Raw genomic sequence first — 56,406 nt, forward strand, 5'->3', positions numbered from 1 at the left:
CATCAACAAGACGGTCTCCGATATGAGTCTCGATGACTGGAATCGGGTGATGGCCGTCAACGCAACCGGGGCATTCCTGTTCTCCCGCGAAGCCATGCGCCCCATGACGACTGCCGGCACAGGCGCCATCGTCAACGTCGGTTCATACGCATGCTTTCAAGCGTTTCCGACCATCGCGGCCTACGCGGCATCCAAAGGCGCACTCGCGCAATTGACACGTGCCCTGGCGTTGGAGGCCATTCCACATGGTATTCGCGTGAACGCCGTCGGCTCAGGCGACGCCGTGACCAACATTACGAATCACATTCATCAGGATGGGCCGCGCTTCCTCGCGGAGCATGGCCAGAAAGCGCCGATCGGACGCGCTGCACAACCCGCAGAAATCGCGGAAGTCATCGCATTTCTGGCCTCGGATCAGGCCAGCTACATCGTCGGCTCCGTGCTGATGGCCGACGGTGGCATGAGCATTACCGTTTCCTGAGACATCGCGGGCACACCGCAACGCGCCTATCGCGCCAGCAACGGCTTCTCAATACTCCTCAGATAAGCACAAAACATATCCGCCATCGCACCCGCGTAAGCCTTGATCTCTGACGGCGTCCGCGGCGTTTCCGAGAACTGCTTCCCGACGGTCGCCATCGTCGTGACGATCAGGTCACCGGCCAGATCGCGCGTCGCCTGCGGCGTGTCGGGAAGTACCTCGTCGATGAAAGTCTGGAATATCCGTGCCCCCGATGCTTTCGTCTCTTGCATCTCAGGCGCGTCCCGATAGAGCGGGGCGGAATCGCCTAGCGCCACCCGCATCTCGGACTCGTCGCATTCCGATTGGATGAACGCGTGAATCAGCCGGTGGAGCCGTTCGAACGGCGGCGTCCGGACGTCTTCCAGAATGTCGCTGAGCAACGTTGTCGTCTGCTGCCATTCGTCGCTTTGCAGCCGAAACAGAATCGCCGCCTTGTTCGGGAAGTACTGATACACCGAACCCACGCTGACACCGGCTCTCTCCGCGACACGTGCCGTGGTGAAACGCTGCGCGCCTTCCTTCGCCAAAACCTGAATAGCGGCTTCGAGGATCGCGGCGACAAGCTCCGACGAACGGGCCTGTTTCGGCTGTTTTCTCAAGGAAATCTGCGGCTTTCGACGGCTGTTCATGGTGACGTTGGCGACCCGTGCGCAATGCGAATAGAGGGGAAACGCGTTTCGCCGCATACTTTAAATGCGACGAATTCATCGCATTTTAGTCAGGCGGCGCCTGATGCTCAACTACCCGATTGGATTTCCCTCATGAACACAACTTTGACGTCTGCACCGCTGGCGCAGCTGTTGACCCGCCTCTTCAAGCAAGCCGACGACGCGGGCAGCCCCGCATTTGCCGACGTGTCGCGCGAAGAAGTGCAGCGGCTGATGCACAGCAAGACCGAATACCTCGATCTGTATGGCCGCTTGAAAGACATGTGGTTGCCGGTCTCGCGTGAGACCGGGACCTTGCTCTACATGCTTGCCCGTAGCGCACGCGCCCAGCACATCGTCGAATTCGGCACATCGTTCGGTATCTCGACCCTGCACCTCGCCGCCGCATTGCGCGACAACGGCGGCGGTCGCCTCATCGGCAGCGAGTTCGAGCCGGGCAAAGTGATGAAGGCGCGCGAGCACCTGATGGAGGCCGGTTTGGCCGATCTCGCGGAAATCCGGGAAGGGGACGCGTTGAAAACACTCGCGACCGACCTTCCCGAAACCATCGATCTGCTGCTGCTCGATGGCGCCAAAGCGCTTTACCCTGACGTACTCGCGCTGGTCGAAGACCGCTTGCGTCCGGGCTCACTCATCGTTGCCGATAACGCCGATTTCAGCCCCGAGTATCTGGCGTACGTTCGTGAACCCGGTAACGGCTATCTGTCGGTGCCGTTCGGCGGCGACGTGGAACTGTCGCTACGGCTTGGCTAACCGACGTGGATTCATGGGGCCGATGCGCGCCAGCACGGCGATGTCGTTTCGGGCGCCGCCGTTGACGAGCGGCGCGCATCGTACCCCCCAACCCATCAATCGCTGGCGCCCGTGGAGGCATCTTCGAGCGAACGGCCTTTCGTCGACGGGCCGAGCAGTGCGATGCAGATGGCGGCAATCAACAGAATGACGTCGCTGATCACGAACACGAACAGCTTGCCCTTGAGCACGGCGAAGACGCCGAAGACGAGCAGCAGCAGAATCGCACCGGCGCGTCCCCAGGCCGAGGCCAGCCCCATGCCCGTGGCGCGAATTTCCGTCGGGTAGAGTTCCGGCGTGTAGCTGTAGATGGCCGTCGAACCCAGCGCCAGAAAGAACGCCATCAGCCCGCCGAATGCCATGAGTGCCCCTGACGTGGTGGACAACCCGAACAACGTGCCGAAGATCGCAGTCCCGATGAACGCGAGAATGGCCGTCGGCTTGCGATCGAGCCAGTCGACCACGTAACCGCCGAACACATAACCCGGGATCACCGACGCATAAATGGCGATCGAGAACTCGAACGACTTGACGATGCTGAACCCCTCCATCGCCAGCAACGTCGGCACGAAAGTCATGAACGTATAGAGCACACCATATTCCGCAAACCATGCCATCCACAGCATCAGCGTGACTTTGCGAAAGCGCGGGCTGAGCAGGTCGCGGGCGCGCCAGACCTTCGTCGGCTTGGTCGATGCAGCGGCGGCGGGTGTCGTGGGCGCGCTCGTCGTGACACCGTCTTCCGGCAAGCGACGTCCGACGCGTTGCTCAATCGACGCGAGTACCGCTTCCGCTTCGGCGGCGCGTCCGCGTTGCAGCAGCCAGCGCGGTGACTCGGGCAGACCGGAGCGCATCAGGCCGACCACGACCGCGAACGGCAGCGTCAGGAACAGCGCCGCGCGCCAGCCCCAGTGCGGAATGATGTTCAGCGCCCAGATCGGTGACACGGCGATGCCGAGTGCGAAGAAACCCATCATCCAGCCACCGAGCTTGCCGCGCACACGCGTGGGCCAAAGCTCTGCCAGATAGGGCGGAACGATCGAGCTTTCCGCTCCGACGAACAACCACGTGAAGAAGTTGAGCGCGGCGAAGGACCAGACGTCGTTCACCAATCCGCGCGACGCCGAGAACAGCGAATAAAGCACCAGCGTCAGCATGATCATGCGTTTGCGGCCGTATCGGTCGGCCGCGAACCCGGCCAGTGCCGAGCCGACGAGATAACCGCCAAGGCCGATGGCGGAAATTACGCCGATGGTTGCGGCATCGAATCCCCACAGCGGTCTGAGCGTCGCCAGCACGAAGCCGGTAATGACGGTGTCGAGCGTGTCGAAGAACAACGACAACGCGGCCACGATCAGCACGGTCAGATGGAAGCGGGACACCGGCAGGCGGTCGAGCCGACGGGCGATGTCCTGCTGGGTCAGCCCACCGGCGACGGATGCCGCCGTTGTGCTTGCCGTGGACGTGAGCAGGGTGTCGCCCGCGTGCCGTGAGTCGAATTGAGAGGTCGTCATGGTCTGGTCTGTCTGTGGATGCCGACGACGGGCGCCGGCATCGGTGTCATGAGAATTACAGCATGGCGTGAGATGGGCGTCAGGCGCTCGCACCGATGCCCGGATGGAACTGCCCATGGCCCGGCGTGCCCACGATCTTTCCGTGGTCCATCACCGTTTCGCCGCGCACGATGGTGTAGACGGGCATGCCGGTCGTGCGGATGCCCTCCCATGCGGTATAGCCGGCCTTCGTATGCATGTCGGCCACCGTAAACGTCTGCTCGCGTTTCATGTCTACGATCGTGAAATCGGCGTCCGCCCCGATCTGAATACGGCCCTTCTTCGGGTATTGGCCGAAGCGCTTGGCCGGCGCTTCGGCACACAGGCGTGCCACGTCCTGCAGCGTCAGGCGGCCTTCATTCACGGCATTGAGCACCAGCGGAATGAATTCCTGCGCGCCGGTAATGCCCAGCGGCACGGAGAAGTTGTCCTGCCAGCCCGGGGTGATCTCTTCGAGCGTGTGCGGCGCGTGTTCGCCGACGAGCATGTCCGCCGTGCCGTCGTGAACCGCCTGCCAGTGATTCTCCGGGGCATAGGCCCAGGCATAAGCCCCCGGGCCGATCTTTTCCGCCTGCGTGCGCGTCATGAACAGCGTGGCGGACTCCATTTCACCGGAGATGTCCTGCCCCTGCGCCTTGGCCTGTCGCACCAGCTCGTTCGCGCCCGGCGGCATCACGCCCATGTGCAGCACGTGCAAACGCACGCCCGTCAGTCGCGCGTAATAGATCGACGCCGCCAGCCCGGCTGCCATGCCGTGGCCGTACATGTACCCGCGCTCGTACGCTTCCATATAGTCGCGGTTGCTCGTCTTGCCGGGGTTGATGTAGTCGCGAAACGTGAGGCGCTTGCACCACTCGGAATCGTCGTGGTGCACGGCGCAGATCAGTCCCTTGTCGGCCACCGCCTCGTACAGCTCGTGCAGGATGCCGTGATCGACGACGCCCAGTTCCGAGATGTACGGATACACCTCCTTGACGTGCCGGGTGTTGAACACCTTGATGCCGATGGCGCCCGCACCGGCGAGCGCCTCGACCGTCTTCGGGTAGAGGCCGCCGCCGTAGAGCGCGTAATCGACCAGCGCCTTCGGGGCGATCGTCTCGCGCTTGAGCATGAACGATTCCAGCGTGGTCGGGTGCGGATCGTTATTCGTCATGTCGATGCAGAACGTGATGCCACCCGCTGCCGCCGCGGTGGTGCCCGACGTGAAATCCTCCTTGTAGGTATGACCGGGTTCACGGAAGTGGCAGTGCACATGCCACAGCCCCGGGAGCACGTCGAGTCCGTTCGCATCGACGGTACGTGCCGCCGGCGGGGTGTTCGCCTCGTCTGTCAGGGCCACGATTTTCCCGCCCCGAACGCAGACGTTCAGCGTCGAAAACCCTTCCGGGGTATGCACCCGTCCACGTCGGATCACGAGATCCATCGGTTCGTCATTCATTGCAATCTCCAAAATACACAGTAAATACACGACAAATTGTTTGTGTATAAAAATGTTGTGTCAAGTGGGGATTGTTCGCTACACTGCCCATCAATCGATCCGCTTTTTGTTCACTTTTCGTCTATTTTTCGTCTCGCAATGCGCAAGAAAGCAGAAGCCGTTCAAGAGGCGGCAACCAAGCACATCAAGGGTTCCGGGGCTTCCAAGGCCTATCAGTTGCTGCGCGAGCGCATCGTCTCGCTGGAGATGCATCCGGGCGATGACATCGACGAACAGGCGCTCGTCGATGAACTGGGAATCTCGCGCACGCCGTTACGCGAAGCCATGATCCGGCTGGCGGCAGAAGGGCTGATCTCGCTGCTGCCCAATCGCGGCGCACGGGTGTCGTCGATGGACATCCCGCAATTGCAGGAGCATCTGGAAGCGTTCGAACTCGCGCAGCGCGCGACCACGCGACTGGCCGCACTGCGGCGCACGCCAGCCGATCTCGAACGCATCGAAGCGCTGGTCGTCGCGTTCGAGAAGGCGCACGAGCGGCAGGACGTCAACGGCATGATCGACGGCAATTGGGAGTTGCATCTGGCCATCGGCAACGCCTGCGGCAATCGCGTGCTCTCGAAGATCTACGCCAACTTGCTCACGGAGAATTTGCGGATCGCGCGGCTGGCGATGAGCTACGAGACGTTTCCGACGCAAGACGCGCGGCAGGCGCACCTGAACAAGATTCTCGAGGAGCACCGCGAGATTCTCGACGCGATGCGCGAGCGCGACGCCGAGCGTGCCGACCGGCTGTCGGCCTCGCACACCAATCTCGCGCGCAAACGTGTGACCGAGTACATCTCGCTCAGCGCGTTGGGGAGCATGGCGGTGGGCACGTTGTCGAGTGCATCGTCTGAAGGGGGAAAAGATGTGTGAAGTCTGTGCTGTCTTCGGCGTGAGCGAACACTGGACGGATGCGGGCGATCCGATGGGCCAGCATTCGGTGGCCGCCGGCATTCTCGAGAACCGGGCGGAGCGAGCGCGCCGTCTGCGTCTTATCAACCGGATCCTGCGTCCCTATGGCCTGAAGGCCGAGGATTGGGACGGTGAGTCTTACGCCGTGGAAGACGCCAGCGGCCGACGTCAGTTGGCCTCCGATCTGTCCACGCTCTGGCGGGTTGCCGAGCAACTGGGCGACACTTTCATCGATCCTCTGGAGGGCGAGTTCGTCATCGCTCCATCATCATGGTCAGACTCGTACCGCGCCTCGAACTGAATATCGTCACGGGCTTTCTCGGCAGTGGCAAAACCACGTTGCTCAAGCGTTTTCTGGCGGGGCGTCCACCGGCGTCGACGCTGGTCATCATCAACGAGTTCGGGCGCGAATCGATCGACGACCGTCTGACGCTGCATCTCAACTCCGAGATCGCCACCATTGCCGACGGCTGCCTGTGCTGCACCGTACTCGACGATCTGCGCGAAACGCTGCTCGACGTGCTTACGCGTCGAGCACGCGGCGAGTTGCCCGAGCTTGAGCGCATCATCATCGAGACCAGCGGTCTGGCCGACCCCGGTCCGATTCTCGGCACGGTACTGTCGGACGAGAATCTCGAAGAGTATTTGCGCGTCGGCGCCTGCATCACGACGTTCGATGCGCTAGAGGGGATTGAATCGCTCGGCCGGTTTCCCGAAGCCGCCGCACAACTGGCGACCGCAGACCGGGTGGCGCTGACCAAGACCGATTTGCTCGACGAGAGTCGACTGGGCACGCTCGTGGACGCCGTTCGTGCCGTCAATCCCGCGTGCGCCATCATGACGAGCGAAGTGCCCGATGCACTCTTCGCGCCGGGCGAAGCCACCGCCATCAACGACACGGCGGTGGCACGCCAGTCCGGCACGCACGCCCACACGAGTTCGATACAAAGCTTCTCGACGGCGCTCGACGACTCACTCGACTGGGCCACGTTCTCCGTCTGGCTGACGGCGTTGCTCAACCGGCATGGAGATCGCATCCTGCGCTTCAAGTCGGTCCTGTCGGTACGCTCCGCGCCGGGGCAACTGGTCGTGCAGGGCGTGCGTCATCGTGTCTACCCGCCGGGACATTTGCCAGCGGGACCACAAGACGAAGGCAAGGTATCGACCTCCCGCCTGGTGTTCATCACTGACGGCCTCGACAAGGCGCGCATCCTCGCCTCGCTGCATCGGTTCGCCAATGCGCGAATGATCGATCCGGGCTTCAGCAAACTGACGATGCAGTGAGAGGTGTCGCAATCATCGCCCCCGGGACTTGGTTGGGGGCGATGATCGAGCGCGCGGCGAAGACGTGCAACGCGACAAGGGTTTGGCGTTGCCGTGTCACCCGGTTATCGCGAAACTTTCGTCCAGCGACCAAACTTCGCGACCTGTTGCTCGTCGAACGAGAACCCGAGCCCCGGTGTCTGATGCAGCACGACGCGACCTTCCTTGTGGTCGAGCTGACGATCGATGAGTTGACGGAAGTTGAGCACCTGGTCGTCCCAGAAGAACTCCACGTAACGGGCGTTCGGTGTGGCCGCAACCAGTGGCGCGTGAACGTCGTGGAACCAGTGCGGGCAGACCTGAATGCCGTAGCCCGCCGACATGGCGGCGATGCGCTTCCATTCCGTGATGCCGCCGCAGACCGCCGCATCGGTTTGCAGAATCGCAGCCCCGCCCATATCGAGCAATTGCTTGTGGTACCACCGGCCGTATCCGATTTCCGCCGTGGCGACAGGAATGCGCGTGAGCTTGGCTAGCCGCGCGTGGCTCTCGATGTCGTCGGGGCTGAACGGTTCCTCGATGAAGTACGGGCTGTATGCTTCGATGCGGCTGAGGTACTGCATTGCCTGAACGGTGTCGATCCAGCCGTTGTTGCAGTCGAGCATCAACTCCACGTTCGGGCCGATCGCTTCGCGTGCCGCGCGCACACGCGACTCCTCGCCCTGCGGCGACCACCGCCCGGTTTTCATCTTCACGGCCTTGAAGCCCATCGCCGCGTAGCTGGCCATCTCTTCGCCCAGCATTTCGGCGGTCTTGCCTTCGACGTAGTAACCACCGCTGGCATAAGCCGGCACCGTGTCCATGTCGACAGCGCCCAGGTACTTGTGCAGCGGCAGCCCGGCACTCCTTGCGTTGATGTCCCAAAGTGCGATGTCGATCGCGCTCAATGCACGCATCACGGTGCCCATGCGTCCTTGCAGCAGCGACTCCTGATACATGTCTTTCCAGAGACCTTCGACGGCGAGCGAGTCACGGCCCAGAATCACCGGCGCGAGCAACTGTTCGACCGCGACACGGAACAGTTCACCGGCGGCGCTGCCGACGTAGCAGAAGCCGATCCCTTCGATACCGTCTGCGGTGCGAATTTTGACCAGCCCGTAGTGACGCTCGCTGACGGTGCGGCTGGAAAACGAAGTCACTTTGTCCAGCGGCACGCAGGCGGCGCAGACTTCGATGGATTGGATGATGGGCACGGCATGTCTCCTTCGATGACGGTTGGGTAATGAAGTACGAAGACAGTGTGCCCGCGGCTGAACCGCTAAAAAAGCGGTGTCTCGTATGTTCAGAGCACGTAAAATACGTCGATGGACACTCGCTTCCTTCAGATATTCGTCGCCGTCGTCGAGTCCGGTTCCATTGCGGAAGCGGCGCGTCGGCTCGATCTCGCACCGACGACGGTGGCGCAGCAGATTCGTGCGCTCGAAGACGACATCGGCGCCAAGTTGCTCACGCGTGCGGGCCGCACCGTCAAACCGACCGTCGTCGGCGCGCGCATTCTCGATCGCACCAAGGACTTGCTCCGGGACGTTCGCGACCTGCGATCCGCTGCATCGGACACGGGGCTCCCCGCCGGACCGCTGCGTCTGGGCGCCACGCCTACGGCGTTGATGGGACTGCTGCCGCCGTTCCTGCGCCGCTGGAAGCAGGCACATCCTGCGATTCCGATCTACATCGAGCCCGGTACGTCCGCCACTTTGCTCGAACGCGTGACGTCGGGGGAACTCGACGCCGCGATCATCGTTCACCCGACGTTCGAGCTGCCGAAAACCTGTGCCTGGCATCTGTTGAGAGAGGAGCCGCTGATTCTGCTCACGCAGGCCCATCTCGACGTGAAGGACCCATTGCGGACCGCGTCGGAGGAGCCGTTCATCCGCTATGACCGCCGTGTCGTCGCGGGGAAAATGGCGGATGAGTATCTGCGAGCGAAAGGTGTGAGACCCAATGTCCAGTTCGAGCTGGACGGCATCGAGCACATCGCCAAACTCGTTGCGGAAGGGTTCGGTGTTTCCGTGCTGCCCGATTGGGCTTTCATAGGCCCCCCGGATTCGCAACTGCGTCGATGGCCCTTGCCGGCGCCTTGTCCGACACGACGCGTCGGCATGGCGTGGTTGCGCACATCGGTGCGCTCGGAGCTGGTGGAGGCGTTCGTGAGCATCGCCGGTATCGGCCAAACGGGCTCGAAGAAGGGCGCACGGCGTCCCCCTGCGCGGTCCTGATCGGTCGCCAGCCGCCTTAGCTGCATCAGGGGCTTTAGCCGTCTTGGCGGGTCGTCAGGTCGTTGGCGAATCCGTAAAGCTCGGCCGCATTGTCGACAAGGATCCGATCTCTGACTTCAAGGCTGGGCGTCCACGACGTCAGCAAGTCGAGCAGTGCGCCGTCGTCAGGCATGCCGCTCAGGAGCCCGGTGTGCGGCCAGTCGGTCCCCCAGACGCAGCGATGCGGCGCGGCAGCGACGATGGCCCGTGCAAGCGGTGCCACGTCCGCATGCGGATAGGCGCGCGTCGACGCCCGATACCCACATAACTTGACCCATGTCTTGCCGTTGGCAAGCAGCCGCAGTAGCGCGGCGACCTCCTGTTCGTACGTCGGCGAATTCGCACGAATCTGTCCCATGTGGTCGATCACGGCGGGCGTCGGCAGTCGTTCGATCAGTGGGCTCAGCGCGGGCAGTTGCGGACCGTCGACATAAAACTGAAGATGCCAGCCCAGTGGCGCAATGCGGTTCGCCATGACCTCGATGACGTCCGGCGTCAATCCACCGGCATTGACCAGATTGAAGCGCACGCCGCGAACGCCCAGATCATGAAGCCGGCGCAATTCGGCGGGCGTGACGTCACCGTCGAGGACTACGACCGCGCGCGCCCGCGCCGGACCGGCGGCGCTCAGCGCGTCGAGCGTGCATCGGTTGTCCGTGCCGTACACGCTGGGCTGGACGATGACCATGCGTTCCAGCCCCAGCGTGGCGGCCATGCGCTGCCAGTCGCCCAGAGACGCGCGAGGTGGCGTGTAGTCGCGGGGCGTCGAGAACGGGTAGATCGTGGCGTCGCCCAGGATGTGAAGATGGCAATCGCACGCGCCGCGCGGTGCCGGGATTTCAGGGGAACGGACGTGAGGCGAGGCTGGCAAACAGGCAATCGACATAAGGCGTATGACTTCGGGGGAGTGAGCTGTGGCATCGGGACACGTCGAACATGCCCGACTCGAAAACGCATCGCCCGAGGGACCGTGAGGGTGTCCATCGGGCGAGCCGGTTTTCCGTGGTTATCGCTGCGGCGATGTCGTCATCGATGTCAGCGAGGGTTCGCAGGCACGCTGCCCGTGACGTCGTGGGATGTAGCGTCATCGGGGGCGTGTACCGAATCCTGCAACCCGCGTCCCTTCGTTTCGGGCAGCAGGCACAAGGCCAGGAACATCAACCCGTAGGCAGCGAAACCAGTGATCGCAATCGCTTTGCTCAGCGGCATCTGCGAGGCGAAGAAGCCGATCAGCAGGGGAAACACGGCGCCCATGCCACGGCCCGCGTTGTAGCAAAAACCTTGTCCGGAGCCGCGAATCGCCGTCGGGTAGATTTCGCTGAGGTACGGCCCGAGCGGCGCGAACACCATGTACGTGAACATGCCCAGCAGCACACCGCTTGGCAACATCACGCTATTGCTGATCGGCAGCACGATGTACACGACCAGCATCAATGCGGCCCCGATGTTGCTGATGAAGAATGTCTTGCGACGACCGATGGCATCGCCCAGGTGAGCACCGACCACGAAGCCGATGAATGAACCGGCGATCAGTGCGACGGTGAACCCGCCGGTGCCGACGACGGACAGGCCGCGCTCGGTGCGCAGGAACGTGGGCAGCCAGACTTGATAGATGTAAGTGGCGCCCTGGCAGCCCGTCGTGAAGATCGCGAGCTTGATGGTTGTCCAGAGGAGCTTGCCACGGAAGACGTCGAGCGGTGAGCCGCCGGCATTGCCGGCGAGTGCCTTGGCCTTGTTGCGGGCAAAAATCTCGGGCTCCTCGACATGGCGACGCAGGAAGAACACCAGCGCCGCAGGCGAGATGCCGATCCAGAACAGCCAGCGCCAGGCGGTGTCTTCGGGCAGCAGCGAGAACAATCCGGTGTAGAGCAAAGCGGCGGTTCCCCAGCCCACGGCCCATCCGCTTTGCACGAATCCACCCGCGCGGCTGCGGTACTTGTCCCGGATCACCTCGGCGATCAGCACGGAGCCGGCGGCCCATTCCCCGCCGAAACCGATGCCCTGCAGCGCACGGAACACCAGAAACTGCTCGAAGTTCTGAGCAAAGCCGCACAGACAGGTGAAAACGGCATACCAGATGATGGTGATCTGCAATACGCGAACGCGGCCGAAGCGGTCGGCGAGCACGCCGGCCAGCCATCCACCGACGGCCGAGGTCACGAGTGCCACCGTGCCGAGAATGCCCACTTGCTGCTTGCCGATGCCCCACGCAGTGATCAGCGTGGGGATGACGAAACTGAATATCTGTACATCGAGGGCGTCGAGCGTCCATCCCGCGAAACAGGCGCGCAGGGTGGTCATCTCTCGCGGTGTTAAATCCTTCAACCATTTGAACATCGTGTCTCCTAACCGGCTGGTGCCGGACTCATTTCTGCTTGTGCGAAGGCGTAAGCGACGGCGCGACATCGGGGGAAAACGGCCGCGGCGCTCCAGGAGGAGATTGCACCTGTATGAGCCACACAAAAAGCGTGTTTCGGCGCGTTCATAACACGTAAAAGCCTTGTTCCGAAGATCGGGGGCGACGAGATGGGCGTGGCGATGCAGCGGTCTCGAAATGCCCATGGCAAGGGGCTGCCGCCCGAGGTGACAAACCCCGGAATCGACGCGCACAGAACACGGTAATGCCCCCGTCATTGCGTGAAGACCCGCTGACATAATCGTTCGGCACTTGGGCGCGTGAGGCGATGCCTGCGCATCGACCCGGCAAGGCTTCGCCACGCGAAGACAACCGGCAGACACGCCGCGCTCAACCCGCTTTCCTCACTCGCAAACGACTCTTTCGAAGGCATTTCGTATGGAACTGAAACTCAAGCGTGAAGCGCTTCTGCGGCGGCAGAATTTGATCGGCGGCGAATGGACTGACGCCGTGAACCATGCGTGTTTTCCGGTCGTGAATCCGGCGACCGGCGCCGTTATCGCGCACGTCGCGAACAGCGGTCCGGCCGACGCTCGTGCGGCAACCGATGCGGCGGCGAAGGCCGCGAGCGACTGGCGTGCACGCTTGCCGCGCGAACGCGCCGAGATCCTGCGACGCTGGCACGCGTCGATTCTCGATAACGCGGAAGACCTCGCGGCACTGATGTCTGCGGAGCAGGGCAAGCCGTTGCCGGAAGCGCGAAATGAGGTCGCGTATGGCGCGTCGTACGTCGCCTGGTTCGCAGAGGAGGGAACGCGCCTCTATGGCGATTTGATCCCGCAGCAGCAACGCGGCAAACAGATGCGTGCCGTGAAGGAGCCGATCGGCATCGTCGCGGCCATCACGCCGTGGAATTTTCCGATGGCGATGATCACGCGCAAGATCGCACCGGCCCTGGCCGTTGGTTGCACGGTGGTGGCAAAGCCCGCCGAGGATACGCCGCTCACAGCGCTGGCGCTGGTGGGGCTGGCGCACGACGCGGGCGTGCCGGCCGGGGTGCTGAACCTGCTCAGTGCATCGCGCGAGCAGGGGATCGAGGTGGTCGGTGACTGGCTCGCCGACGAGCGGGTTCGCAAGGTGACCTTCACGGGGTCGACTGCCGTCGGCAAGCATCTGGCGCGCGAGTCGGCGCAAACGCTCAAGAAACTCTCGCTGGAACTGGGCGGCAATGCGCCGTTCATTGTCTTCGACGATGCCGATGTCGAAGCTGCGGTGGCGGGCCTGCTAGCGGCCAAGTTCCGTAACGGCGGTCAAACGTGCGTCTGTCCCAACCGGATCTATGTGCAGTCCGGCGTGTTCGACGCCTTCGCGAGGACACTCGCGGCGCATGTCGGCGAACTCCATGTTGCGCCGGCGACCGATCCCGGCGCGCAAATCGGTCCGATGATCAACGCTAAAGCTGTCGACAAGATCGAGCGACACGTGCGCGACGCGCTCGTGAAGGGGGCGACGGTACTCGTCGGCGGCCGGCGTCTCGCCGAGAAAGGGCCGAACTACTACGCGCCAACGGTCATCGCCAACGCAACGAGCGACATGCTGGTCACCAGCGAGGAGACCTTCGGGCCGGTCGCTCCGTTGTATCGCTTCACGTCGGAAGACGAGGTGATTCGACTGGCCAACGACACGCCGTATGGCCTCGCCGCTTACGTTTACACGCGAGATCACCGGCGCGCAGAACGTGTCTGCGGTGCGCTGGAAGTTGGCGTTATCGGTCTGAACGAAGGATCGGTGGCGAGCGAGGCGGCGCCGTTCGGAGGTGTGAAAGCCTCGGGATATGGCCGGGAAGGATCGAGGTACGGGCTCGACGACTATCTGTCGATCAAATACATCTGCCAGGGCGGACTGGACTAAGCGTTCCCCCGCCGCCCGCGCGCCGGATTCGATCCGGCTTTCAAGACCGACAGGCCGTCGTCCCCGGAAAGGGCGATGGCCTTTTTTCATGCCAGCAGGCAATCGGGAGCACTGACATTCCCATCTTTTCAAGCACTCGACAGGTTCCGAAGGATGTCGGGGGTTTGCCCCTATTGTGGTGTTAAGTCGCTGATTTCAGTATGAAGTTGTTGTGTACATTGTTGTCGACTAGTTTTGTTTCTAAAAATGTGAGCAAGTCTTGTTGACATAATTTTGGCGCGATAGATTCGTGCTGAACATTCGGCGGCTTTCAAGGATGGCAAGAATGAGTGCTTCTTTTGACCTGGTCGTGCGCAACGCCAGGATTGCAACGGCGAGCGACACTTTCCACGCGGACATTGGCGTCAAAGGGGGCGTCATTACGCAACTGGGCATTGGGTTACCCAGGGGGGAAAGCGAGATCGACGCCAGAGGGCGGGTGGTGACGCCGTGCGGCGTCGACGGGCACTGCCATCTCGATCAGGTGATCCCGCCGCCCGTCCGAATGGCCGACGACTTCCTGAGCGGCACGCGCTCCGCCGCGTGCGGTGGAACGACGACGATCATTCCTTTCGCCGCCCAGCAGAAGGGAGAGTCGTTGCGCAGCGCCGTCAACGAATATCACCGTCGGGCGGAAGGGCGGGCGTCGATTGACTACGGTTTTCATCTGATCGTGACGGACCCCGCGCCCGATGTCGTCAACCGCGAGTTGCCGCAGTTGATCGCCGAGGGCTATACGTCTTTCAAGATTTACATGACGTATGACGACCTTCGTCTCAACGACCGGCAGATGCTGGAGGTCATGGCGGCTGCACGCAAGCATGGCGCCATGACGCTGGTGCATGCCGAGAACGCCGACTGCATCGAGTGGCTCACCGAGAGTCTGCTGAACGCCGGATTGACCGCGCCGCGCTATCACGCGACGTCACGTCCCATGCTGGTCGAGCGGGAGGCGACGCATCGTGCCATCAGCTTTGCCGAGCTGGTCGATGTGCCTATCGTGATCGTTCACGTCTCCGGGCGCGAGGCCGTTGAGCAGATCCAATGGGCACGAAATCGCGGCATCAACATTTTTGCCGAGACCTGCCCGCAATATCTCTTCCTGTGTGCCGAGGACCTCGGCATCGACGATGACTATCACGGCGCGAAATGTGTGTGCAGCCCGCCGCCGAGAGACCCGGCGAATCAGAAGGTCATCTGGCGCGGACTGGCTGACGGCACTTTCACGATCCTTTCTTCCGATCACGCCCCTTTTTCCTTCGACGACCCGCACGGCAAACAGCCGAACGGAGAGCAGCCGGCGTTTCCCTACATTCCGAACGGCATTCCGGGCCTCGAGACCCGTATGCCGCTGCTCTATACCGAAGGCGTGCTCGCCGGCCGGATCTCGCTGAACCGATTCGTCGAACTGACGTCGACCAACCCGGCCAAGCTCTATGGCCTGCATCCGAAAAAGGGAACGATCGCCATCGGCGCCGATGCCGATCTGGTCATCTGGGACGAAGCGGAGCGCGTGCTGACCAACGACATGCTGCATCACGCGGTCGACTACACGCCCTATGAAGGCAGACGGCTGAGGGCATGGCCCGGCATGACGCTTTCGCGCGGGGAGGTGGTCTGGGACGGTGCGACGTTCAGCGCAACTGCCGGCAGGGGGCAGTTCCTGAGGCGTGGGTTGCCCTCTATCCGGCAATAAGGCGCCGCGCGGAAATCACCCGACACGCGGGCGAACGTGATTCGTAGGACTTGTTGAAAACTGGCTAAGCATGGAGAGAAGCGATGGACATCTGTGACGAAGTGGTAGCGCGCGAGCGCATGCTAAGAACGGGATTCGGCGCGCGGGCGGCGCTGATTGCGATGACGGCCGTGGCCTCTGTCATGGCGGTTTGCGGGGTGAGCCCGGCATTTGCCCAGAACAATAGTTCGGTGCTGCTGGTCGCGGGTCCGCGCACACCCGAATCGCTCGATCAGGAGTATCCGCCGACTGAAGCGAGCCACGAAGCGCGACGCAATATCTATGAGCGGTTGCTGACCTACGCACCGAAGGCAGGCGAGGGGGGCGTGAGCGTCGAAAACTTCGACAAGCTCACCGGGGCGCTTGCCGAATCATGGCAAACGTCGCCGGACAAGACTTCCATCACATTCCACCTGCGCCAGGGCGTGAAAAGTCCGGTCGGCAACACGCTCACCGCCGACGACCTGATGTGGACGTTCGAGCGGGGCTGGAACCTCAAGGCGAACTTTCACTGGTACATGACGCAGGTGCTGAAGATTCAGGACTTCAAGACCGCGTTTCAGAAGATCGACGACCGCACGGTGAAGGTGACGTTGCCCAAGCCCTCGCCGCTGATCGAGCGTATCTGGGTGAATAACGATCTGGGCATCATCGACGCCACCGAAGCCAAAAAACACGCGACCAGCGACGATCCCTGGGCGTCACGGTGGCTGTCCGGCCACTCGGCATCGTATGCGCCCTATCAGGTGACGAAGTATGCGCCGGGGCAGGAAGTCGTCTATGAGGCGAACAAGAACTACTACCGGGGCGTACCGAAGATCACCCGCGTGATTTTCCGCGAAATGCCGACGTCGTCGAACCGCCTGGCGGCACTTCAGGCCGGCGCCGTGGACGTTGCCGAGTGGTTGCCCGCCCGCGAATTGAACACGTTGTCGAGTTTTCCGAACGTGAAGGTGTGGAAGGTCTTCGGCAACTATGTCCAGCGCGTGGAGATGAACAACAACACGCCGCCGTTCAACAACGAAAAGGTGCGTCAGGCGCTGAACTATGCGGTGCCGCGCGACGAGATCCTCAAGGCAGTGTTCTACGGCACGGCGCGTCCGACGAAGAGCCCGATCTCCGAGATCTATCCGGCCTTCACGGACAAGTTCTTCGACTATTCGTACAACCTCGACAAGGCGAAGGCGCTGCTCAAGGAGGCCGGGTTCGAGAAGGGCTTCAAGACGCAACTGGGCTACCCGACCGGTGACCAGACGGCCGAGGAACTCGCCATCATTCTCAAGACGTCGCTCTCGAAGATCGGCGTGGATGTCGAGCTTCAGAAGCTGCCGGCGTCGACATTGGTCGAGCGCTATTCGAAGGGCACGATGCCGATGTACTTCTTCCGCGACATGGCGATCGTGCCCGATGCGGGCTACGTCGCGAACCTCTGGCTCAACAGCGCCTCGCTGATCAACTACTCGCATTACAAGAACAGCGAAGTCGACCGGTTGATCAACGACAGCCTGTCGTCGACCGACGAGCAGAAGCGCCGCACCCAGATGGAGCGCGTCCAGCAACTCGTGATGCAGCAGGCGCCGTGGATTTTCCTGATCAACCCGGGCTACCAGCTCGCCACGCGCAGCAACATCAAGGGCTATAGCTGGAACACCACGAACGGCAACACCTGGTACGACTTTTCCAAAAACTAAGCGGCTTGGGGCGGGGGGCCCCGAGTCGCAGTCGACGTAGCAGAGGTTCTCATGGCACTCATCTCTTTATGGCGCACCCTGCCGAGATCGTTACGGATCATATTGGCTCGGCTGGGTACGCTGATTCCTCAGATGTTCGGCGTGATGTTCGCCACATTCTTGCTGGTGCGTCTGCTCCCGGGGGACCCCGCGTTGCTGATGCTGGGCAACATGGCAACGCCCGAAGCCATTGAGGCGCTTCGGGAGAAGCTGCACCTCAATGCCTCGATCTGGTCGCAGTTCGGCGCGTATCTGTCGGCCCTCACGCACGGCGATCTCGGCACCTCGATGTTCACGTCGAACCCGGTAACGGTCGACTTGCTGCAACGCGTGCCTGCGACGATGGAACTCATCGTCTATTCGATGTTGCTGACCATCGTCATCGGTGTCGGGCTGGCCGTTGTCTCAGTGGTGCGCAAAGGCGGGGCGATCGATCGTCTGGGCAAGGTGTACGGAATGGCGGCCGGTGCGATTCCCGATTTCTGGGTCGGGCTGCTGCTGATCTATGCGCTTTTCCATCTGGCGGGCATTGCGCCGGCCCCGTTCGGTCGCATTGACACGTTTCTCACGCCGCCGCCGATGATCACCGGCTTCTACACCATCGATAGCCTGCTGACCGGCGACTGGGAGGCGTTCCGTTCATCGGTGTCGCACCTGTTCCTGCCGGTGCTCACACTAAGCATCGTGAATGCCGGCGGGCTGATGAAGCTGAGCCAGTCGGTGTTCGCAGACATCTACAAGAGCGAGTTCATTCGGCATGCCCGGGCATCTGGCCTCTCTGAGCGGCGCATTGTCCTGAGCGCGTTGCGCAACAGCCTGCCGCCGATCATCACCATGGTCGGGTTCCTCTTCAGTTTCCTGTTGGGCGCGGCCGTGCTGGTGGAGACGATCTTCGCCTGGGGCGGGCTGGGGCAGTACGCCGTGCAGGCGGTGACCAACAGCGACTATCCGGCCTTGCAGGGATTCGTGCTGGTCGCCGCCGGTTTCATTCTTCTTGTTTATACGGCGGTGGACGTGTTCTACGGCCTGGCGGATCCGAGGATCGAAATATGAAAGCGATCAAATCGTTATCGAATGGCCGCATCAGCGCCGGGTTAAGTGTGGGCGTCGCGCTGTTGTGCCTGCAAGTGGTGATGATCGTGTTTGCGCCGCTGCTCGCGCCGTATTCGCCGGTCGACGCCGATCCGCTCAACGTGCTCAAGGCGCCGTCGTGGGCGCACTGGTTCGGCACGGACGTCTCGGGCATGGATATTTTCTCCCGGGTGATCTACGCCACCCGGATCAACCTCCTGATCAGCGTGACGGCCGTGGCGGGCGCTTTCATCGTAGGCGTGCCGATCGGGTTGTTCATCGGGTTTTACCGCAATGCTGTCAGCACGCTTGTGATGCGCGTTTTCGACTTCATCCAGTCGTTCCCGGTATTCGTGCTGGGCATGGCGCTGGTATCGGTCATGGGACAGGAAATCTGGAACGTCGCCATCGTGCTCGCCGTGCTGTTCGTGCCGATGTTCGCCCGGTTGATCCGGGCGGAGGTGCTGTCGCTGCGCGACCGGCCGTTCATCAGTGCGGCACGCTGTAGCGGTGCGACGGACCGCACGATCATGTTCCGCCACATTCTGCCCAACGCCATTACGCCGGCCATCGTGCAGATCTCGATCAGCATCGGTATGGCCATCTTGCTCACGGCGGGACTTTCGTTCGTGGGGGCCGGCGTACGTATGCCTACGCCGGAGTGGGGGCTGATGGTCGCGAACGGCGCGCAGCAGATGATTCTCGGCGTCTGGTGGGCGGCGCTCTTTCCCGGGCTGGCGATTGTGTTTTCCGTACTGACATTTGCGGTACTCGGCGACGCGCTCAAGCGCTACTCCGAATCCGCGTCGCGGGGTGAAAAGTGAAGACTTCCGAAGATTCCATGTTGTTGGAAGTGAGCGGACTCACCGTCAGCTTCGATGGCGAAGGTGACGCCAAGGTGCTTGACGACGTGAGCTTTTCACTGCGACGTGGCGAAATCGTCGGCATCGTCGGCGAGACGGGGGCCGGGAAGTCGATTCTGGCGCGCGCCATCATCGACATGCTGCCGGAAGGCGGCCGTGTGGATCGCGGCGCGATCAAAGTGGAGGGGCGCGACATTTTCGCCCTGAGCGCACAGGAGCGTCGGGGCTATCGCGGTGGCGACGTGGCGCTGATCGGTACGAATGCGAAGATGCTTCTCGACCCCGTGGAGACGGTCGGGGCGCAGGTCGTCCGTGTGCTTCGGGACCATAAGAAAATCGGCAAGAAACAAGCCTGGCTCGAAGCGATCGAGTTGTTCCGTCAGGTGGGCATCGTGAACCCGGAGGCGCGCGCCCATGCCTATCCGCACGAGATGTCCGGCGGGATGGCGCAGCGCGTCGTGATCGCCATGGCGTTGATCGCGCAACCCAAGATTCTGCTGGCCGACGACGCCACATTGGGTCTGGACGCCACCATCCAGTTGCAGGTGCTGGATCTGATGGCGCAAAAGGGCAAGGACCTGGGGTTGGGGGTGCTGCTGATTACGCATGATCTGGGCATCGTCGCCAATTACTGCGACCGCGTCGCCATCATGAAGTCGGGCAAGCTCATCGAGTTTTCCGAAGTGACCGACTTCGTCAAGGCGCCGACACGTGAATACAGTCGTGAGCTTCTCGACGCCGCCAGGGTCCGGCCATCCACGCTACGACTCGACGATGCGCCTCGCATGCGTGTCGTCGAGAAGCCGCCGTTGCTTGAAGTCGAGAATCTGGTGAAGACGTTCAAATCGGATCGCTCGCACGCCGTGGTGAAGGCGATCGATAACGTCTCCTTCAAGATCGCCAAAGGCGAGACGCTCGCGTTGGTCGGAGAGAGCGGCTCCGGCAAGACGACGACCGGTCAATGCCTGTTGCGATTGCTTGCATCGGACGCCGGCACGATCCGGTTCGATGGACAGAGCACACGGGAGATGAGCGACGCCGAGTTTCGCGGCATCCGGCGGCGTATGCAGATGGTGTTTCAGGAACCGTATGTGTCGCTCAATCCCCGATGGCGGACGGAGGATCTCGTCGCGGAGCCGTTTGGCCTCCTGCCGCGTATGACGCAGGCCGACCGGAAGAAGCGGATTCTCGAACTGCTGCAACTCGTCGGTGTGGCCACGCGCAAGACCGCGTGCTACCCGCACGAGCTGACCGCCGGTGAACAGAAGCGCGTGGGGATCGCCCGCGCGCTCGCGGCGAATCCCGATTTCATCGTGTTCGACGAATGCACCACGGCGCTCGACATTCGCGTGCGGGCGCAGATTATCGACCTCGTGCGCAACCTGCAGGCCGAGATGGGGCTGTCGGCGCTGTTCATCACGCACGACCTGAATTCGGTCCGCTCGCTGGCGCATTACGTGGCGGTCATGCAGCAGGGGCGGATCGTCGAGACGGGCGAGACGGAGGCGATTTTCGCGAGCCCGGTTCAGGCATACACGAAGAAGCTTTTGCAGGCCGAGCTGCCGATCGAGTGCGTGGAGCGAGGCACGCCGCATCTGGCCGTGCTTGGCGAGCATCAATGACTCAGGGAGACGAACGAAATGGAATCTTTCTCGCTTGAAGGTCGAACGGCCGTCGTCACCGGCGGTAACACCGGTATCGGGCGTTCCATCGTCGAAATTTTCGTAGCGCATGGCGCGAAGGTGCTCATCTCCCATTTTCGGGATGAGGCGGGCACGGCGCAGTATGCCGACGCACTCGCGCAGCGCGGCGCAAATGTCGCGTTCGTCGAGTGCGACGTGACAGACGAGCATTCGGTGGCGCGACTTGGCGACGAAGCGCGGCGACACCTGAACGCCATCGATATTCTGGTCAACGGCGCCGGTATCTGCGGCGAAGTCCCGTTCGGCGAGATGACGATTGCGCAATGGGACCAGATGATGGCCGTGAATCTGCGCGGGGCGTTTCTTGTCACGCGGCAGTTCTTCGACGGCATGAAAGCGCGCAAGTACGGGCGAATCATCAACATTGCGTCTCAGCTGGCTTACAAGGGGACGGTGGACTCAGCGCACTATTGCGCGTCGAAAGCGGGGCTGGTGGGTTTTACGCGCGCCTTGTCATACGAGGGCGCGCCGTTCGGTGTGACCGTGAATGCCATCGCACCCGGGCCGGTCGAGACGGCGATGCTTGCGGGCTTCACCGACGAATGGCGGGCGATGAAGTTCGCCCAGTTACCGGCGCGCCGATTCGGGCACGTTGACGAAATCGCACCCACCGCGCTGTTGCTCGCCTCGGAGACGGGCGGCGCGTATTTCATCGGACAAACGTTGTCGCCGAACGGTGGCGACGTGATGCTGTGAGGGAGAGCCAGCGAATGCATGCGAAAACATTGTTCACACCGGAGCGGGACTATCAGGGGTACGGCCGGACGCCGCCGCATCCGCATTGGCCCAACGGCGCGCGAATTGCCATCAATCTGGTCATGAACTATGAAGAGGGGTCGGAGCCGTCCGTCCAGTTGGGCGAGGCGCAGTCGGAGACATGGTTTACCGAATCGCACGGATTGAATTCGGGTGTCGCCGGCCGGGATCTGGCTGCCGAGGGCCTGTTCGAGTACGGCAGCCGGGTCGGCTTCTGGCGGCTGATGCGTATAATTCAGGACCGGGGATTGCCTGCCACGATTTTTGGATGCGCGTTGGCGCTGGAGAGAAATCCGGCCGCCGCCGCCGCGATTCGGGAATCGGGTTTCGATGTCTGTAGCCACGGTTGGCGTTGGATCAAGCACTACGCGCTGACGGTCGACGAGGAGCGTGAGCATATCCAGATGGCAGTCGAGTCGCTGCGGCGAACGACCGGACAGACGCCGCAGGGCTGGTATTGTCGCTACGCACCGTCGGAGAACACCCGGCGTTTGCTGGCCGAGCACGGCGGCTTCCTTTACGACTCGGATTATTACGGCGACGAACTGCCGTTCTGGACGACGGTTGACGATGCACCCCACCTCGTCATTCCCTATTCGCTGACGACAAATGACGGGCAGTATGCGGCGCAGACGGGCACCTCGCAGCAGTGGTTCGAGTTCATGCGCGATGCGTTCGACATGCTGTATAAGGAAGGGCAGACGTCGCCCAAGATGATGTCCGTCGGGCTTCACCTGCGGTTGATCGGGCATCCTTCCCGGGCGGTCGGGCTCGAGAGGTTTCTCGATCACGTGTTAAAGCACGAAGGCGTATGGTTCATGCGCCGGGTCGATATTGCCCGACATTGGATTGAGCGGCATCCTTACGTATCGGACAAAAGCTAGATCGTTTGCCCTGCGCGCCGCCCGCGTCGGGGCCGGATTCCTGACAACATGCCTAAAGCCTCTCAACAGTCGCGCGACAAGACACCGAAATCAACCGTCCCCGAAAGCACCAGCGAGGAAATCTATGAGCGGATCTACCTCGCGTTGCTGGAGCATCGGTTGACGCCCGGCACCAAACTGGCCGAGGAGCGGATGGCCGCGATTTTCAACGCCAGCCGGGCGCGTGTCCGGGAGGCGCTGAGCAAGCTGGCCTATGAGCAGATCGTCGAGGTGTATCCGAAGAAGGGTTGGTTCGTGGCAAAGCCTTCCGTCGAACAGGCGCGCGACGTGTTCGAAGCGCGCCGCACGATCGAACCGGCTGTCATGCGCCGCCTGGCGGCCGGGATGGATGCCGACAAGCTGGCCGCGCTGCATGCGCATCTGGACAAAGAGATGGACGCACGGCAGCGGGACGACAAACGCGCGGTTATCCGTCTGTCCGGCGAGTTCCACAACCTGGCGGCGACGCTGGCGGGGAATTCGTCCTTTACCCGGAGTCTTCGCGAGCTGTCGACGCTGACCTGCCTCGTGATCCTCGTCTACAACGCACCGATCGTCGAAAGTTGCCGCGCGGACGAGCATGAACGAATCGTTCGCGCGCTTGCCGATAAAGACGGCGAGAAGGCTGCGGAAATCATGCTCGAACATCTGGACCACATCGAGCATTCGCTGGATCTGGGCACGGCGTCGGAGGAAGCGGATCTCGAGGCCATATTCGCCAGCGTCGCATGACGGTCGTCGCAAGGCCGTACGCGACGATTCACTCCCACTCGAACGCTTTCTTCTTCCACTCGTAAGCGAAGCCGAGAACCAGCACGCCGAGAAACGCGATCATGGCGGCGAGGCTGACCATGCCCGCTTCGCGCAGCGATACGGCCCAGGGGATGGTGAACGCCAGTTCGATGTCGAAAATGATGAAGAATATCGCCACGCGATAAAAACGCACATCAAACTGCTTGCGCGCATTACCGAACGCGTTGAATCCGCACTCGTAAGGTGAGCCCTTGGCTTCGTCCGGGCGGTTCGGACGTATGGGTTTCGCGACAACCAGCAAGCCTGCGCCGATCAGCAGGGCGACGACGAGGAACAGCAGTACGGGATAGTATTCGGAGACGTCCATCGGGCGACCACATGAGAGGAAAAGCGGGCCGGCGGTGCATGCGCTACGTGGCAATCGCGTTGTCGCGGTTATCCCGCTATCTCGCCATCGCATCCTTACGCAATCGCCTCGCCGGTCGGAGAGCGCTATCAAAAGGACTGCGAATTACGAGGAGAGTTTCATCAGCACGAGGCCGCTGACGATCAGCGCAGCCGCAGCGAGGCGCGTCGTACTGACGAGTTCGCCAAGCACTACGATACCCACGACGAATGCGCCGACGGCACCGATGCCGGTCCAGATCGTGTAGGCCGTGCCTAGCGGGAGGGATTTCATGGAAACCGACAGCAAACCGAAGCTGGCGGCCATCGTCACGAACGTGACAAGAGAGGGTAGCGGTTTCGTGAAGCCGGCAGACTGCTTCATCGTGTACGCCCAAAGCACTTCCAGTACACCTGCAAACATCAGATAGATCCAGGCCATGACGGCGCTCCCAAAAAGAGCCGGGCCGTCCCGGAATGTATCTTCAACAGGTGAGGTCGTCCTCACGTCCGACACTATACGAGTTCACCGGATTCTGCGCAATGTCTCCACGATTTATCCTTGTTTGATGGGTAGCATCGTTCGCGACAGGTGATCCCGTTCGTTATCGGCATGTTGCCGATGCGGCTTGCACCTTGCGTTGTCGGAGCAGGAATGGAGCACCCCGGAAGCCAGGACATGCGCGACGCCATCGAACGGCTCGCCGCTGCGATGGACAAGTCGCGCAAAGAACTCGAAGGCCTCGCCAGACGCGATGTCGCGCTACGTGCGAGGTATCGGACCTCCGTCTCGCGTGTTGCCGAGCGCGCCATCCCGGACCTGCGCCGCAGCACGCTCGATCAACTGATCGCCGATCACAGTCATTTCGTCGATGCCGTCGTCGTCGACGTTTTCGCAAAGAACGGCATGTTCGCCCGCGTGCTCAGAACTCGTCGGTACTCGGACTCGCTCGCCGCACTGCGCGACAGTTTCGCCGACTACATCGGGCGTTCCGGCGTGGCACCGTTCGCGTCGGCGCGCGCGGAAATTGCCGCCATCGAAACGCTGATGGTGCGCGCGAGAGAGGAAGAAGTGGACGCCGCCGGCGTGCTCGCCGGCATGCGCAGCATCCTCGCCAACGATGTGCCCATTCCAGGCGAGCTCGTTCCCGACATCCGGCTCGTTTGCCGTGCGCGCTCCCGAAAAGCGAGCGCGATGCCATTGAGCGGGCGGCTTGCGCACGGCAGTAGCACGTTACCGCAGGACAAACCGGATAGCGCTGGCATCGCGGCGTCTGAACTCGCTGGCATTCCCCAAAGCGTGCGCCAGTTTGCGCTGTCGATGGCCGTTGCCTGACGTCGATAGCGATCAAGCCGCGACCGGCGCGCTCCGTTCATGCGTTGAGCGCGGCACAGTCCAGCATCAGGTGATATTCGTCAGGCTGCGCAGCGCCTCGCCCAGCACCGTTCGCGCTTTGTGATGCGCATGTGCGACTTCCAGGTGCAACTGTCCGATATGGGTTCGCTGGATGCCTGCCATCGTCGAGACTTCCGGCGCGTCATGCGATGGCGGCTGCGCTTGATGCGGCATGGATGGCGTCGGGCCCATGGGATGCGAATCGCTTTCGGAATAGGGCGGCGGCGCGTCTTCAGGTGTTGCATGGTTCGCCACGTCGCGAACCGCTTCGAAATGCCCGCCGTGATCGATGACCAGAACGGTTTTCGCCGTAGGCGATCCCGAGTCGATGCGATCGCGAATCAGATGACCACCGACCATGGACAATACCTCGACGTTGAGCTTCGTCTTGATCGACGGATCGCTGTTGATGAGGTTGACGAACTGTCGGGCGGCCGCGCCGCCCGCGCTCAGTGGCTCGCCGTGCCTGGCGCCCGATCCCGGCGTCGAGACAAGGATGTCGCGGAAGTGATCGGCCAGCATGCCGTGCTGCGCGCGATCCAGCCCGTCCACATGCTCGAACACCGACAGCATGAAGCAATTGTTGACGCCGTTCGGCGTACGTCCGTCATTCGGGACGACTTCCATCCCATGCGCGGCGATCGCGGCTTGCAGCGGACCGGTGTGCGAATGCGTCGTCATCACCTCTTCGAGAAACTTGAGCTTTCCTGCCTCGCCCATCGCCAGATAGGGGGCTTTGAGTTCGTGCGGCAACGCGTCGAAATCGAACTCGGCCTGCATGCGCGCCGAGTTCGTCAACTGCGACGGCAGGCTCGCCAACATGGCGTCGATACGACTTTCGCGCAACGCGAATGCCAGTTGTGCTGCTTCTTCCTGCGCATTGGCCGGCACGGGGATGGCCCGGTCGCCATGCGTGCGGGTAGGCGAAGGCCTTGGCGGCACCTGGGGCACCTGGGGCAGCGGGGGCAGGGGTCTGCGCCGCAGCGAAGGTTGCGCAGTGCCGGCCGGTGTGGCGAGTGTCGCCGGACGCGCGTTCAGGCCGCTCAGTTGTGCCGGGCGTGACGGAGCGGTCGGCCGCGACGGCGGCGCGCCGGCGCCAGGAGAAGGCGACGGGTGTCCAGTCGTGCCCGTAGGCACTGACGTTGGCGTGGGCGGCAGAGCGCGCGGCAGTCTTGGCGGCATGGCGATCTCACTAGGCGTCGGGACAGGCGGGGCGTGCGCGGCACGTTGCGTCGCGTCAGTCGGACTCACGTCACGTTCGATGACGTTCAGCCCCGCAGTCTGGGCAGCGTAACCGCGCGACGGTCATCGCGCGCATGCCGACTTCGCGATGGCAGTCAGTGCTTCGCTCAGGCCGGCGCGAAGCTCCCGGCGTTACGCTGCGCGGGTTCCACGCGTTGCCCTTGCCGCTCCAGCGTGTACCCGCCGCCGTAGACGGTGCGAAGCACAAGACCGTGGTCGCCGCGCAAACCCAGCCGGTTGCGCAGCTTATAGACGTGTTGCTCGATGCTGCGCCCCACGACACCCTCATCGTTGGCCCAGATGGCGCCTGCAATTTGCGCACGGCTGATGCGCACCTCCGGCTGGCTGAAAAAGAGCCACGCCACGGCGAATTCACGGGCCGTGAGCATGACTTCCACGCCATGGACCGCCACGGTGTCGCGCCCACGGTCGACCACATAGGCGCCGATTTCGAGAATATCGTTGCCGCGCGCGGCCGTGGCGTCGGCGCGGCGTTGCAGGGCAAGACTCAGACGAACATGCAATTCGTTCACGTCGAGCGGATACATAACGACGTCATCGCATCCGGAACGAAACGCGAAATCGAGCATCCACGCCGGTGTCGCCATACTGATGACCGGCACGCCTTCGCCGCGACCGCCACGCCGTCTGGCGAGCACCCGTTGCATATCTCCCGGCCCCAACGACGCGTCGACGAGAATCGCGCAGTAGCTAGTGGACATGGCAGCAGCGGCATATTGCTCGGCATCGCTGAAGTGATGGCAGGTGCCATCGGTTTCAAAACTATTGCGAACCGCTTCGAAAAGCGCAAAGTCTCTCGTCAGGATTGCAAACTTCATCGGTTTTTCCAATTGCCAGCCTTTTCATTGCCTGATGTCTCTGGTCAGGCGTTAGTCCTTTGATGGATAAAACACTTGAAGCCGAACGTTGAAAAGTGAAGATTTCGCATCAGATTGTTGAGAATTTCCGGAGGGCGGGGGATTTATTTTTTGTTTCACCCCCCAACTCAACGGAAGGCGAAAGCCATGAACGTTCGGATCTACTTCGCTTTGATTGCCAGCGCACGTATGCGCGAGATGTTGCCGCGCAGCGCGCAAGCGCTGCTCGCAGGCGACTGGCCACGGGCCTACGCCGCCGTGTGTGGCGTGGCCGACTGCGACGAGAAGCAACTGCTGGACCTGAGCGGCGCGAATCTGTGTGCCCTCGCCGATATCCAGGCGTTGCGCGAACTCGATGAGGAAGCTGAGCAGAGCTACGCACGTGCCCAGCGCAGTTGCCGTGCGGGCGGCGACGCGCTGCGTCTGATGTCTGCACGCAATGCCGGCTGGCAAGCGCTGCTGCGCGACCGGTTTGCAGTGGCCCGTAACTGCTTCGTGAGCATCGTGCGCGATCGTGCTACCGATGCCGAACAGGAGATTGAAGCGCGTGTTGGGCTCGCGATCGTGGAGCATCGGCTGGGTCGCCCACATGCCGCCATGCAAGTCCTGCACAGAGCCGACCGGTCGGTCGGTGATTTAAATCCGATTTGGCGATCGATTGTTTCGTTATTAATTTCGGATATAACGCTTCACACCCGGATTCGCCGTTCTTCCGCATTATCCGATCACGTATTCTGGCAATCGGCGTGGTTAAGTGCGGAGCCGCTGACCGCGTCAATGCAGGAGAATGATTCCGTCAATGGAGACGAATTGTCATCTATCAATTCGTCTTCGTTTGAGACGGAAGGTGTATTGATCCGTAGGTATCGTTCCTACATGCGCCATCTTCGCGAACTGGCAGACGGCGCGCGCAGTCAGGTCGAAGCGCTCAACGATCTGCTACAGACGATGCGTGCGACCGGCAGTCCGCAAATGGTCATGCACATGAAGCTCAATGTCGTGCTGGCGGCATTTGCCGGCGGTCAGGGCGAGCTGGCGTTGCGTCTGTACGACGTCAACTGTGCGCGAAGCATTCAGACCGCCACACGGCATTCGGATCTTGAGTGGCTCTACGTCAACGCCAAGCTCGCGTTTCAGCGCGGGCAGGTCCATCAGAGCATGTCGCTGTACACGACCTACACGTTGCAGGCCCTGCATTGCCTGCGCACGCAGATCGTGCCGGCGCGCAGCCTCGATCCGCAGGCCGATGCTGCGCAACTTGCCCGGGGCGACGACATTGCCGCGCGTCTGCCGGCCAAGTACCGCAAGGCCTATCGCTACATTGTCGAGCACATTGCGCACAGCGAACTGACCACGCGTGAGGTGGCGGCGCAGGTCAATGTCACCGAACGGGCGCTGCAAATGGTGTTCAAGCGCTCGCTGGGCATGTCGCCCGGTGCGTTGATCCGGAAACTGCGGCTCGAAGGCATTCGCAGCGATCTGATGGATGACGCGAGCGTGACCGGTTCGGTGCTCGGCACGGCCAACCGCTGGGGCGTGACCAGCCGTTCGGCGCTGGTCAAGAGCTACCGCAAGCAGTTCGACGAATCGCCGTCGGAGACGATCAATGCATAAGCGCGCACGCCGCCTGGTCGAAAGCTGTGCGGCAAGTGTGTTGATGGCGATGTCGGTGAACGCGGTCGCGGCCATCATCCCGTGGCGGACCACGGTGATCGACTACGCGGCCGAGCACAAGGACATTCGGGACGCCGTCCGGGATATCGGGGCCAGCAGCGGCGTTGCGGTCTGGGTGTCGCCGAAGGTGCAGGGCAGCGTGACGGGACGCTTTCACGCCAGCCCCCAGCAATTGCTGGAGCGTCTGGCGAGCACGTTCGGTTTTATCTGGTACTTCGACGGCTCCGTGCTGAGGCTCTATTCGCCCGATGAAATCGTCAGCACCACGATCGGCACGGGAGCGGCACAACCCGGCGAGCTGCGTCGCACGCTCGATCGTCTGGGCATTACCGACCCCCGTTTCCCGGTGCGGTACGACGACGATGTGCACGCGGCGCTGGTCTCCGGGCCGCCGAACTTCGTCGAACTGGTCGCCAACGCGGCGAAGCTCGTCGACCAGAGTCACTCGCAGTCGCAAGACCGTCAGGTCGTACGCGTCTTTCCGTTGCGCTACGCATGGGCGGCGGATCATGTCATCAATCTGGACGGCGAGTCGATTTCCGTGCTCGGCGTGGCCTCGATTCTGCGCAGTCTCTACGACGCGCAGACGCCGGTGGCGCGCACGGCGCAAGGGAATCGCTCGGACGCGAAACGCATGTCGAGCGCGGCGGCGGGCGGCAATGGCCCGAGTGCGCCGCGTCGCGATACACCGGCGCCGGGGCCCGGCGGCTGGACGACCGGTTTGCCCGGCCTGCTCGGCACGCCCGGCGCGGCGGCGCCCACCACACCCTTGCCACCGGGCATGCCCGGCTCGCTGCCGCCGTCCGGCTATGCCGCCAACGCGGCGAATGCGCCGCCCGCGCCAGCCGCCGCACCGGTGAATGGGCAGACCGATATCGTCGGTTTCGACAGCCCGATCGTGCGTCCCGATCCGCGCACCAACGCCGTGCTCGTACGGGCGAGGGCCGACGCCATGCCGGCGTTCGAAGCGCTGATCGCATCGCTCGATACGCGACCGGCCGTCATCGAGATCGACGCGAGCATCATTCAGATCTCCGACACCGCGCTGGAGTCGCTCGGCATCGACTGGCGGTTTCACAACAGCCACTTCGATTTCGAAACGGGCAACGGCCTGAACCAGCAGGCAGGCTTCCCGGATTCCATCAACCCGCAGGGTTTCGGCAACCCGAACGTCTCGGGACAGACGAGCGTGCTGGCCACGCCGGCGGGCGGGGTCTTCACCGCTGTGCTCGGTAATACGGGGCGCTATCTGCTCTCGCGTATCAACGCGCTCGCGCAGACCGATCAGGCCACGATCAACGCTAGCCCGAAGGTCGCCACGCTCGATAACGTGGAGGCGCTGATGGACAGCAAGAAGACCTTCTATGTGCCGGTGCAGGGCTATCAATCGTCCGATCTTTACAGCATCTCGGCGGGGGTGACGCTGCGTGTGCTGCCGACCGTGGTCAAGGAGGGCGATGCATCGCATATCCGTCTGAGCGTGCATATCGAAGACGGCAAGGTCACCGCCGATCAGGTCGGCACGTTGCCTGTCGTGACGAACAGCACCATCGATACGCAAGCGCTGATCAACGAGGGGCAGAGCCTGCTGATCGCCGGGTACGCAGTGGACGCGAGCGAGAAGCAGGGCTCGGGCGTGCCGTTCCTCTCGAAGATTCCGTGGATCGGCGGCCTGTTCAAGTACAGCAACGACTCGACGAAGAAGATGCAGCGGCTGTTTCTCGTGACGCCTCGCATCATCACGCCGCAAGGCTCGCTCGAAGACGCCGCGCGCACGGCCGAAGCCGACAAGCGGCGTGCAACGTCGTTGCAGCGAGCGGTGCAGGGCGGTCTCGAGGACGGGCGTCGTGGTCTCGACGCCGCGGCGTTGGCGGCAGATGCCGCGAATGGTCGCGTGCCGCCGGTTGTCGTCGTGCCGCCAGGTCCGGCCTCGGCTACGGCCATCCCGAGTGATTCGGTCGATGTGGTGCCGCTACCGGTTCGCTGATCGTTCCGTGGAATCGCCCGTCGGTCCGTGACGCCCTCATCACGGACCGACGCGCCGGGCGAAGCGGTACGACATCAATGCGACATCAACTGTCGTCGTTGTCCGCCTTGAGCTGCGCGGCCCACTTCTTGCCGTTGCTCAGCATGTTCTGACCGAGTTGAAGAATCATCTGATCGAGGGCCTGCGTGACGTCGCTGCCACTGGCACCCGACGCACCGCCGGCGCCGGACTTGCCGCCAATCGGCGGAATGTCCATCCCGGAATCGCTGTGCTTGCCGCCTTGCGTGCCGTGCGCACCGCTGCTGCCGTGCTGACTGCCCGACGGGCCATGCGACGGCTCCGACGGGCCGGAGTGATGCGTCGACGAAGAGTGACTTCCCGAAATTCTCACGGTGACTCCTTTTAGGGGACGTAGAGGAGCTTGCAGCGTAGCTTGCCCCCGTGCGTGCCATGGACACGAGGCGAAGCTGCGCGGCGCAGAGCGAACCGGGCACCGGTGGCGTGCCTTCGCTAGTCAGTATTCCTATCGAGTGAGTTCCCGCACACGTCACTGGTTTTCTTCCGCTTTCGTCGGCGCGTCGCAAAGTTCGCATTCCCGCCGTGATGCGCAAAAGGCGCTTCCGATAATCGCGTCAGGCCGCCAGGTGCGCAGTGGGTGTATTGCGGGTCCGGCGAAGTCGGTGTGACGTCACGATACGGTGAAAAACGATGAACATGCGTGTAGGAACAAGTTCTCCGGCGCTGGCCGGACTGGAGTCGGCGCTCGAAGGGGTGCAGGACGCCGTCAAGGACCTCGAGACCGAAATCTCCGGCATGCTGGGCGGTGCTGCAGGCCGTATTGCGATGCCGGGGCAGCCGCAGGCGCGTCTGGTCAATGCCGGTCCGGCGGGCGCCGAAAACCTCCAGCCGCCCATGCACGGGCAACTCGAACATTTCGGTATCGGCCTGGTCGTGCCGAACGGTGCTACGGGCGCGGCCGCTCCCGCAACGCGCACAGCCATCGCCGATCCCAAAGCTGCTGAGGGCAATGCCGGTGCATCGGGCACGTCGGGCGCCAGCGGCGACGACGACACCGTCAAGGACGAGAATGGCAAGCCCATCTCCATGTTCACGGCGGGCGGCTTCTACAACCCCGAGTACGCGAAAGCCAAGCTGGCGTCGATGATGGTGCCGCCGAGCGATGCCAATGGCGATGCCGGTGAAGATGACGACGACAAGGCGTTCGGCAACGCGGCCCGCACGCTCGACGCCTGGATGAGCACGAGCCCGGACATGAAGGGCAAGGGCGTGAGCGTGTCCGATCTGCAGGACATCGCGAACGGCACGGGTGTCGGCGCCGGTGCGTCGGACGATCTCAAGCAGGCCGCCAAGACGATGCTGGCCGACGGCGGCGATCGCTTCACGAAGGAGATCGCCGGCAAGGGCGGTGTCGCGCACCAGAACAACTTCGCGGACTACGTGGTCGCCGACCATGACACGCCGCTCTCCGACGACGAGATTCAGACACTCTCCGTGCTGGCCCGTCATCAGGATTCCATCAAGGGCAACACGGGCGATCTGATCAACAAGATCAACGATCCGAACACGCCGCCCGACCTCAAGGCTGCGCTGCAACAGTTCGCCTCGGACCCGATCCTTCAGCAGAAGCTCGACGCGGGCAAGACCGGCAAGCGCGACGGCTCCTACGCGCCGCAGGACGTCACCTCGCTCATCTCGCAGCACCCGGAAGTGCAGGCGTACATGCAGCAGGAAGCCGAGACGTTCACGCACAACTACATTCCGTCGGACGACACGAGCGGCACGACCCAGCCGCGCGACATGACCACGGACGACGCGCAGCACGAGCTGTTCAAGTACTCCGACTATCTGCCGAAGAACGTTTCGCAGCAGACGTTGCAGGACATCGTCAACGGGACCGGCGGCGAAGGCAAGATGCCGCCGCAGGTGATTGCCGCTGCACAGTTCTATCTCGACAATCCGGCGCAATGGCAGGCGATTGCGGGCACGGGTGGCTCGATCAAGCGTGGCGATCTGCTGGACAACATCTCGCACGGCGTTCATCTGACGGCAGACGAGACGCAGACGATCCAGACGATCCAGAACAACAGCGACGCGTTCTTCGGCAAGGGCGACATGACGCGCGACAAGCTCAAGTCGATCGCCAACGATTCGAGCCAGAGCGATGCCGTGCGCAAGGCCGCGCAGAAGATGCTGGACGACCCGACGCTGTTCGGCATGCTCGATAACGCCACGCACGGCAACAACGGCTCGGCCCGCCACGCCGCCGACGATGGCGACATCTCGAAGGGCGACCTGAACAACTTCATCAAGAATTCGAAGACGTGGGGGCAGACGCCGCCGGCCACGCCGCCGACGCACAAGCCGACCAGCGACGCCGAAAAGGCAGCGGTGGCGGCCATGCAGGCGGGCGCCATGGATCAGCCGGCCATCAAGAAGGAGAAGGGCGGTCAGTTGCAGAACATCGGTCAGAAGATCCTGCACGCCTTCGCGAAGATCTTCGAGGTCATCTCCACGGTGCTGAGCTTCCTCGGCAAGATTCCGGGGATCGGACCGCTGTTCTCGGCCGCGTCGATGGCCACCGAAGCGGTATCGGGACAGTTGGACGTGGCGGCGGTGGCCGCCGGTGGCGGCAGCAAGGCCGACATTCTCAAGGCGGAACGCGACGCGGCCATCGGGCTGGGCGCGGCAGCCGTCGGCCTCGTTGCGCCGGGCATGGGCAAGGTCGTCATGAAGGGCATCGTCAAGGGGGCGGAAGCCGGTGCGACGGCGGCAGCCGAAGCCGGGGCCAAGGCCGCGAGCACGGCAGCCAACGCGGGTGTGAAGGGTGCGGAAGCCGGGGCGGGCGCTGCTGTCGATGCCGGTACGAAGGGTGCGGAAGCCGCCGCGGGCAAGACCTTCTCGTTCGCGGGGCACACCGTCGATCGCAGCGCCGTGACCGACGCCGTGACGGACGGAGCGAAGGACACCGTGAAGGACAACGTCAAGGATCAGGTCGAAAGCCAGGTCTATGGCGCGGTGACCGGTCAGAACCAGAATCAGAACAGCTGATCGCGACCGGGACACGAGCTGGCGTCGCTGGCTCGTGTCATGCAAACGCCCCATCTTGAGGATTCCCCTCGCACCCTTCCGGGCGACAAGCCCCGGGAGGGTGCGTTTGTAATGGAACGTAATATGACACGCCGGTGAGATTTCAGATTTCACCGGAGTGCTCAGGCAGACTGCAACGGTCCGCCTCGACAGACGCCTCCGAACCCACCGGTCGGATGCGTTGTTTTCTGGAACCGATACCCGTCATCCCAAGGCTTTACCCGAGGTCGGCACGCTGCGATCAAAGCGCGGCGTCCCGTGCTGCCTGCCGAATAAGCGCCGCAAGAGAGCGCGACAGACCCGGCAGATCCAGCAAACTTTTCGCCGGGGCCGTCTGACTTGAGGATTGAGTGTGGTCATCGTGTTACTGACACGGAGCAAGACGCTGCGCGCCGTCGTTTCGGTGCTTGAACAAGGTACGGGCGATTGCCGGGTGGTCGACTTCGACGATCGTATCGAACTGATTCGTTATCTTTCCCTGCGCGCCAACGCCGATCTGGTCGTCATCGACGCCGACACCGACGCGCAAGCCATTCCCTTTCTCGCCACATGGCGCGATTGCCATGCCCGCCACGATTTGCCGATTCTGGTGACCGGGCAGTACCTCTGCGCGACGGTGATGCGCGATGCGCTCGCCAGCGGGGTCGACGATATCGTCGCCGGTGCGTTGTCGCTCGACGAATTGCAGGCGCGCGCGCAACGCTGCGTGGCGCGCCGTCGCATGCACGAACTGGAATCGACGATCATCGAATACGGTGGCTATCGCTTCGACAAGGCGAACTGCCGTTGCACGCGCGAGGGCAGCCTCATCCACCTCACCGCCTATGAATTCGCGATGGCGTGGCTATTCTTCTCGCATCCCGGCGCGGTACTGAGCCGCCCGCGGATCTCGGAGAAAATCTGGGGCGACGAGGCCAGCGCACGCGAGCCAAGCGCCTTGACACGTCACATCAACCAGTTGCGCCGCAAGTTAGGCCTGTCGGGTGGCGGGCCGGTGGCGTTGCGCGCCGTCTATGCGTCCGGCTATCGGCTGGACGGTCCGCGCGACGTCAGGCACTGATCGTACCGAACGGGCGTCGGCAATCAAGCCCGAATCCACTGATATTCGCCGCTGGCGAGCTGGTCGAACATGTCGTCCGAGGACTGGAGAATGTTGTCCTGCCAGTACCGGCCATGTTCGACGTAGTGATCGAGTAATTCACAGAGGTAGCCGCCGTTCACGTCGTGTCCGAGCGGCACCCGTACGACCAGGATGATGCCGCCGGTGGTCGGATTTACGCCGAGTTGTGCCTGATCCTGCGCGTAGACGGTGAGATTCGCCTCCAGCATGAGGCGGTAAATGCGCAACGTCCGGCCGCCGCTCACGATCCCGTATTCGAAGTCGAGGTAGATCGCCTCGGGATCCTGCTCGAAGAAATCGACGGCCACTTCGAACTCGTTGACGTTCAGACGCCCGGCCTGGACGATGCCGTGCACGTCGGGAATCTCCAGCAGCGCGCAGAGTTCTGCGAGCAGTTCGTTGCGGCGTTCCAGGCTCATCGGGGCATCGGGGTCGTCTCTCGCCTGCCAGACTCGGGGCGTGTGCGAGGCAAAAGGGGAGTGGCGAAAGTCGTCGTCGCAGACATCGGACGGTACAACGAAAGCGCGGACGCCCGGGGCGTCCGCACAATACTGCGATGGGCGGCGTTGGCGCGCGACTTGTGGCCGCGCCCCGACGTCGCGCCGATTAGCCCTGCGTCAGGCTCTTCATGTTCTTGGGGCCCGCTTCACGCAGCTGAGCGTACGTGGTGGCCAGGTTGATCTCGTTTTCGGCTTCGGCGGCGGCGTTGATCTGGGCGATCGCGCTTGCCGTGTCCATGCCGGTGTTACCTGCGGCGCCTGCTGCACCTGCGGCGGCGGCACCTGCGTTCATGCCAGTGCTGAATTTGCTCATGATAAAACTCCTCTTTCGACTCGAACCGAACAATAGTGAGATTGCCGGCTTACCCGCCGGTCGGGGTGCTACTCCGTTGACGAACGACGCGCATGACCTGCGCCCCGGTCGAAACCCTTACATGCCGCGCAACTTGTTGCAGATCGTGGCAGCGGCGATCAGGCCATCGGCCACCATGTGTCCCTCGTTGCGCTGAAGCGGCTCGGCGCAACGCACCGATGCCTGCGTGACCGTTTGCGCCACTTCGCGCAGCGTCGCAACGCTGTTCTCGATGCGGGCATCGAGCGGGTTGGCCGCCACGAGATCGTTGATCTTGTCGAGGGCGGCACCGACTTCCGGCGTAATCGCTTCAAACATCTTCGTACTCCTGATTCATGAGGACTGCTTTTCGGCCTTGTTTGTCATCGATACCTGCGATCGATACGGCCTGTCTTTTCACCATCGCCACGGTGGCGGCTTCGTGAGGCGCTACTGCGCATTCAACGAAAAACGCTTCGTCCCGTCGGTCTGTTCCACGTACTGCACGCCCGCCGAATCGAGCATCGCGCTGACATTGCGCAGCGGGGCTTCGCTCGCACTCAGCGATGTTTCGATGCCGGCAATCGCGCCTGCATAATCTCGTTGCACTTGCGCCAGACGCGTCGTCGTTCGGTTCATGTCGACGACTGCACCCGTCACACGAAAACGTCCGCTGCCCAGGTATTCCACGCTGACACCGCTTTCGCCGAGCAGCGCGCGAATGTCTTCTGCCACCTGTGCGGCCACGACCACTCGGACGTCGACGCCCTCGGCATCGAGCTTCGAGAGCCGGTGGCTGAGTGCCGTCGCCTGCTCGGCCGTTGCCACGACACCCTTGACCACCAACCGTCGCCCCTGACGCTGCACGCTCAGATCGTCCAGCCCAAGTGTGGCGACCACATGCTTTACGGCATCGAGCGACGCGTCGGCCGATACGGGGCGCACACTGGCTTCCGGGGCAGCGACGGCACTGCCATCGCGCACGCCGAACCACGTCAGACCGCCTGCGCTCAAAACCACTACCGTCATGGCGAGCGACACATTTCGCCACCCGCGCCGTGCGTCGGGTCGTGCCGACGGTCGTTCGCCGGGTACTGCCGCGTCGCTCGTCGCCGCAGCGCCGTGCGTCACGGCGAAGTGTTGCTGGAGCAATGCGGCGTCTGTCGGCCACGCATCGTTGTCGGCACCGAGGCAGAAAACGATGTCGCCGAACTGGACCGGCACCTTCTCTTGCAGGGGAATCGTCTGCGGCGAACCGTTCTCTGCCGTCAGCGTCAACCACATCGATCCGTCGCCCGGCAACGTCAGTGTGCCGTCGGGGCCGGGCCAGTCGCTGATCTGCACTTCCGCCTGCTCGCTGCAACCGATTGCCGTCCTGCTTGCAAACAAATTTATCTGAGCGCCTGCGTGTATTCCGGTGAGAATCCGAATTCTTTGGGTCATTTGCGAAGTCCTTCGGCGGCAGGAAGACGCTCACGCGTAGCGGCCTGAAAACGGGCCTGACGAATACCGCGCTGCGATGCCCGCATCGGTGCGGCAAGCCCCAGCATCATGAGCGGCAGCAACAACAAAAAGGAATCCTGACCATCGTGTCCCGGCGTCTTGCTGCCCGATGGCACCTGACGGATCGCTTCCACCAGGGCATGCCGCACCGCTCGCAACGTCGCGTAGCGACGCGACGCGGGGCCATCCGCAACGGGCATGGCAAGGGCGTGGGCGATGATGCGTGTGGCTTCCTTCAGTGCGTCTCCGGGTGTCGACGTGTGGCGCGACGCGCGATACCGGTTGCCCAAGGCGAGCAAGGCTTTCGCGGCGAGCGTGCTGATTTCTTCTTGCGTGGCGGGACGAGCGAACGCATCGACGGCCGCGGCATGAGTCGTTCGCCCGAGTTCGCTCGGGCTGAGTTTCAGCGTGCGGCCAAATGTGGGTGACGTGGGTAAGACGCGCGCGGGCTCCGTGGGGGGCTTCGCTGAGGTCTGCGACGGCGAGGCCAGTTGCTCTGCCGCATGGCTCATCGCCCGCAGCGAGGCTTCACGACGATTGTCACGTTCGCGATCCTTCTGATCGCGTTCGTTGCCGCTGTCGCGCGCGCTGACCTGCACGATCAGGCGCTCCAGCGCCTGCTCCTGCGCTTCGATCGCTTCCCATCGAAGCGCTTCGTCCTCGTCGGACGAGTCCATCTCCTGCGGCGATTCCGGATCGGTGCTGGCTGCGGCCCCGCGACGTTGCGTCTTGCGACGATGCGTCGACGGATGATGCTGCGCGAGCTGATGAAGCTCTTCAAGCAGTTCGTGAGCATCGGGCGTGTGCGCCGGATCGTGCGCGCCACGTCCGCGACGTCGCGACGTATTGTTCGTCGACGTGGCGTGGTGGTGGTGATGGTGATGCGCACCTGACGTGGCGGGTGATGTCGTGCCGGCCGCCGGGGTATCGTCGCCCGTGGTGACGGCGATCGGCGCCATACCGGGCAGGTTCGAGATCACCTTCATGCGAACACCACGTTCAGAATGGATTTGGCAAAGGCCACGACCGTGGACGCGCCCCATGACGCCGTCGCCAGAATCACCACGGTGACGACGATCAGCTTGGCGACTTGCGAGATGCTGGCGTCCTGGAGCGACGTCACGGCCTGAATGAACGAGATGAACAGACCGGCAAAGGCCGCAGTGAGCACCGGGGGCAGGGAGACGAGCAGGCAGACGGTCAGCGCACCGGTCGTCAACTGGACAATGTTCTCGTAATCCATCGCATCACTTGTAGGTTGAGATCAGGCCGTGCAGCAGCACGGACCAGCCGTCGAGCACAACGAAGAGCAGCAGCTTGAAGGGAATCGACACGTTGGTCGGCGTGACCTGCGACAGCCCGAGCGCGATCAGCACGTTCGCGATGATCAGATCGACCACGATGAACATCAGGTAGATCAGAAACCCGATCTTGAACGATGCCGTCAGCTCGCTCGTCATGAAGGCGGGGCCAAGCACGATGAGGTCGTCTGGGCCGAGTTTGTCGGCGAGCGCAGCCGGCCAGATCTCATGCGCGGAGCGCAGGAAGAACGCCTTGTCGCGCTCGCTCGCGTGCTTCGACAGGAACTGACGCATGGGTTCGCGTGCGGCATCGAAGACCTGCACGGCGTTCGCACCGCCGTCTGCCGCGAGATCGTTCGTGCCCTTGAACGCCGTCATGCCGATGGGCGCCATGATGAAGCACGACAGAATCAGCGCAATGCCGTTGGTGACCGTTGACGGCGGTACCTGCTGTGCGCCCAGCGCGTTACGCAGCAGACCGAGCACGATCACGATCTTCGTGTACGACGTCACGACCATCGCGACGAAAGGCAGCAGCCCCAGCGCGAGGAGCGTGACCAGCAGCGAGGCGAAATTAAGGCTGGTGTTCATGCCCCGGCATCCATATGCGTGATCTGCACACCGAGATGCTCTCCGATTGCAACGAGTTCGCCGTGCCCGACGGTTTGTCCGTGAACCGTCAGGCGAACCTGAGCGCAGGCGGCGGCATTCGGCAGTTCCAGCAGATAGCCGGGTTGCATGCGGGCGATATCGGTGAGCGTCAGATCGAGCGTGCCGACTTCGAGGTGCAGCGGCACGACCAGACCGGCAAGCGGGTTGCCCGACGCCACGACACCGACCGGAGGGGCGTCGGGCACGGTATCGGCGCTCGGCATCGCGTGGATATCGGTGTCGGTTGCAGTGAGTCGGGCGTCCGGTGTCGCGTGTGCACCGAATCCTTCGGACATGTCGTCTCCGGCATGCCAGTCCGGCAGGTCAGCGTTGAAATCGGTCGTCATGGCAAATGGGGACGTTAGGGTGAGGGCGGCGCCAAGGCGCGTCGCGTAGGCGACCCATCCGGTGGCACCCGAAGCGTTGGTGGGCGTGGCGTCGGGAAGCCAGAGGGACAAAGCGGCGTCTTGCGCGACATCGGACGGCAGCGGATCGTGCCAACCGAACAACACATCTCCGGGACGCAGCGAGGCGAGCAGCGAAAGCGCCACTTTCTGGCGCGAGAGGCACAACCGACAGGGCAGGCATAAGGCGTCGATGGTATCGACGGTGCCCATGACGTCAGGCCGCGTGATCGCCTGCGCGAGATGGATGCCGGCGAGTGCATCGGCGAAGGTGTCGTCGACCGACTCGATAGCGCCGGTGATCTCGCCGTCTCGCGTAGCAATGGGGAGCGCCTCATCCGCCAGCGGCGCGTCGTCCCATTCGCATTCGCGCACGACGAGCCCGGCAATGCCCGCCCGGCGAAGCGCAGCGAGATGGACGTCGAGATAGAGATTGACGAGTATGCGCGCGCGCAGCGTGTCCGGGTCACGCGCCATCGCAGCCAATGCCGGCGCCCGCGACAGGTCGACACGCAGGCGTATCTCGCCAAACGCGCTGCCGAGCACGAGGCGGGCCAGTGCGCCGGACGGGAGCGATGCCGGTCCCGTCGACACCTGCAAGCCGTACGTCGCGTCGCGCACCAGCCAGCGCGCGACGCTGGCGAGCGCCGGGCGGTAGCGTCGCAGTGGCAGCGACGTGGGGGTGCGGGGCAGGGACGGCGTCGTGTTCATGAAGCGGATCGGTGGCTGCTGACGAGCGTGTCGCCGTTCAGGCTGACGGTGACGGCACGGCCGGTGCGGTGGGAAACGCGCTGTGCGAGCTGCGCCGCCTGATCCGAGAGTAGAGCGACCGACTGACGGTGTTCCGTCTCGAAGCGAAGCGATAGGGCGCCACCCGAAAGTCGAAGTTGCACGCGCGTGTCCGGCAGGATCGCCGGGTTGAGCGTCAGGACGATCTCGCGAGGTGCGCTCACCGGGTCCGCGCGCTGGGTCGTGGCCTGCGCAGACGTCGTGCGATGCGCCGTCAGCGCCTGCGTGAGCGCATCGACGATGACGGGTAGCCCAAACGCATTGAAGCGTTGCGCCGCGCGAGCGGCTTCGACGGTGGACGTGGTGTCGTCCAGTCGTTCCGGCACAGGGCTGTCGTCGAACCGTTGCCGATCGGCTGGCAGCGCCGACACGCTGATTGTCCCTTCGACGCGTGGAGGCGGCGTCGCTTCGTCGGGTTGCTCGATGTCTTGCGCTGCCGGTGCCTGCGTGGCCGATGCCCCCGACACGCCCGGGCGACGGGTCTGTGTGCGTTGGGGATGATGGCGACGGTGAGGCGTGCCAGTGGTGCCGGGGGACGCGTCCGCCGTGGCCATCATTCGCTCGCGGGCGTCGTTTTGCTGCCACGGCAAGGCGTCGTCCGGCGTGATGCCGGTGAGTGCGTCGTCGCTTTGGCCGCCATGTGGCCGCTCGTTGTCTCCGCCGCGCGGCATCTCATCGTCGCTGGCGATTCCGTCGGGTGTCCCGGTGTCGTCGCGCGTCGGCCCGCGACGCATCAACAACTGGCGAAATCGTCCGGCAGCCTCCCCGTCGGCAACGCTCCGGGGGGACGGCAGTTCGGTCGTCGTCGCCTCATCTGTGGCGGGTGCATGCAAGATCGCACCCTGAAGCCGTATCCGATGGTTCATGGGGATGTCGAATCCGTGTCTGAAGGGGCGAGCCGATCAGATCGACAACTGACCGACCATGCGCAGGTCGACTTCGCCGTTCAGTTCCTGGAACGAATACACATTCATCCAGTGGAAGCGTTTTTCGATCAGACGACGGAAGTAGCGGCGGATGTCGGCAGCCGTCACCACGGAGAGGTTCTCCGGCGGGCTGTCGGTTGCCAGTTCGGCGAGACGCCGCACGATCGCTTCGATGAGATGGGGTTCGAGCGTGAGGAAGTTACCTGCCGGTGTGGGCTTGATCGCTTGCCGGATGGTCTGCTCCAGCGACTGATCGAGCACGATGGCGGGCAGGCGGCCTTGTCCCTGCGCCGCGCGGTGCGCGATCATCCGGCCCAGATCGCTGCGCACATATTCGGTGAGCATGATGAGGTCTTTTTCCTTCGGTCCCCACGCCACCAGACTTTCCATGATGGCGCGGATGTCACGGATCGGCACCTGCTCTTCAAGCAGTCGGCGCAGGACTTCGGCGATACGCTGCACCGGCGCTGCTTTCTGTACTTCCGTGACGAGATTGGGGTAGTCGGGCGTGGCGCGTTCCATGATCCACTGCGTTTCCTGAACGCCGATGAAGAGCCGCGCCTCGCGTCGAAGCATCGTCACCACACACTTGCTGATCTGCACTTCGCGGGAGTCGGCAGAGGTGGCGGCACAGACGTCGTGCGCGACCGGCACATCGTGAATGAGCACTTCGAACTCGTCGTCCGCGAAGCTTTCGTCGGCCCAGAACACGATGCCGGGGAAGGGCAGGCCGAGTTCGTCGGTGACCGCGCGGCGGCCCTTCTCGAACGCTTCGTTCAGCACGGTGCTGTCGATCTGCGTGGCGAGCGACGTCGAAAGCTTGACGGCGAGCGGTGCCGCGAACGACGGGGCGTGCCGCAGCATGTTGCCCGCGAGCTTCTTCGCGCCTTCGCGCTGCAACGAGGCGAGCGCTTCGCCGTCGGTGCGGGCATTGCGTTGCAGATGCGCCCGAACGGCGCGCCCGCCAATGAAGATGGCGGATGCGAGTACGAGGAAGATCGTCGACGGAAAGCCCGGCACGAGCGCGAAACCGCACAGCAGGATCGATGCCGTCCACAGGGCGCGCGGACTGGTGGAGAGCTGTGCGGCGATCTCCATGCCCAGCGACCGGGGCTTGTCGTGATCGTTCGCCACGCGCGTGATCATCACGCCGGCGGCCACGGAGATCAGTAGCGACGGGATCTGCGAGACCATGGCGTCGCCGATGGACAGCACGGCAAAGCGCGATGCCGCTTCGCCGGCCGTCATGCCGTGGTAGGTCACGCCGATCACGATGCCGGCCACGATGTTGACCATCGTGATGACCAGCCCCGCGATGGCGTCGCCCTTGACGAACTTCATCGCGCCGTCCATGCCGCCGTGCAACTGACTCTCGACGGCGAGCAGCGCACGGTGTTTGCGCGCTTCTTCGCCCGTGAGGTTCCCGGCGCGCACGTCAGCGTCGATACTCATTTGCTTGCCGGGCATGGCGTCGAGCGTGAATCGCGCGCCGACCTCGGCCACGCGCTCCGAGCCTTTGGCGATCACGATGAACTGCACCGTCGTGATGATCAGGAACACGACCAGACCGACGACGAGATTGCCGCCGACGACCAGCTCGCCGAAGCTCTCGATGATGTGTCCCGCGTCGGCATGCAGCAGAATCGACTTGGTCGAGGCGATGTTCAGCGACAGGCGCAGCAGTGTCGTGAAGAGCAGCAGCGAGGGAAACGATGAGAGCGACGTCGCGCTGGGCACATACATGGTGGCGGTCAGCAGCACCACACTGAGGGTGATGTTCACCGAGAGCAGCATGTCGATGAGCAGCGTGGGCAGCGGCAGGATCATGAGCGCAACCACGGCCACGATCAGGGCAGCGATGGCGACTTCACCGGAGTAGCGATGGACGTTGGTTTTCATGTCGGCTTGAACCTCTGCGGCGTGAACCTCAGGCGAGCAGACCCGAGCCACCGGGCTGCGGTAGCTGGCTGACCCAGATCAGGACTTCGGCGACGGCGTCGAACAGCGGGTCCGGCACGGCGTCTCCCAGCGGAACTTCATAGAGCGCACGCGCGAGCGGCGGCGCGGGCACGATCGGCAGGCCGATGGCTTCGGCATGGGCGCGCATGCGCAGCGCGTCGTCGTCGAGCCCCTTGGCGATCACGCGCGGCAACCCGTGTTCTTCGGGGGCATAACGAATCGCCACGGCGTAATGCGTCGGATTCACCACGAGCGCGTTCGCTTGCGACAGCGAGGCCTTCGGCGGCTCGTTGAGCAGCTCCTTGGCGAACGCCTTGCGCTTTTGCTTGATCTCCGGGTCTCCTTCGGACTCCTTGCTCTCGCGTTTGACCTCATCCTTGGTCATGCGGTGATCGCGAATGAACAGCCAGCGCTGGATGCCGTAATCGGCAACGCCGAGCAGCAGCGTGACAAAACCGCCGATGGCCATGAAGCGGCATAGCAGCGTCCAGGCGATGCTTGCGGCGGCGAACGTCGACTGATAAACCAGTCCGGCGGCGGCGGGCATGAGCAGCCACGTCACCTTGTAGAGCACGGCAACGAGCACCACCGCCTTGATCGTCATCTTGATCAGGTCGATGAAGGAGCGTAGCGAGAACATGCGCTTGAGGCCGGCGCCCGGATTGATCGCGTCGAATTTCGGCGTGAGCGGCTTGAAGGTAATGTTGACGCCGACCTGCGATACCAGCCCGATGACGGGCACGAGAAAGGCGAGGGCGAGCATGGGCAGGAGGACCCAGGCGGCCTGAATGCCGATGACGCGCATGGCATCGAAGATGTCGTAGCTTTGGGATCCGACATGACCGACGTCGAACGCAATCACGAACATCTGGCGCAAGTGATCGCCCTGAAAGCCGGGGGCGAAGTCGAGCACGGCAGCGCCCGCGAGAAAGAGCAGGGCGGCAGGCAGGTCGGTGCTCTTGGGCGACTCCCCGTCCTTCTTCGCCTGCTCTAGCTTCTTTTCTGTGGGCTGTTCGGTTTTTTCATCGGACATGGGCACGATGTTGGTCGATGCCTTGCGTGTGACTGGAACGCAATGCGAAGTCGCGATGCGCTCCGCGAAGCGCCCGGTAAGGGAAAGTGAGGATTTGTGCCCCGGGGGATGGGCGTTCGCACCGGGCGACGATAGTTCGCATTGCGCTACGTGGCCTCACGGGTGGCACGGCTATCGTGGGTGGCATATGGCTGACGGTCACGATGCGCGTGTGACGTCGGCGCGGTAACCACCCACGGAGGCGAGCGTGCTCGAACTGACGTCCTGTCCGGATAATCTGGTATCCGGTCTTATCGAACTGCTCGTGACGAGCGTCAACAAGGAATACCTCAACGAAGCCGAGCGCCTGCTCGCGGCGCTGCATGTGATGCGCCCGCGCTTTCGCGAACTGCACGTGTATGACGTCTGGCTGCTGATGGGGCGCAAGAAGTACACCGAAGCGACGCAATTGCTGCGCGAGCTGGAGAACCAGCCGCTTCGCTCGCCGTACGGCGCCTATGTGAGCGCACTCACGGCCATCTGCCTGTTCTCGCTGCGCGACCCGTCGTGGCGCATCTATGCCAACGAAGTCCTCGCGCGCAACGAGGATCAGGAGTCGGTCAACCTCGTGAGCCTGCTCATGGGCAAGCGCAAGGAAGCCGAGCCGTCGGCGACCACGACCGGCGACGTGTCGCCGTTCGCCACCATGCATTTCATGCGCGCCTGATCGCGCCGAGCGAGGGAGTCCATGGCTATCGTGCCTGTGAAGCCGGTTGCACCCGTTGCCGCATTGGCCGCACAAAGTGCTGTCTCGGCCGTCGGCCCGGGGGCCATGCCCGTCGCCCCGTCGGGCACCGGGCCCGCAGCGTCGATGCCGCCACCGGCGTCCGCCGAGATGGAAGCGCGCTTTCGTCAGTCGATGGCGAATGCGGCGCTCGAACGTCCCGGTAACGTAGGGGGCGCGCACACCTCGGTCGCCGCGCAGATGGTGGCGAGTCAGGACGATGCGGTGAACCGTGTGTCCGCCGACGTTGCCCACTTTCAGGCCGAGGCCGGTGAGATGGATACGCGCGAACTGACGGCGAACATGGTGCGTCTGCAATTCGAAATGGCCGAGACGATGGCGCGCATCGAGTTGGGGGTGGGCTTCGCGCAGGGCGGCAAAGGGGCCGTGCAGAACCTGATGAAGAACCAGTGACATGACCCAAGCCGTTGCGCCCCGTGGGCGCCTGAAGTGGAAGGTGCTGGCGTTAGCGCTGGTGCTGTTGCTCGCGGGATGCAACAAACAGTTGTATTCGCAGTTGAGCGAGAGCGACGCCGACGACATGCTCACGGTGCTCTACGAGCAGGGCATTCGCTCGGACAAACAATCGCCGGACAACGGCAAGTCCTGGACCGTGAGCGTGGCGGACGAAGACTTCGCCGCGGCCGTGCAGGTGCTGCACGCGCACGGTTTGCCGCACGACAAGTACGCCAACCTCGGCGAGATGTTCAAGAAGGACGGCCTGATTTCCACGCCGACGGAAGAGCGGGTGCGGTTTATCTACGGCGTGTCGCAGCAACTGTCGGCCATGCTCTCGCGAATCGACGGGGTGTCCTATGCGAGCGTGCAGATCGTGCTGCCGAACAATGACCCGCTCTCGACGGTCGTCAAACCCTCGTCCGCCGCGGTCTTCATTACGTATCGACCGAATACCGATGTCGCGTCGCTCACGCCCAACATCAAGAATCTGGTGATGCACAGCGTCGAAGGGCTGACGTATGAGAACGTCAGCGTGACGTTTGTGCCCGCGGCCACGGCGAATGCAGGCAATGTGCGCCGTCGCGACACGGGGGCCTTCCCCACGTGGGCGCTCGCGGCATTGGCGGGTGTCGTGCTGGCGGGCCTCGGCGTAGTCGGGTTCGTGCTGCGCCATCGTATCGCCGGGTTGCTCGGCGGCAGATTCGGTGCGAAGCGGGCCGCCGGTGCAGACGCCGCCACGCCGGAGGATATCGAAGGCACCTCAGGTGCTTCTGCGCCGTCATGATCGGGCAACGTGCCCCCGGCGGCGCCAGTGTGATGACTCCGGATGTCCCGATCGAGGTGTTGTTGGATGCGCTGCGGCATTTCGAGCAACGCTTGCGGGAGATCGCCGGACGCGCCCTATCCGGGGTTTCGGACGTGGCATCGCAGGGCGCTGGCGCGTGGCGGAGTGCTGCTGCGCTAACGACCGTGTCGTCGGCGACGTTCCTTTCGCCCGCCGCACGACTTGCCGTCGCCGATGACGTGCGACTTTCGCGGGCGCTGGCGATGCGTGCGTTGTACGCGCGCGGCGCGCAGGTGCGGCGTTGCGTGGACCGGGACCGGCTCGTGACGTTGCGTAACGCCGTGGGTCACGAGGCCTTCACTCGTCTGTTGGCCATCGCACCGGTGCATGGCGCGGTCGAACCGGCATGGCCTGTCGACCTGACGGCGCAAACGCTGATCGTCGACGGCCTGTCGCGCCTGTGCCATCCGGGTGGCATCGACGACCCGTCACTGCTGCGCTTGCTCTCATGGCGTCTGGACGGGGCTGGCCCGTTGCCGTCGGGCACGCTCGACGCCGATACGGAACTCGCCCGCGAGACTGCTCGATTCTTTACCGACCTGCCTTCACTGCTACCCGAATTCGTATGATCGTCTGGTTGAACGCTCCGTCTCCTGACACGCCCCGTATCGGGCTGCGTCAGCGCGTGTTGCGTCGCGAACAGGTCGCGAGCGTGATGGATCTCGACGCCGCACTGGCACAGGCACAGGCGTTGCTCGACGACGCACGTCAGGCGGCGGAGGCGCTCGTCTCGAACGCTACGGCGCTCGCCGCACAGATCGACGACGAGGCCCGCGAGCGTTATGCGCAGGCCGAGGCGGCCGGGCACGAGGCGGGCTTCGCGCAGGGAATCGCGGCGGCACATGCTTCGATGCAGGCGCGTGTCGAAGATCGCCGGGCGACGATGCAGCAGATGGGCGAGCGCCTGGCCGGTGTCGTGTGCCGTGCCGTCGAACAGATGGTGGGCGACGCCGGGCGCGAAGCGCGCTTGCGCACGGTGGTGGCGACATTGCATCGCATGATCGATGCGCAGACACATCTGGTGCTGCGCGTGCATCCCGACGACGTTGAACTCGCACGGACCGCGCTCCTCGAGATGAGCGCGGCAACGGATTGGCGTGGCGGCTTCGACGTCGTGCCGGACGACGGCGCGCAACCCGGCGATTGCCGGTGCGAGTGGGATGACGGCATGCTCGACGCCAGCCTGTCGATGCAGCTCGATGCCTTGCAGCAAGCGCTCGGTCATGCGGTCGAACGCATGGCGGTCGCCGAGTCCGCCGATTCCATCGATGCCGTTGACGTTAGCGACATCAGCGACGCCGGCGATCCCGCCGACACCTATGCGGAGTCATACGACGCATGAACGAGGTGCGCCGCGCTCCCGAAGCCCCGTCCATCGACCGCTGGTTCGGCGATGCCGTCGACGCGCTGCCGTTCGGCAGACGCTACGGCAAGATCGCGGAGGTCACGGGCACGCTGATTCAGGTCACCGGGCTCGACGCCTGCCTCGGCGAACTCTGCACCTTGCTCGATAAGGACGGCACCGTGCGCCAGCGGGCCGAAGTCGTCGGCTTCAGCCGCGACCGGCTGTTGCTTGCGCCGTTCGGCAACATGATCGGCCTGTCGCGCGAAACCCGTGTCGCGGGCACGGGCAAGCCCCTGTCCGTGGGCGTGGGCGATGCATTGCTGGGCCGCGTGATCGATGGACTGGGCGAGCCTATCGACGGACTCGGCCCCTTGCGCGTGACGGAGTCGATCTCCATCCACGCCAACGCCCCGGACCCGATGCACCGGCGCATGATCGACACCCCCATCGTGACCGGCGTGCGTGCCATCGACGGCCTGACCACCTTCGGCGAAGGCCAGCGCGTGGGGATCTTCGCACCCGCCGGCGTGGGTAAAAGTACGTTGCTCGGCATGCTCGCGCGCGGCACCGATGCCGATATCAACGTGATCGTGCTGATCGGCGAGCGGGGCCGTGAAGTCCGCGAATTCATTGAGTTGACGTTGGGCCCCGAAGGAATGCGCCGCTCGGTGGTCGTGTGCGCGACGTCGGATCGCTCGTCCATCGAGCGGGCGAAAGCCGCTTACGTGGGGACTGCCGTTGCCGAATACTTCCGCGACCGTGGGCTGCGCGTGCTGATGATGATGGATTCGCTCACCCGCTTCGCGCGTGCCCAGCGCGAAATCGGTCTGGCGGCGGGGGAGCCGCCGACCCGGCGCGGCTATCCGCCGTCGATCTTTGCCGAGTTGCCGCGTCTGCTCGAACGCGCCGGCATGGGGAGTACCGGCTCGATCACCGCGCTATACACCGTGCTGGCGGAAGACGAGTCCGGCAGCGACCCGGTGACGGAGGAAGTCCGGGGTATTCTCGACGGCCACCTGATTCTGTCGCGCGACATCGCGGCGCGAAATCGCTATCCGGCGATCGACATCCTGAACAGTCTGAGCCGGGTGATGTCGCTGGTGGCGCATCCCGACCACCAGACGGGCGCCGGGCACATGCGCAAGCTGCTCGCGCGCTACAACGAGATCGAAACGTTGTTGCAGGTCGGCGAGTATGCCGCCGGCGCCGATCCGCTCAGTGATGAAGCGCTGGCGCATCACGATGCGCTCGAAGCGTTTCTCGGGCAACGGGTCGACGACCTCACGCCGTTCGAAGAGACGCTCGGGACCATCGCGCAATACGCCTACGGGGCTTAAGTCATGGCCGCCAGTCTGCGTGCCTGGTCGACGGTCGTACGGGTGAAGACGCGTCACTGTGAGCGCGCGCAGACGGCGGTGGCGGAGGCGTCCGCCGTGCTGACGAACGCGCAGCAGATGGCCGCCGACGCCGAGGCGCAGCGCGACGCCGCGCAAGCCCGGCTGGAGAACACGCAGGCCGTGTGGGCGCAGTCGATTCACGATAACCCCGTGTTCTCGCCGGAAGACTGGCTGCGTCATGACCTTCGTCTCAAGGATCAGGTCGCGATGCTCGGACAGGCCGAGCAGCAATGCGTGCATGCGCAGGATCGTGTTGCGGCGGCGCAAGCGGGGGTGACCGAAGCGCAGCAGGGGCTGCGGCGTGCCGAAGCGTCGCGAGACGCCTGCGTCGAGGCGCGCGACGCACTGGTGCGTGAAGCCGCGCTCGCCGCAGAAATGGCGATGGACGACGAGAGCGGCGAGGTGGCCGCAGCTCGCATCTATCGCGCCCGCCAACGTGCGAGAACCTCCCGCACCTGATCGGCGCTCACGCGACTTGTCCTCAATTCATCCGCAACGACTCCGCCATTTCACATCGTCCCCATGCTCGATCTGACCTCCTTCTTCAACGCGCTCCAGGGGCTGCATTCGAATGTGGAGGGCCTGCTGTACATGATCGCGCTGTCGAGCATCCGCGTGCTGGTGCTCTTTCTCGTGCTGCCGCCGACCGGCTCGCAGGCCATTCCCGGGTTGGCGCGTGCGGGCATCGTCTATTTGCTGACGGGGTTCATTGCGGCCGGGCAGTCGCCTGCCGACTTCGATGGCCTGTCCGCCGGCATGCTCCTGATGCTCACGCTCAAGGAGAGCCTGATTGGCTTGCTGATCGGCTATGCGAGCGCGTCGATCTTCTGGATCGCGCAGAGCGCGGGCGTGATCATCGACGACCTGACCGGCTTCAACAACGTGCAGATGACCAACCCGCAGCAGGGCGATCAGAGCACGCCGGTGTCGAACCTGTTGTTGCAACTGGCCAGCACGCTCTTTTACGTAGCGGGCGGCATGCCGGTGGTGCTGGGCGTGGTGTTTTCGTCGTTTCACTGGTGGCCGCTGGCGTCTACGCTGCCGGACTTCCAGACGCGCGCCATTGAACTGGCGATCACGACCGGCGGCGGGGTGACGGATACGGCGGTGCGTCTGGCTACGCCGATCATGCTGGCGCTGGTGTTGGTGGATGTCGGACTCGGGATCGTGGCGCGCGCGGCGGGGAAGCTGGAACCGTCGTCGCTCAGTCAGCCCGTGCGCGGCTTCATCGGGGTTCTGATGCTCGCGACCATGACGCTGGCCGTCGCGGATCAGGTGCGCGACGCGCTACATCTGCACGGCTTCTCGGAACTGATGCAGAACCTCTCGACACCGACAGGTACGGTGGGTACGGGCGATGCCGGGGGCGCGACGACAGCCCCGGCGACGCGTTGACGGCATCGCCGGGCTGTCGAGCCGACAAGATTCGCGGTCTTCGGATCCTGCCCCGGTCAATGTCGGACCCACTCGGCATGAAAGGACAATGTGCGATCACGGCGCAGGGAATTGCGCGAGCGTTTGCTGACCCTCTGCCGTGCGGGTGGTTTGCATACGAATGAACGTTCGCACGCCCAGCGCCTGTTGATCCTTCACGCGTTTGCGTACCGCCAGACGGGTGGCGTGCCAGGCACCCGGCATTTGCAGCACGGCGTCGATATCGTTACGCGCCCGGTTGGCCGCCTCGTGGTCGCCGCGTGAGTCCGCCTGTTGGGCGAGCGCTCGCAGGTTGTCGATCCACGGGCCGATGTGTGGCGAGAGACTGTAGTTGATCTGGAAGTGGCAGAGCTTGTTGGTCCGGTCGATCTCGCGCACGGCCGACTCGAAGGCTTCCAACTGCGCCGCTGCGCGCATGCGATTCATCGGCGTATTCTTCTCGCCGCTCTCGTCGGCCGTCATCTTCGAGACAGCCTGACGCAGCCAGCTTTCCCGGTTCGCCGAAATTTCGGTCAGCATGTCGCGCGCCGTCGCGTGATAGCGATCGAGATCGGCGTCGAACTTGCCGTCGACCTGAAAGGCGCTGATGTCCTTGCGGTCCATGTGCCAGTACACGTCGCGGGTCATCGAAATGCCCAGCGGCAGCGATTGGGTGGGCGCCGAAGCGCCGTGTTCGTTGAGCTTGGCGGTCTGATTGGCAATGGGCGAAAAGGCTGCCGTGGCGCCGACGGTGACACGCTGCTGCGCGTTCACCCCCATCGCATTGATCTGCACGCCGCCGCCGGCTTCCGTGCGGTGCGAGCGGGCCTTGTCGTGTTCGCCGGCAATCGAGAATTCGAGCCCGGCAGTCTGCGTGGCCATCTCTCCCGACTTGCGCTTGATGCCGGGGAGCGTGGCCGCAGCACGTACGGTCGTGGTGTCCGAGCGGCCGCGTTCGAGCAGTTCGACGATGGAGATCGTGGGATGCCGCGCGAAGATCGCTTCGAGCGGGCTCGCGAACGACGGCCCCCGCTCGGGCTTGAGCGTGTCCCATTGCAGGGTGCTGTGGATCACATCGAGCATCTCGTTGCGTGTCTTGTCGTCGTTCTTGGGCGTACGGGGTTCACGCAACACAGTTGCCTGCGTGCGGGTGCGCGACGTCGCGAATTTGGCCGTGATGGCGCCTTGCGCCGACACAGGGCCGCCGATCGCGCCGCCAATGGCCGCGCCGACGGTCGTTTCTGCGGCTTTGGTCTGCACCTGGCCGATGGAGACTTCGAGACTCAGCGTGTTCATCGCGATCTGCAACGACGCCTCGCGTGAGACCGATGCCTCGGCGCTGAACACCGGGGTGACGACCGAGGGCGACACGACGACGGGCAGCTTCGGCAATCCGCCGCCGAGCGTGCCACCGCCCGCGACACGGATGCGGTGGCCGGTGCGAAAGTCTTCGACGTAGCTGCTGAGCAGCATCTCGACGCCGGTCTTGTCGGCCAGTTTGCCGGTGCGCACGTAATCGAGTGCTGCCTTTTCGAGGGCGGCGCTGTCGCGCTTGCCGGAGGCGTTGGCGTTCGCGGCACGGTTGTCGGTGTCCCCGGCGTCGGGTGCGGCTGGCGGCAGGAGGTCGGTCAGCGATCGATTGATGGTTTCCATCGCCTCGTAAGCCGAGCGCCGCTCGTCGAACAATGCAAAGTACTCGGCAGGCAGCGCTACCATGGGCGCCTTGCTTCCGGTGTGAGGCCTGTTGTTCGGGGCTGCAGGCGCGCCGTCGGTCGGCGTCGCCGCTTTGTGCGCGCGTAGCACGCGTCGTTTGACGTCGGCGAGATCGTGAGGCCCGAGCGCGACCTCGGACAAGTGCGCGCCCTTCGTCTCCAGTTGCTTGAGGTGGGACACGATGCACTTCGCGACAAGCACCGTCTCGATGGCTTCGGGCGGCAAGGGCTGTGTGAGCGCCTGTGCCGTCTGCGCTTCGGCGGTCTCGATCTTGCGGCGCACGGCGCGGTCGAGCGAGAGGGTGGGATGGCTCAGACCGATGCGTTCGCTGAGGTGATTCGCATTTCGGATCGTGGCGGGGCGAAACGGCGTCTTTTCGCTGAGCGGCGAGACCTTGCGCCATAGCTTGACCCACACCGGCACCCGGGGCCGTGGCTGTGGCGACGCGCTGGCGTTCGCGTACATGACCCAGTCTTCCGATGCCTTGTGAATACGCGCGTTATGCACGGCGTATGGCGAGTCCGCCGCGTTGCTGGTGTAGCCGTTGCGTACGGCGTGATAGGCGGAGAGGGCGACGTCGTCGTGCCGGGCGGTGTCATCCGCGCCGGTGTCACCGCGTGCCGCGAGTTTGGCGGCGGCCACCTCGCACGCACTGCCGAGCCACGCCTTGACGTCGTCGTCGGGCGCGTCGTCGCCGGTTTGGGTGCGGGCGGCGTCGGCGGCCCAGAACACACGCAGTGCCGTGCGCGTTTCCTTGTCCGGGGCGGCGTCGCCGTCCGCACTCAGGCAATGGATCAGATCGGCGCCGCGCGGCAGCCGCGACAGTTCCCGGCAAAGGTTGTGGACGTCGCTTGCCGTCTGGTTGGACGCGCCGTCGGGGCGTGTCCAGTAGGCGGCAGGCCGGGTGGCCATGGCGCTCAAGGTGCGTTCGGCGCGTACAGCGTACTCGCCGTCGGCGGGTTCGTCGTTCGCGGCATCGCCGAGCACGGTGTGAAGGGCGTCGGAGACGATTTCGGCGATGCCGTGATCGGGCATCGGCACGGATGTCTGCGCGCGCAGCCGATCGGCCATCGCCTGGAGCAACGGGGCGATTCTGGCCTGCACCGCCGGCGGGAACCGGGACGTGTTGGCGGCGCCGACCCGGGCGATATGCTCGCCAAGTGTCTGGATCGCGTCCTGGCTATCCGGTCGTTTGCCGGTCGGTGTCTTCAATGCGGGAGTGTCTTGCCGCAACACATCGAGCTGGCTCGCGAGACGTTCCGCGTGATGCGCATCGCGCACGACCTCGCCGCGCGACGACAGGAGCGTCTCGAGTTCGCCCATCTTCTGCGTGATGGCAGCCTCCAGATCGCCATGGTCGGCCTCGATTCGCGCGACGACCGACGTTGCCCGCTCATAGCTCGCCTGTGCCGTTTGCAGCCGGTGCAGCAGCGTTCTGGCGTGGAGCGACGGGTCCGCACCGTCGTTCTGGCCGCGTCGCGCTGCGCCGGTATTCGGGGCCTGATCGCCCGGAAGCTTCGCGAGCTTTGCGCTCAGACGATTCACTTCCGCCTCCGCGCTTGCCGCCTGCTGACGTGCCTCGTCGGCCTGTTGCGCCAGTGTCATGAGGTGACGCACGGCATCGTTGCCGGTCTGCATCGCGGCCTTGATGTCGTCTAGCTTCCCCGGTGTCTCCTGACGGCATCGGTCCACCTGACGGGAGAAGTCACCGATACGATCGAGGGCGAACGCCGTGTGTGCCTGCGCCTCCTGTTCGTGGAAGTTGATCGAGGCGATCATCAGGGCTTCGGGACCATGCAGGGTACGGTGCAGCGCATTGGCGCTCGCGTCGCAAAGCAGATTGGCGCGCTCAAGCGCGGCGCGCGCTTCTGTCACTGCGGCCTCTGTCGTCACGAGGTCAGGCGTGCCGGGCGCGGTCCCCAGACGAATCTGGCGATCATGCGCCTGCGTTGCCGTTCTCAGTCCCTGCTCGGCCGTTTTCACATGGGTCAGCGCGGTATCCAGCTCCCCCTGCAAGCGGTCGATACGCTCGATGAGCGTTTTGACGGAGGCGGGCACCGTTCCCGTGTGCGGTTCGGTGGTGCTCGGCTTCGCGTTGCCGGACGGCGCTCGGCCCACATCGTTGACGTGGTGGACATTGAGTCGTGCGATGTTGCGTGTCGGTCCGGCGGACAGAAACGGAAACATGCGCACCAGACGCTGGCGAGCGGGCGAGGGCGCGGGCCGCGTCCACACCTCGATCTCGGATTTCGTCAGGCTTTCATGCATCTGTTGCGCCAGCGTGAGCAGTGCGCCAGGACTGAGGTCGGGGTCGCCGGGCAGTTTGGCGGGGGTGGCCGCCGGGCCCGTGGGACGATGACGGGTCAGCGTCGTGCCGGTGACGCCCGGCTGAATGACCACGGCGCGCGCGAACAGCTTCGATTGCATGCGGGAGATCAGCGATTTGTCACCCGACGCCGAAGCTGGCGTTGACTTGTCGCGTGCGGGAAGCGTCGCCACCGGCGCGTCGAACTGACGCGATGCCGGTTGAGCGGTGACGGCCCTCGGCGCGCCGCTTCCCGTAGCGGCAGGCCCGGTGGGCTGGGCGGGTGGCGTCGATGTGGCGTGTGATGTGAGGCGTTTTACCATCGGGTACTCCGTGCGAGACGGGACAGGCATCTCGCGCTTTGCCGGCAGTTATTTGTCCGGTCTGGTTATGTTTCCTACAGCGCTGCGATCAGGCGAGAGCGGATGCGGGCTGATGAAATCGATTCTGTATACCGCGGTTTACGATTAGGAATCCTATGCGAAGCGTTGTGCGCAATAGCGAAATAAGTTGAGATTCACAATCCAAAATTCGCTTTTTTCGCCATTCGTACCGATTTCGGCTGGTGAATCAACGGCGCTGGCGCACCATCGCCGGGCGGGACAGGGAGGTCGCTTGAAAGTTTCCTTCCGAACCTCCTGCGCCACCTCGGCTAACGCGTTCCTAATTCGCCTCGCAAGGCCTACGACCATGACTACAGTGAATTCGTTGGCAGCCCACGCTGCCACCTCGCCGCTCTCGAATGACGACCTGTCCGGCGCGCTCGAAGACATCTCGCATCTCGAGGAGGAAATCAAACAGTTGATGCAGGAGATGATGGTGTTGCTGCAACGCGCGCTGTCGAATTCGTCGGACGAGGGCGGCCCGTCTGCCGTGGGCGGTGCGGGGGCGCCGCAAACGCGTCTGGCCATGCCGGCGGGCAATGACGACGTCGATGCCGGAGGCGATGGGGACGTTGACGATGGTAGCGACGTAGACGGTAGCGGGGATGTGGACGACGACAGCGATGTCGACGATACCGACGACGACAGCGATGTGGACGACACGCCGGATACTTCGGCCACGTCCGGCACCAAAGGCGCGGGCGACGACGGCTCGCGCGGTGCGGCGGGGTTGAGCGGCAAAGCGAGCACGCGTGCGCTGAGCGAAGACGAGAGCCGTGGTATGGCCAAGTCGCTCGTCAAGTACTTCATGGACAAGCTCGACATTCCGCAGCACGCCGCTGAAGGGATGGTAGCGAGCCTGTATCACGAGAGTGCTGGCCTGAACGCCAACATCTCGCAAGGCGAGACCGACCACTTCCGTGGTCTCGATGGCGCATTCCACGCCGACGACAACCGCAGCGGCTTCGGTCTGGGGCAGTGGAGCGGCACGCGTCTCGAAGGGCTGAAAGCACTCGCATCCAAGACAGGCAACGACGTCGGCAGCCCGCTTAACGCTGCCGAGTTCATCGTGCAGGAGATGAAAGGGCCGTACAGCAGCACGCTCAGCGCGCTGCGCAATACGAAGTCGGCGCAGGATGCCACGGAAGTGTTCACCCGGATGTACGAGCAGCCGAGCGATCCGCAGATGGCATCGCGCCTGGCCGATCTGCGGTTCGTTCAGGCTTGATGAGCGGCTACGCGCGATGCGCTT

Annotated in this window: 53 protein-coding genes (2 of these 53 running past the window's edge); 29 read left to right on the plus strand and 24 right to left on the minus strand. The window is 63.7% G+C overall.

Annotation, left to right across the window (positions count from 1 at the left end; translation table 11 throughout):
- Nucleotides 1-481, plus strand: the 3' portion of a protein-coding gene (locus tag A9762_RS06255) for an SDR family NAD(P)-dependent oxidoreductase (RefSeq protein WP_371442510.1). The gene continues 302 nt to the left of window position 1, outside the view; the window shows 481 of its 783 coding nt (coding positions 303-783); the start codon falls outside the window, past its left edge; it ends in the stop codon at nucleotides 479-481.
- A gap of 26 nt (nucleotides 482-507) precedes the next feature.
- Here the strand turns inward: A9762_RS06255 and A9762_RS06260 are convergent, their stop codons facing one another.
- Nucleotides 508-1,209 carry a TetR family transcriptional regulator gene (locus A9762_RS06260; RefSeq protein WP_371442512.1) on the minus strand — a complete coding sequence of 234 codons (702 nt, stop codon included), beginning with the start codon at nucleotides 1,207-1,209 and terminating at the stop codon, nucleotides 508-510.
- A gap of 75 nt (nucleotides 1,210-1,284) precedes the next feature.
- On the opposite strand from A9762_RS06260, the gene A9762_RS06265 reads away from it, so the two are divergent.
- Entirely contained in the window at nucleotides 1,285-1,944 is a 660-nt protein-coding gene (locus A9762_RS06265; protein WP_069341170.1) for an O-methyltransferase, read from the plus strand.
- A gap of 95 nt (nucleotides 1,945-2,039) precedes the next feature.
- Here A9762_RS06265 and A9762_RS06270 read toward each other — a convergent pair whose 3' ends face one another.
- Together A9762_RS06270 and A9762_RS06275 are read right to left on the minus strand one after the other, a co-directional pair.
- A complete protein-coding gene (locus tag A9762_RS06270) occupies nucleotides 2,040-3,497 on the minus strand; it encodes an MFS transporter (RefSeq protein WP_083253678.1) in 1,458 nt (485 codons plus the stop codon).
- A gap of 79 nt (nucleotides 3,498-3,576) precedes the next feature.
- Nucleotides 3,577-4,974: a dihydroorotase family protein gene (locus A9762_RS06275; protein WP_083253679.1), complete on the minus strand. Its 1,398-nt coding sequence runs from the start codon at nucleotides 4,972-4,974 to the stop codon at nucleotides 3,577-3,579.
- 138 nt (nucleotides 4,975-5,112) lie between these two features.
- On the opposite strand from A9762_RS06275, the gene A9762_RS06280 reads away from it, so the two are divergent.
- Genes A9762_RS06280 through A9762_RS06290 form a run of 3 tightly spaced genes read left to right on the plus strand, consistent with a single transcriptional unit; the run spans nucleotide 5,113 to nucleotide 7,212 of the window.
- The gene (locus tag A9762_RS06280; RefSeq protein ID WP_069341171.1) at nucleotides 5,113-5,889 is read left to right on the plus strand and encodes a GntR family transcriptional regulator; all 777 of its coding nucleotides are present in this window, start codon (nucleotides 5,113-5,115) and stop codon (nucleotides 5,887-5,889) included.
- Nucleotides 5,882-6,229 carry a hypothetical protein gene (locus A9762_RS06285; RefSeq protein WP_069341172.1) on the plus strand — a complete coding sequence of 116 codons (348 nt, stop codon included), beginning with the start codon at nucleotides 5,882-5,884 and terminating at the stop codon, nucleotides 6,227-6,229. Before A9762_RS06280 ends, A9762_RS06285 begins: the two co-directional genes overlap by 8 nt.
- Complete coding sequence (locus A9762_RS06290; protein ID WP_069341173.1) at nucleotides 6,199-7,212, plus strand: GTP-binding protein; 1,014 nt, start codon at nucleotides 6,199-6,201, stop codon at nucleotides 7,210-7,212. Before A9762_RS06285 ends, A9762_RS06290 begins: the two co-directional genes overlap by 31 nt.
- A gap of 104 nt (nucleotides 7,213-7,316) precedes the next feature.
- Here the strand turns inward: A9762_RS06290 and A9762_RS06295 are convergent, their stop codons facing one another.
- Nucleotides 7,317-8,444: a mandelate racemase/muconate lactonizing enzyme family protein gene (locus A9762_RS06295; RefSeq protein WP_069341174.1), complete on the minus strand. Its 1,128-nt coding sequence runs from the start codon at nucleotides 8,442-8,444 to the stop codon at nucleotides 7,317-7,319.
- Between the two features lie 111 nt (nucleotides 8,445-8,555).
- Here A9762_RS06295 and A9762_RS06300 point away from each other — a divergent pair, with 111 nt between their 5' ends.
- Nucleotides 8,556-9,467 (plus strand): LysR family transcriptional regulator, encoded by a 912-nt coding sequence (locus A9762_RS06300; protein WP_069341175.1) that lies wholly within the window; start codon nucleotides 8,556-8,558, stop codon nucleotides 9,465-9,467.
- A 34-nt stretch (nucleotides 9,468-9,501) separates the two neighbouring features.
- Here A9762_RS06300 and A9762_RS06305 read toward each other — a convergent pair whose 3' ends face one another.
- Together A9762_RS06305 and A9762_RS06310 are read right to left on the minus strand one after the other, a co-directional pair.
- Nucleotides 9,502-10,392: an amidohydrolase gene (locus A9762_RS06305; protein ID WP_069341176.1), complete on the minus strand. Its 891-nt coding sequence runs from the start codon at nucleotides 10,390-10,392 to the stop codon at nucleotides 9,502-9,504.
- 149 nt (nucleotides 10,393-10,541) lie between these two features.
- Complete coding sequence (locus tag A9762_RS06310) at nucleotides 10,542-11,807, minus strand: MFS transporter (protein ID WP_069341177.1); 1,266 nt, start codon at nucleotides 11,805-11,807, stop codon at nucleotides 10,542-10,544.
- Between the two features lie 493 nt (nucleotides 11,808-12,300).
- Between A9762_RS06310 and A9762_RS06315 the strand changes: the two genes are divergently transcribed.
- The 9 genes from A9762_RS06315 to A9762_RS06355 all read left to right on the plus strand — a co-directional run bounded on the left by A9762_RS06315 (nucleotide 12,301) and on the right by A9762_RS06355 (nucleotide 23,325).
- The gene (locus tag A9762_RS06315; RefSeq protein WP_069341178.1) at nucleotides 12,301-13,773 is read left to right on the plus strand and encodes an NAD-dependent succinate-semialdehyde dehydrogenase; all 1,473 of its coding nucleotides are present in this window, start codon (nucleotides 12,301-12,303) and stop codon (nucleotides 13,771-13,773) included.
- 325 nt (nucleotides 13,774-14,098) lie between these two features.
- A complete protein-coding gene (hydA, locus tag A9762_RS06320; RefSeq protein WP_069341179.1) occupies nucleotides 14,099-15,508 on the plus strand; it encodes a dihydropyrimidinase in 1,410 nt (469 codons plus the stop codon).
- A gap of 83 nt (nucleotides 15,509-15,591) precedes the next feature.
- Complete coding sequence (locus A9762_RS06325) at nucleotides 15,592-17,238, plus strand: ABC transporter substrate-binding protein (protein WP_206093554.1); 1,647 nt, start codon at nucleotides 15,592-15,594, stop codon at nucleotides 17,236-17,238.
- A 51-nt stretch (nucleotides 17,239-17,289) separates the two neighbouring features.
- Nucleotides 17,290-18,330, plus strand: a complete 1,041-nt coding sequence (locus A9762_RS06330; protein WP_069341180.1) for an ABC transporter permease — start codon at nucleotides 17,290-17,292, stop codon at nucleotides 18,328-18,330.
- The gene (locus tag A9762_RS06335) at nucleotides 18,327-19,172 is read left to right on the plus strand and encodes an ABC transporter permease (RefSeq protein WP_069341181.1); all 846 of its coding nucleotides are present in this window, start codon (nucleotides 18,327-18,329) and stop codon (nucleotides 19,170-19,172) included. Before A9762_RS06330 ends, A9762_RS06335 begins: the two co-directional genes overlap by 4 nt.
- Before the next feature lie 17 nt (nucleotides 19,173-19,189).
- Nucleotides 19,190-20,833 (plus strand): ABC transporter ATP-binding protein, encoded by a 1,644-nt coding sequence (locus A9762_RS06340; RefSeq protein WP_170836192.1) that lies wholly within the window; start codon nucleotides 19,190-19,192, stop codon nucleotides 20,831-20,833.
- Between the two features lie 18 nt (nucleotides 20,834-20,851).
- Nucleotides 20,852-21,610: an SDR family NAD(P)-dependent oxidoreductase gene (locus A9762_RS06345; protein ID WP_069341183.1), complete on the plus strand. Its 759-nt coding sequence runs from the start codon at nucleotides 20,852-20,854 to the stop codon at nucleotides 21,608-21,610.
- A 14-nt stretch (nucleotides 21,611-21,624) separates the two neighbouring features.
- A complete protein-coding gene (locus A9762_RS06350) occupies nucleotides 21,625-22,554 on the plus strand; it encodes an allantoinase PuuE (RefSeq protein WP_069341184.1) in 930 nt (309 codons plus the stop codon).
- A 48-nt stretch (nucleotides 22,555-22,602) separates the two neighbouring features.
- A complete protein-coding gene (locus A9762_RS06355; RefSeq protein WP_083253682.1) occupies nucleotides 22,603-23,325 on the plus strand; it encodes a GntR family transcriptional regulator in 723 nt (240 codons plus the stop codon).
- A gap of 28 nt (nucleotides 23,326-23,353) precedes the next feature.
- Here the strand turns inward: A9762_RS06355 and ndhC are convergent, their stop codons facing one another.
- Together ndhC and A9762_RS06365 are read right to left on the minus strand one after the other, a co-directional pair.
- Complete coding sequence (ndhC, locus tag A9762_RS06360) at nucleotides 23,354-23,713, minus strand: NADH-quinone oxidoreductase subunit A (protein ID WP_069341185.1); 360 nt, start codon at nucleotides 23,711-23,713, stop codon at nucleotides 23,354-23,356.
- A gap of 144 nt (nucleotides 23,714-23,857) precedes the next feature.
- Entirely contained in the window at nucleotides 23,858-24,172 is a 315-nt protein-coding gene (locus A9762_RS06365; RefSeq protein WP_069341186.1) for a multidrug efflux SMR transporter, read from the minus strand.
- A gap of 213 nt (nucleotides 24,173-24,385) precedes the next feature.
- On the opposite strand from A9762_RS06365, the gene A9762_RS06370 reads away from it, so the two are divergent.
- Nucleotides 24,386-25,066, plus strand: coding sequence for a hypothetical protein (locus A9762_RS06370; RefSeq protein WP_139133114.1), 681 nt, complete (start codon nucleotides 24,386-24,388; stop codon nucleotides 25,064-25,066).
- 66 nt (nucleotides 25,067-25,132) lie between these two features.
- Here A9762_RS06370 and A9762_RS06375 read toward each other — a convergent pair whose 3' ends face one another.
- Entirely contained in the window at nucleotides 25,133-26,068 is a 936-nt protein-coding gene (locus A9762_RS06375) for a hypothetical protein (protein ID WP_139133115.1), read from the minus strand.
- A 407-nt stretch (nucleotides 26,069-26,475) separates the two neighbouring features.
- Nucleotides 26,476-27,207, minus strand: coding sequence for a response regulator transcription factor (locus tag A9762_RS06380; protein WP_069341189.1), 732 nt, complete (start codon nucleotides 27,205-27,207; stop codon nucleotides 26,476-26,478).
- Between the two features lie 186 nt (nucleotides 27,208-27,393).
- Between A9762_RS06380 and A9762_RS06385 the strand changes: the two genes are divergently transcribed.
- Nucleotides 27,394-28,860 (plus strand): helix-turn-helix transcriptional regulator, encoded by a 1,467-nt coding sequence (locus A9762_RS06385; protein WP_069341190.1) that lies wholly within the window; start codon nucleotides 27,394-27,396, stop codon nucleotides 28,858-28,860.
- On the plus strand, nucleotides 28,853-30,907 hold the full coding sequence (gene sctC, locus A9762_RS06390; RefSeq protein ID WP_069341191.1) for a type III secretion system outer membrane ring subunit SctC: 2,055 nt from the start codon (nucleotides 28,853-28,855) through the stop codon (nucleotides 30,905-30,907). The genes A9762_RS06385 and sctC overlap by 8 nt, the downstream gene beginning before the upstream one ends.
- Before the next feature lie 85 nt (nucleotides 30,908-30,992).
- On the opposite strand, the gene A9762_RS06395 is transcribed toward sctC, so the two are convergent.
- Complete coding sequence (locus A9762_RS06395) at nucleotides 30,993-31,298, minus strand: hypothetical protein (protein WP_069341192.1); 306 nt, start codon at nucleotides 31,296-31,298, stop codon at nucleotides 30,993-30,995.
- 317 nt (nucleotides 31,299-31,615) lie between these two features.
- On the opposite strand from A9762_RS06395, the gene A9762_RS06400 reads away from it, so the two are divergent.
- Together A9762_RS06400 and A9762_RS06405 are read left to right on the plus strand one after the other, a co-directional pair.
- On the plus strand, nucleotides 31,616-33,976 hold the full coding sequence (locus A9762_RS06400) for an HrpF/NolX family T3SS translocon protein (RefSeq protein ID WP_069341193.1): 2,361 nt from the start codon (nucleotides 31,616-31,618) through the stop codon (nucleotides 33,974-33,976).
- 391 nt (nucleotides 33,977-34,367) lie between these two features.
- Complete coding sequence (locus tag A9762_RS06405) at nucleotides 34,368-35,075, plus strand: response regulator transcription factor (RefSeq protein ID WP_069341194.1); 708 nt, start codon at nucleotides 34,368-34,370, stop codon at nucleotides 35,073-35,075.
- 23 nt (nucleotides 35,076-35,098) lie between these two features.
- On the opposite strand, the gene A9762_RS06410 is transcribed toward A9762_RS06405, so the two are convergent.
- The 11 genes from A9762_RS06410 to sctU all read right to left on the minus strand — a co-directional run bounded on the left by A9762_RS06410 (nucleotide 35,099) and on the right by sctU (nucleotide 44,532).
- Nucleotides 35,099-35,554, minus strand: coding sequence for a CesT family type III secretion system chaperone (locus A9762_RS06410; RefSeq protein ID WP_069341195.1), 456 nt, complete (start codon nucleotides 35,552-35,554; stop codon nucleotides 35,099-35,101).
- Nucleotides 35,555-35,741: 187 nt separating this feature from the next.
- Complete coding sequence (locus A9762_RS06415; protein ID WP_069341196.1) at nucleotides 35,742-35,948, minus strand: hypothetical protein; 207 nt, start codon at nucleotides 35,946-35,948, stop codon at nucleotides 35,742-35,744.
- Nucleotides 35,949-36,065: 117 nt separating this feature from the next.
- Nucleotides 36,066-36,305 carry a hypothetical protein gene (locus tag A9762_RS06420; RefSeq protein WP_069341197.1) on the minus strand — a complete coding sequence of 80 codons (240 nt, stop codon included), beginning with the start codon at nucleotides 36,303-36,305 and terminating at the stop codon, nucleotides 36,066-36,068.
- A 111-nt stretch (nucleotides 36,306-36,416) separates the two neighbouring features.
- Nucleotides 36,417-37,355, minus strand: coding sequence for a hypothetical protein (locus A9762_RS06425; RefSeq protein WP_139133116.1), 939 nt, complete (start codon nucleotides 37,353-37,355; stop codon nucleotides 36,417-36,419).
- Nucleotides 37,356-37,405: 50 nt separating this feature from the next.
- Nucleotides 37,406-38,455, minus strand: coding sequence for a hypothetical protein (locus A9762_RS06430; protein WP_069341199.1), 1,050 nt, complete (start codon nucleotides 38,453-38,455; stop codon nucleotides 37,406-37,408).
- On the minus strand, nucleotides 38,452-38,712 hold the full coding sequence (gene sctS, locus A9762_RS06435) for a type III secretion system export apparatus subunit SctS (RefSeq protein ID WP_069341200.1): 261 nt from the start codon (nucleotides 38,710-38,712) through the stop codon (nucleotides 38,452-38,454). Before sctS ends, A9762_RS06430 begins: the two co-directional genes overlap by 4 nt.
- Nucleotides 38,713-38,716: 4 nt before the next feature.
- A complete protein-coding gene (gene sctR, locus A9762_RS06440; protein WP_069341201.1) occupies nucleotides 38,717-39,361 on the minus strand; it encodes a type III secretion system export apparatus subunit SctR in 645 nt (214 codons plus the stop codon).
- On the minus strand, nucleotides 39,358-40,536 hold the full coding sequence (sctQ, locus tag A9762_RS06445; RefSeq protein ID WP_069341202.1) for a type III secretion system cytoplasmic ring protein SctQ: 1,179 nt from the start codon (nucleotides 40,534-40,536) through the stop codon (nucleotides 39,358-39,360). The genes sctR and sctQ overlap by 4 nt, the downstream gene beginning before the upstream one ends.
- The gene (locus A9762_RS06450; RefSeq protein WP_083253683.1) at nucleotides 40,533-41,480 is read right to left on the minus strand and encodes a type III secretion HpaP family protein; all 948 of its coding nucleotides are present in this window, start codon (nucleotides 41,478-41,480) and stop codon (nucleotides 40,533-40,535) included. Before A9762_RS06450 ends, sctQ begins: the two co-directional genes overlap by 4 nt.
- A 36-nt stretch (nucleotides 41,481-41,516) precedes the next feature.
- Nucleotides 41,517-43,439, minus strand: coding sequence for an FHIPEP family type III secretion protein (locus A9762_RS06455; protein WP_069341204.1), 1,923 nt, complete (start codon nucleotides 43,437-43,439; stop codon nucleotides 41,517-41,519).
- Nucleotides 43,440-43,467: 28 nt separating this feature from the next.
- Nucleotides 43,468-44,532: a type III secretion system export apparatus subunit SctU gene (gene sctU / locus A9762_RS06460; protein ID WP_069341205.1), complete on the minus strand. Its 1,065-nt coding sequence runs from the start codon at nucleotides 44,530-44,532 to the stop codon at nucleotides 43,468-43,470.
- A 247-nt stretch (nucleotides 44,533-44,779) separates the two neighbouring features.
- Between sctU and A9762_RS06465 the strand changes: the two genes are divergently transcribed.
- From A9762_RS06465 to sctT, 8 genes are all read left to right on the plus strand, one after another.
- A complete protein-coding gene (locus A9762_RS06465; RefSeq protein WP_069341206.1) occupies nucleotides 44,780-45,238 on the plus strand; it encodes an HrpB1 family type III secretion system apparatus protein in 459 nt (152 codons plus the stop codon).
- Between the two features lie 21 nt (nucleotides 45,239-45,259).
- Nucleotides 45,260-45,709, plus strand: coding sequence for a hypothetical protein (locus tag A9762_RS06470; protein WP_069341207.1), 450 nt, complete (start codon nucleotides 45,260-45,262; stop codon nucleotides 45,707-45,709).
- A 1-nt stretch (nucleotide 45,710) separates the two neighbouring features.
- A complete protein-coding gene (gene sctJ, locus A9762_RS06475) occupies nucleotides 45,711-46,538 on the plus strand; it encodes a type III secretion system inner membrane ring lipoprotein SctJ (protein ID WP_069341208.1) in 828 nt (275 codons plus the stop codon).
- Nucleotides 46,535-47,167 (plus strand): type III secretion protein HrpB4, encoded by a 633-nt coding sequence (locus tag A9762_RS06480; protein ID WP_069341209.1) that lies wholly within the window; start codon nucleotides 46,535-46,537, stop codon nucleotides 47,165-47,167. The genes sctJ and A9762_RS06480 overlap by 4 nt, the downstream gene beginning before the upstream one ends.
- On the plus strand, nucleotides 47,164-47,940 hold the full coding sequence (gene sctL, locus A9762_RS06485; RefSeq protein ID WP_069341210.1) for a type III secretion system stator protein SctL: 777 nt from the start codon (nucleotides 47,164-47,166) through the stop codon (nucleotides 47,938-47,940). Before A9762_RS06480 ends, sctL begins: the two co-directional genes overlap by 4 nt.
- A complete protein-coding gene (sctN, locus tag A9762_RS06490; RefSeq protein WP_083253685.1) occupies nucleotides 47,937-49,280 on the plus strand; it encodes a type III secretion system ATPase SctN in 1,344 nt (447 codons plus the stop codon). Before sctL ends, sctN begins: the two co-directional genes overlap by 4 nt.
- A 3-nt stretch (nucleotides 49,281-49,283) precedes the next feature.
- Entirely contained in the window at nucleotides 49,284-49,799 is a 516-nt protein-coding gene (locus A9762_RS06495) for a hypothetical protein (protein WP_069341211.1), read from the plus strand.
- 63 nt (nucleotides 49,800-49,862) lie between these two features.
- On the plus strand, nucleotides 49,863-50,735 hold the full coding sequence (gene sctT / locus A9762_RS06500; RefSeq protein WP_069341212.1) for a type III secretion system export apparatus subunit SctT: 873 nt from the start codon (nucleotides 49,863-49,865) through the stop codon (nucleotides 50,733-50,735).
- A 96-nt stretch (nucleotides 50,736-50,831) separates the two neighbouring features.
- On the opposite strand, the gene A9762_RS06505 is transcribed toward sctT, so the two are convergent.
- Complete coding sequence (locus A9762_RS06505; protein WP_139133117.1) at nucleotides 50,832-55,094, minus strand: hypothetical protein; 4,263 nt, start codon at nucleotides 55,092-55,094, stop codon at nucleotides 50,832-50,834.
- Between the two features lie 367 nt (nucleotides 55,095-55,461).
- On the opposite strand from A9762_RS06505, the gene A9762_RS06510 reads away from it, so the two are divergent.
- Nucleotides 55,462-56,382 carry a phage tail tip lysozyme gene (locus A9762_RS06510; protein ID WP_139133118.1) on the plus strand — a complete coding sequence of 307 codons (921 nt, stop codon included), beginning with the start codon at nucleotides 55,462-55,464 and terminating at the stop codon, nucleotides 56,380-56,382.
- 7 nt (nucleotides 56,383-56,389) lie between these two features.
- On the opposite strand, the gene A9762_RS06515 is transcribed toward A9762_RS06510, so the two are convergent.
- On the minus strand, nucleotides 56,390-56,406 hold the 3' end of the coding sequence (locus A9762_RS06515; protein ID WP_069341239.1) for a D-alanine--D-alanine ligase family protein. 1,084 nt of this gene lie beyond the right edge of the window; the window shows 17 of its 1,101 coding nt (coding positions 1,085-1,101); the start codon falls outside the window, past its right edge; it ends in the stop codon at nucleotides 56,390-56,392.

This window comes from Pandoraea sp. ISTKB (assembly GCF_001721285.1).
In the GTDB taxonomy this organism is placed as follows: domain Bacteria; phylum Pseudomonadota; class Gammaproteobacteria; order Burkholderiales; family Burkholderiaceae; genus Pandoraea; species Pandoraea capi.

What these genes read in the sequence shown, in the direction of transcription:
- A9762_RS06335 (WP_069341181.1), top strand. Translation starts at nt 18,327, where the DNA reads ATGAAAGCGATCAAATCGTTATCGAATGGCCGCATCAGCGCCGGGTTA.
- A9762_RS06450 (WP_083253683.1), bottom strand. Translation starts at nt 41,480, where the DNA reads ATGAACCATCGGATACGGCTTCAGGGTGCGATCTTGCATGCACCCGCC.
- ndhC (WP_069341185.1), bottom strand. Translation starts at nt 23,713, where the DNA reads ATGGACGTCTCCGAATACTATCCCGTACTGCTGTTCCTCGTCGTCGCC.
- A9762_RS06505 (WP_139133117.1), bottom strand. Translation starts at nt 55,094, where the DNA reads ATGGTAAAACGCCTCACATCACACGCCACATCGACGCCACCCGCCCAG.
- A9762_RS06315 (WP_069341178.1), top strand. Translation starts at nt 12,301, where the DNA reads ATGGAACTGAAACTCAAGCGTGAAGCGCTTCTGCGGCGGCAGAATTTG.
- A9762_RS06325 (WP_206093554.1), top strand. Translation starts at nt 15,592, where the DNA reads ATGGACATCTGTGACGAAGTGGTAGCGCGCGAGCGCATGCTAAGAACG.
- sctN (WP_083253685.1), top strand. Translation starts at nt 47,937, where the DNA reads ATGAACGAGGTGCGCCGCGCTCCCGAAGCCCCGTCCATCGACCGCTGG.
- A9762_RS06410 (WP_069341195.1), bottom strand. Translation starts at nt 35,554, where the DNA reads ATGAGCCTGGAACGCCGCAACGAACTGCTCGCAGAACTCTGCGCGCTG.
- sctS (WP_069341200.1), bottom strand. Translation starts at nt 38,712, where the DNA reads ATGGATTACGAGAACATTGTCCAGTTGACGACCGGTGCGCTGACCGTC.
- A9762_RS06455 (WP_069341204.1), bottom strand. Translation starts at nt 43,439, where the DNA reads ATGAAAACCAACGTCCATCGCTACTCCGGTGAAGTCGCCATCGCTGCC.
- sctT (WP_069341212.1), top strand. Translation starts at nt 49,863, where the DNA reads ATGCTCGATCTGACCTCCTTCTTCAACGCGCTCCAGGGGCTGCATTCG.
- sctL (WP_069341210.1), top strand. Translation starts at nt 47,164, where the DNA reads ATGATCGTCTGGTTGAACGCTCCGTCTCCTGACACGCCCCGTATCGGG.
- A9762_RS06385 (WP_069341190.1), top strand. Translation starts at nt 27,394, where the DNA reads ATGAACGTTCGGATCTACTTCGCTTTGATTGCCAGCGCACGTATGCGC.
- sctU (WP_069341205.1), bottom strand. Translation starts at nt 44,532, where the DNA reads ATGTCCGATGAAAAAACCGAACAGCCCACAGAAAAGAAGCTAGAGCAG.
- hydA (WP_069341179.1), top strand. Translation starts at nt 14,099, where the DNA reads ATGAGTGCTTCTTTTGACCTGGTCGTGCGCAACGCCAGGATTGCAACG.
- A9762_RS06420 (WP_069341197.1), bottom strand. Translation starts at nt 36,305, where the DNA reads ATGTTTGAAGCGATTACGCCGGAAGTCGGTGCCGCCCTCGACAAGATC.
- A9762_RS06270 (WP_083253678.1), bottom strand. Translation starts at nt 3,497, where the DNA reads ATGACGACCTCTCAATTCGACTCACGGCACGCGGGCGACACCCTGCTC.
- A9762_RS06340 (WP_170836192.1), top strand. Translation starts at nt 19,190, where the DNA reads ATGTTGTTGGAAGTGAGCGGACTCACCGTCAGCTTCGATGGCGAAGGT.
- A9762_RS06285 (WP_069341172.1), top strand. Translation starts at nt 5,882, where the DNA reads ATGTGTGAAGTCTGTGCTGTCTTCGGCGTGAGCGAACACTGGACGGAT.
- A9762_RS06430 (WP_069341199.1), bottom strand. Translation starts at nt 38,455, where the DNA reads ATGAAGGTGATCTCGAACCTGCCCGGTATGGCGCCGATCGCCGTCACC.
- A9762_RS06380 (WP_069341189.1), bottom strand. Translation starts at nt 27,207, where the DNA reads ATGAAGTTTGCAATCCTGACGAGAGACTTTGCGCTTTTCGAAGCGGTT.
- A9762_RS06310 (WP_069341177.1), bottom strand. Translation starts at nt 11,807, where the DNA reads ATGACCACCCTGCGCGCCTGTTTCGCGGGATGGACGCTCGACGCCCTC.
- sctC (WP_069341191.1), top strand. Translation starts at nt 28,853, where the DNA reads ATGCATAAGCGCGCACGCCGCCTGGTCGAAAGCTGTGCGGCAAGTGTG.
- A9762_RS06510 (WP_139133118.1), top strand. Translation starts at nt 55,462, where the DNA reads ATGACTACAGTGAATTCGTTGGCAGCCCACGCTGCCACCTCGCCGCTC.
- A9762_RS06365 (WP_069341186.1), bottom strand. Translation starts at nt 24,172, where the DNA reads ATGGCCTGGATCTATCTGATGTTTGCAGGTGTACTGGAAGTGCTTTGG.
- sctJ (WP_069341208.1), top strand. Translation starts at nt 45,711, where the DNA reads ATGACCCAAGCCGTTGCGCCCCGTGGGCGCCTGAAGTGGAAGGTGCTG.
- A9762_RS06330 (WP_069341180.1), top strand. Translation starts at nt 17,290, where the DNA reads ATGGCACTCATCTCTTTATGGCGCACCCTGCCGAGATCGTTACGGATC.
- A9762_RS06300 (WP_069341175.1), top strand. Translation starts at nt 8,556, where the DNA reads ATGGACACTCGCTTCCTTCAGATATTCGTCGCCGTCGTCGAGTCCGGT.
- A9762_RS06345 (WP_069341183.1), top strand. Translation starts at nt 20,852, where the DNA reads ATGGAATCTTTCTCGCTTGAAGGTCGAACGGCCGTCGTCACCGGCGGT.
- A9762_RS06350 (WP_069341184.1), top strand. Translation starts at nt 21,625, where the DNA reads ATGCATGCGAAAACATTGTTCACACCGGAGCGGGACTATCAGGGGTAC.
- A9762_RS06290 (WP_069341173.1), top strand. Translation starts at nt 6,199, where the DNA reads ATGGTCAGACTCGTACCGCGCCTCGAACTGAATATCGTCACGGGCTTT.
- A9762_RS06275 (WP_083253679.1), bottom strand. Translation starts at nt 4,974, where the DNA reads ATGAATGACGAACCGATGGATCTCGTGATCCGACGTGGACGGGTGCAT.
- A9762_RS06265 (WP_069341170.1), top strand. Translation starts at nt 1,285, where the DNA reads ATGAACACAACTTTGACGTCTGCACCGCTGGCGCAGCTGTTGACCCGC.
- A9762_RS06370 (WP_139133114.1), top strand. Translation starts at nt 24,386, where the DNA reads ATGGAGCACCCCGGAAGCCAGGACATGCGCGACGCCATCGAACGGCTC.
- A9762_RS06480 (WP_069341209.1), top strand. Translation starts at nt 46,535, where the DNA reads ATGATCGGGCAACGTGCCCCCGGCGGCGCCAGTGTGATGACTCCGGAT.
- A9762_RS06400 (WP_069341193.1), top strand. Translation starts at nt 31,616, where the DNA reads ATGAACATGCGTGTAGGAACAAGTTCTCCGGCGCTGGCCGGACTGGAG.
- A9762_RS06355 (WP_083253682.1), top strand. Translation starts at nt 22,603, where the DNA reads ATGCCTAAAGCCTCTCAACAGTCGCGCGACAAGACACCGAAATCAACC.
- A9762_RS06260 (WP_371442512.1), bottom strand. Translation starts at nt 1,209, where the DNA reads ATGCGGCGAAACGCGTTTCCCCTCTATTCGCATTGCGCACGGGTCGCC.
- sctQ (WP_069341202.1), bottom strand. Translation starts at nt 40,536, where the DNA reads ATGAACACGACGCCGTCCCTGCCCCGCACCCCCACGTCGCTGCCACTG.
- A9762_RS06470 (WP_069341207.1), top strand. Translation starts at nt 45,260, where the DNA reads ATGGCTATCGTGCCTGTGAAGCCGGTTGCACCCGTTGCCGCATTGGCC.
- A9762_RS06495 (WP_069341211.1), top strand. Translation starts at nt 49,284, where the DNA reads ATGGCCGCCAGTCTGCGTGCCTGGTCGACGGTCGTACGGGTGAAGACG.
- sctR (WP_069341201.1), bottom strand. Translation starts at nt 39,361, where the DNA reads ATGAACACCAGCCTTAATTTCGCCTCGCTGCTGGTCACGCTCCTCGCG.
- A9762_RS06280 (WP_069341171.1), top strand. Translation starts at nt 5,113, where the DNA reads ATGCGCAAGAAAGCAGAAGCCGTTCAAGAGGCGGCAACCAAGCACATC.
- A9762_RS06415 (WP_069341196.1), bottom strand. Translation starts at nt 35,948, where the DNA reads ATGAGCAAATTCAGCACTGGCATGAACGCAGGTGCCGCCGCCGCAGGT.
- A9762_RS06305 (WP_069341176.1), bottom strand. Translation starts at nt 10,392, where the DNA reads ATGTCGATTGCCTGTTTGCCAGCCTCGCCTCACGTCCGTTCCCCTGAA.